Genomic DNA, 55,618 nt, shown 5'->3' on the forward strand with positions numbered 1-55,618 from the left:
CGCGCTCACTGGGCTCGCCTTTCGTTCGCGACTGCGGGGGCTCGCAAGCTCACTCCTCGCGCTCACTGGGCTCGCCTTTCGTTCGCGACTGCGGGGGCTCGCAAGCTCACTCCTCGCGCTCACTGGGCTCGCCTTTCGTTCGCGACTGCGGGGCTCGCAAGCTCACTCCTCGCGCTCACTGGTCCCCCCGCAGTCCCGGGTCCGTCTCGCGGACCCAGCGCCACTCCGCGACCCGCGGGTCGTCCTCGCCGTGTTCGCGGGTGTAGTCACGGCAGGACTGCCGCGCGTCGACCATCTCCTGCCGCAGGTGGGCGGCCCGGTCGGCCAGCCCCGGCACCCGGTCGATCACGTCGATGACCAGGTGGAAGCGGTCCAGGTCGTTGAGCATCACCATGTCGAACGGCGTGGTGGTGGTGCCCTCCTCCTTGTAGCCGCGCACGTGCAGGTTGGCGTGGTTGGTGCGGCGGTAGGTGAGCCGGTGGATCAGCCACGGATAGCCGTGGTACGCGAAGATGACCTGCTTGTCCCGCGTGAAGATGGTGTCGAACTCCTTGTCCGACAGCCCGTGCGGGTGCTCGGTCGGCGGCTGGAGCCGCATCAGGTCGACCACGTTGACGACCCGCACCTTCAGCTCCGGCAGGTGCCGGTGCAACAGCTCCGCGGCGGCCAGCGTCTCGAGGGTCGGTACGTCCCCGGCGCAGGCCAGCACCACGTCCGGCTCGCTTCCGGCGTCCGTGCTGGCCCAGTCCCAGATCCCGATGCCGCGCCGGCAGTGCTGGACGGCCTCGTCCATCGACAGCCAGTTCGGGGCGGGCTGCTTGCCGGCCACCACCACGTTGATGTAGTGCCGGCTGCGCAGGCAGTGGTCCATGGTGGAGAGCAGGGTGTTGGCGTCCGGTGGCAGGTAGACGCGTACCACCTCGGCCTTCTTGTTCATCACGTGGTCGATGAAGCCCGGGTCCTGGTGGGAGAAGCCGTTGTGGTCCTGCCGCCACACGTGGCTGGAGAGCAGGTAGTTCAGCGAGGCCACCGGCTTGCGCCACGGGATGCCCCGGGTCACCTTCAGCCACTTGGCGTGCTGGTTGAGCATGGAGTCGACGATGTGGATGAACGCCTCGTAGCTGGTGAAGATGCCGTGCCGGCCGGTCAGCAGGTAGCCCTCCAGCCAGCCCTGGCAGAGGTGCTCGGAGAGGACCTCCATAACCCGACCGTCGGGGGAGAGGTGGTCGTCGCCGGGCACGGTGCCGGCCATCCAGGCCCGGCCGGTGACCTCGAACGCCGCGCCGAGCCGGTTCGAGGCGACCTCGTCCGGGCCGAAGAGGCGGAACGTCTGCGGGTTGGCGGTGATCACGTCGCGTACCCACGGGCCGAGGGCGCCGGTCGCCCCGGCCACGGTCTCGCCCGGCCGCTGCACGTCGACGGCGTACTCGCGGAAGTCCGGCAGCGCCAGGTCACGCAGCACCAGACCGCCGTTGGTGACCGGGTTGGCGCTCATCCGCCGCTCGCCGCGGGGCGGCAGCCCGGCCAGCTCGGCGACCGGTGCGCCGGTGGCGTCGAAGAGCTCCTCCGGCCGGTAGCTGCGCAGCCAGCGCTCCAGCTCGGCCAGGTGCTCCGGGTTCTTGCGTACCTCGGACAGCGGCACCTGGTGCGCGCGGTAGGTGCCCTCGACCTGCTTGCCGTCGACGTCGTGCGGCCCGGTCCAGCCCTTCGGCGTACGCAGGACGATCATGGGCCAACGGGGGCGCTCGACGGCGCCGCCCGAGCGGGCCCGCCGCTGGATGGCGGCGATCTCGTCCAGCGCCCGGTCCAGCGTGCCGGCGAGGGCCTGGTGCACCGTCGCCGGGTCGTCGCCGGCGACCACGTACGGCTCGTAGCCGAAGCCGCGCATCATCGCGAGCAGATCGTCCTCGCCGATCCGGTCCAGCACGGTCGGGTTGGCGATCTTGTAGCCGTTGAGGTGCAGGATCGGCAGCACCGCCCCGTCCCGGGCCGGATTCAGGAAGACGTTGGACAGCCAGCTGCCGGCCAGCGGACCGGTCTCCGCCTCCCCGTCGCCGATGACGCAGGCCACCAGCAGGTCGGGGTTGTCGAACGCCGCGCCGTAGGCGTGGCTGAGCGCGTACCCCAGCTCGCCGCCCTCGTGGATCGAACCCGGCACCTCCGCCGCCACGTGGCTGGGGATGCCGCCGGGAAAGGAGAACTGGCGGAACAGCCGTGCCATGCCGGCCTCGTCGCGGCCGATGTGGTGGTACACCTCGCTCCAGGTGCCCTCCAGCCAGGTGTTGGCGACGATCGCCGGGCCGCCGTGACCGGGGCCGGTGACGAACAGGGCCGACAGGTCACGGGCGACGATGACCCGGTTGAGGTGGGCGTAGAGCAGGTTCAGGCCGGGGCTGGTGCCCCAGTGGCCGAGCAGGCGTGGCTTGACGTGCTCGGGGGCCAGCGGCTCGCGCAGCAGGGGGTTGTCCAGCAGGTAGATCTGCCCGACGGTCAGGTAGTTCGCCGCCCGCCAGTAGGCGTCCAGCCGGCGCAGCTCGTCTTCGGTCAGGGGGCTGTGCAGGTCGAGAGCGGTGTCCATACTGCATGAGCCTCTCGCGGGTAGGGGAATCCTGCATTCTCAGCGCGCGGATTCGTCCGGGCCGGTCCCAGCATCGTCGGTCGGCGCCGGTGTGGATCAGGGCCGTTGGTCCTGTCGGCGCTGGGCGTTGCGCCCGTCTCCCGGAATCCCCGTCAGCCCGCGCACGACGATCAGCGGTGCGGGGGAGTGGTAGAGCAGCGCCTGGCTCACCGCGCCGAGCATGCCGCGCCACGGCTCGTCGCCCCGGGCGGCGACCAGCGCCACCTGCGCCGAGCGGGACTGCTCCACCAGGACGGTGCCGGGGTCGCCCCGGATCGTGTGGCACTCCGTGGCCACCGACGGGAACCGGCGCGCCGGCCGCGCCACCAACCCGGCGAGCAGTTCGGGATCCTCCCCGCCCTCCTCCGACTCGACGACGCGGACCGCTAACAGCCGCGCCTCCCGCCGGGCCGCGCACTCGAACGCCCACTCCAGCGCGTCCCGCGAGCTGTCGGAGCCGTCCACCCCGACCAGCACCGGCCCCTGCGGGGGCGGCTCCCGGCGGGCCACCAGCACCGGGCAGCCGGCGCGGGCGGCGAGCTGCACCGCCGGCGCGTCGACCGACACGCACTCCCCGCTGGTCGCCATGCCGCCGTCCCCGATCGCGAGCAGGAACGCCTGCTCCGACCGGCGGACCAGGGTGGCGATGAGGGCGCCCTCGACGATCTCGCCGCCGACCGGCAGCGCCGGCTCCACCTCGTGGGCGATCTCGGTGGCCCGGGAGATCAGCTCCTCGGCATCCGCGCGCGGCCCCGCGATCGACGGCGCCTCCAGCGCGGCCGTCCAGTTGAACGCGTGCAGCAGGCACAGCGGACGGCCGTGCGCGGCGGCCTCCTGCGCGGCAAGCCTGACCATCGGCAGGTTGCGTTCCGTGCCGAGCCCGACCAGCACCGCCGCGTCGGTGGCTGCGCCCATCCGAATCACCTCCGCAGGCGTCGCGCCCGGCCCTCCTGTCGAGGCTAGTCCCGCGGGTACCACGGTGGGGCGGGATCGCGGGCGACGGTGGGCTCTGGCTGCGTGTCGGCGGAATTGCGCCTTATGCGGGGCGCCACAACTGCATGATCGACGCCCGCCCCTGGGGAGGCGGGAGATCTTGGTAGGTAAGGGCCCTCTGAGGGGCGTTTGCCTACCAAGATCTCGGAGGTGCGGGCGGATCCGGTGCGCCGGTTGTCCGGTTTCAGGACTGTCGTCCGGGGGGTGTCGGTGGTCGATCACCCTTGTGCGCGTGTGATGAGGCGTGTGTCCGGTTCGGGGGTGTGATCGGGGGCATCGTGGGGGCGGAATCGTGGCGGGGGTGGGGTCGTTACACCCTGCGTACGACCGAGCAAGGCAAGGCAAGGCCGCGCGGCCCCGATGCCGGGCCCCGGAATGATGGCGGGCCGGTGGTCGTTACACATGGTCCGGCCGACGCGAGGGCAACCCCCGCCCCCGCGAGACAGGCCCCGGTGCGGGCCTCTACGGCTCGGACATCCGGCCGGTAGGGCCGATCTGATCTTTCCTCCGGTAACGCCGGAGATCCCCTCCAGTTCCTGCTGGAGTTTCCCCCTTGAGTTCATGAGCGCCGGACGGTGCTTGCATCCGCGTAGCCGATCCCCCTCGGCGTGGGTGCCAACCCCCGAACGGAGCATCTGCGATGAACACGATTCTGCGTAAGAGCGTTCTTGGTGTTGCTGGTCTGGCGTTTGCCGGTGGTGTGTTCGCCGGTCCCGTGACTGCTCAGGCGGGCCCGTCGGTGCCGTCGGCGGCTCCGGTCACCGCTGTGGCGGTGCAGGCGGACAAGCCGGACATGGGTGTGCTGGTGCCGCATGGTGTGCAGGGTGCGCAGTCGCGTATCGACCTGTCCGACGAGCAGGTCGCCAACGTCAAGGCCATCATCGCCGCGACGAAGAAGGCCGGTATGGACGAGCGGGCCGCCGTGGTCTCCATCGCGACCGCGTTGCAGGAGTCGAAGCTGGAGAACCTGGGTCATCTGGGTGACCGCAACGACCACGACTCGCAGGGCCTGTTCCAGCAGCGCCCCTCCAGCGGGTGGGGCACGGTCGAGCAGATCACCGACCCGGAGTACTCGACGACGGCGTTCCTCAAGGGCCTCAAGCAGGTCGACGGGTGGCAGGACATGCCCCTGACCAAGGCCGCGCAGACGGTGCAGGTGTCGGCGTACCCCGACCACTACGCCCAGTGGGAGCAGCAGGCCGCCGACCTCGTCGCCGAGCACTGGAACAGCTGACAACAATGAGTGAAAGCCGCTGGCCGGCACCCCCACCCGGGGTGCCGGCCAGCGGCGTCTGCGTCGGGTCGGCCCCTGTCAGCGGGGAGCCGGGGCGTGGACCCGGACGACCACGGCGGTGGCGTTGTCGTCGCCGCCGGCCTCCAGGGTGCCGTCGAGCAGGTCCCGCACCGCCTCGTCCGGTCGCGGTGCCGCCAGGAGTTCGCGCATCAGGTGGTAGTCGACCTGGTCGCTGACGCCGTCGGTGCAGAGCAGCCAGACGTCGCCGGGGCGCAGCGACACCGCGAGCACGTCCGGCTCCGGCTCGTCCGGATGGCCGGCGTAGCGGGTGAGCTGGTAGCGGGCCCGACCGGCGGCGGGGGAGTCGGCCGGGTACCAGCCGTGCAGCACGCCCAGCCAGGCCGCCGTGTGGTCGACGGTGACGAGTTCCAGCAGGCCGTCGCGCAGCCGGTAGGCGCGGGAGTCGCCGAGCTGCACGAGCCAGCCCTGCCCGCCGTCGGGCTCCACGAGCAGGGCCGTCAGGGTGCAGCCGGTCAGCTCCGCCAGTTGGGCGCCGGCGGCGCGTACGGCCGACTGGACGTGGCCCACGGCGGCGCGCAACTGGCGCGCGCCGACCGTGGGCCAGGCGGCTTCGACCCGCGCGACCAGGGTGCCCATGGCCGTCGTGCCGGCGCGGCGGCTGCCCTCGCCGCCGCCCATGCCGTCGGCCACCGCGACGAACGGCAGTACGGGGTCGACGTGCAGCACGTCGAAGTTGGCCGGGTAGCGGTTGCCGACCACGGTGCCGCCGGCGAACTCCAGCGTGACCTCGCCGAGCGGGAGACGGCGTACGTCACCGGGCACGGTGACCTCGGCCGTCACGGGGCACGGTGACCTTGGTGCGGCGGCCGGCGGAGGAGGGCACCGGCGGATCGTACTGCGGGTTCTCGGCGAAGGTGATCCGGGTCGCCGCGCTCGCGGGCCGCTCAGTCGAGACAGAACTCGTTGCCCTCGACGTCCTGCATCACGAGGCACGACTCGTTGTGCTCGTCGGCGAGCAGCAGTCGTACGCGTACCGCGCCGAGCGCGACCAGTCGCGCGCATTCGGCCTCGAGCGCGGCCAGGCGTTCCTCGCCCACGAGCCCGGTGCCGACCCGTACGTCAAGATGCAGTCGATTTTTGACGACCTTGCCTTCGGGTACGCGCTGGAAGAACAGTCGCGGGCCCGCGCCTGAGGGATCGACGCAGGCGAACGCTGAACCCTGTCGCTCAGGCGGCAGTGCGCGATCGAAATCGTCCCAGCTCGCGAACCCCTCCGGTGGGGGCGGTACGACGTATCCCAACACCTCGCACCAGAAGCGGGCGACGCGCTCGGGTTCTGCGCAGTCGAAGGTGACCTGGACCTGCCTGACCGACGTCATCGGCCCACCATAGCGGCGGTGCTCAGCCGCGGGGTGTCAACATGGGTTGACAAGGCGGTGCTGTCAACGTAAGTTGACGACATGAGTCAGGCGACGGAACTCGCGGCGGCAGCCGGCAGCACCGACCCCCGGGTCGGGCTGCGCGCCGTCCGTGCGCTGCGCCGGTTGCTCGAACGCCTCGAGGTGGTCCAGGTGGACAACGCCCGTCGACAGGGCTGGTCCTGGCAGGAGATCGCCGACGCGCTCGAGGTCAGCCGGCAGGCGGTCCACAAGAAGCACGCCGGTCGTCCGGCGGTCGGATCCTCCTGGGAGGCGTGATGTTCGAACGGTTCACCGACCGGGCCCGCACGGTCGTGCGGCACGCCCGGGACGAGGCCCGGACCGAGGGCCAACGGCCCGTCGGGACCGAGCACCTGCTGCTCGCCCTGCTCTCCGACGGCGACAGCCTCGCCGCCCGGGTGCTCGCCGAGGCCGGCCTGCGCGCCGACGACCTGCGGGCCCGCGTCCGCCGGCACACCGAGCGGGGAGCCACCGGCCTCGCCGACGCCGACGCCGCAGCCCTGCGCGAGATCGGCATCGACCTGGCCGCCATCGTGGCCCGGATCGAGGAGTCCTTCGGCCCGGACGCGCTGCGCGAGGCCGCGCCGGCGCCGCGCCGCCGCTGGGGTCGTCGGCGGTACGCGGGCGGCCCCTTCTCCCCGCGTGCCAAGAAGGTGCTGGAGCTGGCGCTGCGGGAGGCGTTGCGACTGCGCCACCGCCACATCGGCACGGAGCACATCCTGCTCGGCGTGCTCCGCGAGGGGCAGGGGCTGGGCGCCCTGGTGCTCGCCGAGGCCGGAGCCGACCTCGACGACCTGCGCCGCCGCGTGGAAACCGCCCTCCGCACCCCCGCCTGACCACCCACCCACCCCCACCCCGGCCCACACCCCCGGCCCAGCGCGTCGATCATGAGGTTGGCGGTGACGTCGATCTCCAGGACTGCGGCCAACCTCATGATCGACGGGGCGCGGGCGGGGCGCCGACGGGGCGCCGACGGGCCGCCGACGGGGCGCCGGCGGGGCGAGGTGGGGCCGGTGGGCGAGGGGACAGCGCAGAGGGACAGCGTGGGCGGGGGCAAACGCGTTTTCGCTGCGCGTAAGGTCACCGTCCGCCGGGTCGCTGCCGTGCCGGATCTGCTGCACACTGGCGCCGTGGATCCTCGACAGGACAAGCGACGCGCGGCGCCCGACGGCGGCCTGCGCTCCGCCGTGGTGGTCAACCCGGTGAAGGTGGCCGACCTCGACGAGCTGCGGCGGACGGTCCACGACGCCCTCGCCGCGGCCGGCTGGCCCGAGCCGCTGTGGTTCGAGACCACGGTCGAGGACCCGGGCCGCGGTCAGACGCAGCAGGCGGTCGAGGCCGGCGTGGACGTCGTCTTCGCCTGCGGCGGCGACGGCACCGTGATGGCCTGCGTCAGCGGCCTGGTCGGCACCGACGTGGCGCTCGCCGTGCTGCCCCAGGGCACCGGCAACCTCCTCGCGGCCAACCTGGGTCTCTCGGGTGACCTGGCCGCCGGGCTGGAGGTCGCCGTCGAGCGGGGCCGCCGGCTGCTCGACGTCGGCGCGGTCGAGGACCACTACTTCACCGTCATGGCCGGCATGGGCTTCGACGCCCAGATGCTCGCCGACACCTCCGAGACCACCAAGAAGCGGATCGGCTGGCCGGCGTACGTGGTGGGGGCCGCCCGGCACCTGCGCGACCGGCCGATGAAGGTCTCCATCCGCATCGACGACCAGCAGCCGATCCGCCGCCGGGCCCGCTCCGTGCTCGTCGCCAACGTGGGTCGCCTCCAGGGCGGCGTACGCCTGCTCACCGACGCCGAACCGGACGACGGCTACCTCGACGTCGCGGTGCTCACCCCGCGTACGCTGCGGCACTGGCTCGCGCTCGGCTGGGCGGTCGTCCGCAAGCAGGACAGCGTGCCCCGGATGGAGGTCTTCCGGGTCCGACGGGTGGAGATCACCAGCAACCGGGCCCAGCCCCGGGAGCTCGACGGCGACCTCATCGAGCCGGGCCGCACCCTCAGGGCCGAGATCCGGCGGCGGGCGCTGTGGCTCTGCGTGCCGCAGCCGGCGCAGGATCCCGACCTGGCCGAGGACGCGCAGGCGGCCGCCGAGCGTGGTGAGCAGCTCATCGAGGACGCGCGCCGTGAGTAGCACCCGGATGGTGCCGGAGACCCGGCTGATGTCCGACGAGGAACTCAACGCCGACGACGCCTGGCACACACTGCGCCGGCAGGGCGGCTGGCACCTGCTGCGCGACGCCTTCATCCGGTTCCGCTACGGCGACGGGTTCAGCCACTCGCGGGCCTTCGCGCTGCAACTCTGCCTCGCCGTGGTGCCGTTCCTGATCGCGCTGACCGGCCTGATCAGCGAACTCGGCGTGGAGGAGGGCGGCCAGGTGGTCGCCGACACGGTGCTCGCGCTCACCCCCGGGGCGAGCGAACCGATGGTGGCCGAGCTGCTCGGCGAGGGGGACCGCACCGAACGCGCCGGGGAGCTGGCGCTTGGCCTCGGCATGCTCACCGGCCTGGTCGCGCTGACCACCACCATGGCCCAGATCGAGCGCGGCGCCAACCGGATCTACGGCGTGGAACGCGACCGGCCCGCGCTGTGGAAGTACGTCCGCGCCAGCATCCTCGCCCTCACCGCCGGCGTACCGGCGCTCACCGGGTTCCTGATCCTCGTCGGCGGCGGCCCGATGGGCGACTCGGTGCAGCGGCACTACGCCTGGGGCGAGTTCGCCAACGGCCTCTGGAACGTGGTGCGCTGGCCGCTCAGCCTGGGCCTGACCGTCCTCGCCGTCGCGGTGATCTTCCGGCACGCCCCCCGCCGCAAGCAACCCGGCCTGTCCTGGCTCTTCTTCGGCGCCGGCATCGCCACCGCGCTGTGGTGGTTGGCCAGCCTGCTGCTCGCCGCGTACGTGCGGTTCAGCGGCGGGTTCGGCCAGACGTACGGGGCACTGACCGGGATGATGGCGCTGCTGCTCTGGGCCAACCTGACCGGCATGGCGCTCTTCGGTGGACTGTCCTTCGCCGCCCAGCTGGAGGCGCTGCGCATCGGGGTGCGCGAGCCCGCCCAGCCCGACCTCTGGGAGCCCGAGACCCAGCGCCAGGAGACCCACGACACCGGCGAGATGAGCTCCCTGTAGCTCCGCATCGGACACCCCTTCGGTGTACGCGGAGCGCCGATCGGGTAATGCGGCACGCCAGAAGCGAGAGGGAGGCTGCCGTGGGCGCGGTCAAAGAGGCGTTACGACGACCCTTGGGTCACTTCACCGAGCGGACCCTCGCCGGCCTGGCGATCGTGCTCGGTGCCGGGGTCGGTTTCGGGGTGCTCCTCGTCCTGGTCCGGACCCGGTGGTCACCGCTCTACGACGTCGACCACGGCGTGGCCCAGTGGCTCAACGACCTGGTCGCCCCGCACGGGCCGCTGGTGACCGTGCTCAACGCGCTCACCGACCTGGGCGGGCGGGCGGTCATCGTCTGGCTGGTGTCGGTCGCCGTGGTCGGCCTGCTGATCCGCAAGCAGGGCCGGCTCGCGGTGTTCCTGATCGTCACCGGCGTCGGCGCCCTCGTCCTCGACCCGGCGCTGAAGACGCTGGTGGACCGGCTGCGCCCCGAGGTGGAGGTGCCCATCGGCACGTACGCCGGGGACAGCTTCCCCAGCGGGCACGCGCTCGGCTCGATGGTCGCGTACGGGGCGCTGCTGCTGGTCTTCCTGCCGGCCATGTCGCGCCGCTGGCGCAAGCCCGCGATCGCCCTGGTCGCCGTCGTCGTGTTCCTCATCGGCCTGACCCGGATCGCGCTGGGCGTGCACTTCGTCTCGGACGTGCTCGGGGCCTGGCTGCTCGGCGCCGCCTGGCTCGGCGTAACCGCGTACGCCTTCCGGCTCTGGCGGCTGGAGCGTGGCCGGCCGGTCCCGGCGCTCAGCGACGGGCTGGAGCCGGAGGCCGCGCACGACGTGGCGCCCGCCCCCGACGAGGCGCACCTGCTGCCGCACCCCCGGGCCGCCGTCTTCGAGCTGATCGTCGGCTGGGTGCTGATCCTCGGCGCGCTCTACGGCTTCGGCATGCTCGTCAGCTACCACGCCGGCGGCACCTTCTTCGCCACCCTGGACACGGACGTGCCGAGGTGGTTCGCCGAGCACCGCACCCCCGGCCGGGACGACTTCAGCTACTGGTGGAGCAAGGTCGGAGACACCCACGCCATCCTGCTCATCTCGCTGGTCTTCTGCCCGCTCGTGCTCGCGGTGTGGCGGCGCTGGCGGCCGGTGCTGTTCGTGGCGCTGACCATGTTCGGCGAGCTGACCCTCTTCCTCGCCTCCGCCGCCGCGGTCGACCGGCCGCGCCCGCCCGTCGGCAACCTCGACGGGCCGATGCCGACCTCCTCCTTCCCGTCCGGCCACATCGCCGCCACGCTCTGCGTCTGGGTGGCGATCGCGGTGATCGTCTTTCCGCGTACCGACCGGTGGTGGCGGTGGGTCTTCGTGGGGCTCGCGGTCGTGATGCCGGCCGGCGTGGCGATCAGCCGGATGTACCGGGGGATGCACCACCCCACCGACTTCATGGGCGCGATCATCCTCACCACCCTCTGGATCGGGCTGCTCTACTGGGTGGTCCGCCCCAACGAGGACCTGCGCGAGGGCAACCGGCCGAGCATCGAGTCCGAGGACGTGCACACCCTCGATGACGAGCTGGCCAAGGCCGGTCGGGCGGACTGACGCCGCCGATGCTGCGGGCGATGACCTGGAACATCCGGACCGGCGGCCGGGACTCCGGCGGCGCCGACCGCCGGGACCTGCTGGTCCGGGTCGTCGCCGACGAGCGGCCGGACGTGCTGGCGTTGCAGGAGCTGCGGGGCTTCGACTCCGGTGACGTGCTCGCCGACTTCGCGGGCCGGGTGGGGATGCGTCCCCACCTGGCCCGTTCCTGCTTCGGCCAGCCGGTGGCGGTGCTGCTGCGCCCGCCGCTGCGCGCCCTCGCCGCGACCCGGGTACGCCGGCCGTTCCACCACGCCGCGCAGCGGGTCACCGTGGCGACCAGCGCCGGCCCGCTGACGGTGCTGAGCGTGCACCTCGACCCGTACCGGGGGCTGCGGCGGCGCGTCGAGGCGGGCTGGGCCGCCGCCGCGCTGCGCCGCGCGCCGGGGGAACTGGGGCTGCTGGCCGGCGACCTGAACACCCTCGACCCGGTCGCCGACCATACCGAGCGCATCGCCCGGCTCCCGGCCGCGTACCGCCGCCGTCATCTGCGCCGGGACGGGCGGACGGTGGAGACCCGGGCGGTGGCCCGGCTGCTCGCCGCCGGCCTGGTCGATCTGTACGCGGCGGCGGGAGCACCCGACGGCGGGCTGACCGCGCCCACCCGGCACGGCGGCGGGGCGGAGTTCTCCGGGATGCGGCTGGACTACCTGCTCGGCACGGCGGCGCTCGCCGGCCGGGTGCGGGGCTGCCGGGTGCTCCGGGGCGGCGAGGCCGAGTACGCCTCCGACCACTACCCGGTCGTGGCGGACCTGGACCTCGACCCGGCCTGACGGCCTGACCGCCCTGACCGCCCGCCCTGACCGCCCGCCTGACCGTCCGCCCTGACCGCCGGTCTGTCGGCCCGGTCGCCGCGTCGCCCCGGTCGGCTCACCGGTCCGATCGCCTCGTCAGCTCGGTCGCCTCGTCGGCTCGGTCGCCGCGTCGCCCCGGTCGGCTCACCGGTCCGATCGCCTCGTCGCCCCGATCGCCTCGCCGGTCCGATCGCCTCGCCGGCTCCGGTCCGTCCGGCGGGCCGCGACGGCGGGCGTTGCCGGTGCCGACTACCGTGAGCCGGTGATCGACTCGCCGAGCCCGGAGCCGGGACGCACCGGGTCGCCACCCGCTCCGCTGCTGGTCGCCGTCGCCCGGGGGATCGCGCTGGTCGTGGTGGTGCCCCTGCGGTTGGTCTGGGAACTGGTCGCCGCCGTCGGCCGTTGGCTGCACCGTTGGCTGCTTGCGCCGGTCGGCCGGTTCCTGGACCGCTGGCTGCTGCGGCCGCTGGGCTGGCTGCTGCGGATCCTGGTGTGGGTGCCCCTGGTGTGGCTCGGCCACGGCCTGGGCTGGCTGTTCCGGACGTTGATCTGGGTGCCTGCGGTGTGGCTGGCCCGTGGGCTGGCCTGGCTGGCCAGGACGGTGGTGTGGGTGCCGCTGGCCTGGCTGGCGTACCACCTGATATGGGTGCCGCTGCGCTGGCTGGCCCGGCTCCTCGCGCCGCTCGGACGCCTGCTCGTGGCGGGGCTCGTGGCGGTCGGCCGGTGGCTGGCGGCGGCGGGCCGGGTGCTGCTGGACGCGCTCGCGTGGGCCTGGTGGGCGGCCGGCCGGCTGCTCTGGTGGTGCTACGCGCTCACGCTGCGGCCGTTCGTGCTCGGGGCGGGCTGGCTGTGGCGGCACGCCGTCCGCCCGGTGGGGCGGGCGGTGGCCGCCGCGTGGCGGGCGACGGTGTCGCCGGCCGTCCGTTGGGTGCGCCGCGCCGTCGTGGACCCGGTCCGCCAGGCGACCCGTGAGGCGCTGACCGCCCTCGGCCTGCGCGGCTGACCGCGCGCCGCCGGAGTTGAGCGGTGCCCGAGCGAGATCTTGGCGCGAAACGGCCCCTCCAGGGGCACTCCCGCACCAAGATCCCGGGGGCCGGGGCCGGGGCCGGGGCGGAGTCGGGGCCGGAGTCGGGGTCGGGGCTACAGGAGCAGGTTGAGCAGGACGGTCAGGACGACCGACGCGACGATCGAGAAGAGGATCATCAGCAGGCAGCCCAGGCCGCCGCCGGCCGGCCGGATCTCCGTGTTGCCGATACGCATGTCGTCACCTGTTCGTCAGCGAGGGGGCGAGAAGGGCGCGGACCGCGCCGGCGACCTGCGCCGGGGCGGTGGTCACGACGTTGTGCGCGGCACCCGGCACGGTGACCGTACGGGCGTGCGGCACCAGCCGGCCGACCTGAGCGCGCCAGGACGGCGGCACGATCGGGTCCCGGGAGCCGGCCACCACCAGGGTGGGCGCGGCGATGCGGACCAGGTCCGCCTCGATGCCGTTGCGCACCGAGTGCGACAGCGTCGCGTGCACCCGCCAGGGCCGGGCGTCGAGGACGTCCCGGAGCAGGATCGGCGCCTGCAACGGCGCCTCCCGCAGGGTGTCCACCAGCCAGCGCCCGAACTGTCCCCGCCGGGAGCGGGCGGCGGGATCGCTGGTCGGGCCGGCGAGCACCACCGCTGCGACCGCGTCGGGGTGCCGGGCGGCCAGCGCCGCGACGACCTCCGCGCCGAACGAGTGCCCGACCAGGCAGACGGGCGGCATCCGGTACGCGGCCAGCCAGGCGGCCAGGTGCGCGGCGTGTTCGCGGACGTCGTACGCGCGGCCGGGGCGCTCGGTCAGCCCGAAGCCGGGCAGGTCGGGCGCGTACACCGGGTGGGTGTCGGCCAGCGCGAGGGCGAGCGGGGTCAGGTAGCGGTGGGACACCGCCAGCCCGTGCACCAGCACGACGGGGATGGTGGCGGTGCCGGGGTCGCCGGCGCGGCGGGTGTGCGTACGGAGGCCGTCGACCAGCCGCCACTCGCTGGTCAGCCCGGCGGCCGGTCTCGGGGCGGCCAGCGCGACGCGCAGCTCCGCCGGACCGAACCGGCCCGGCGGGCTCACCCGGGGCGGCCGGGTCGGTGTGGTCCTCACAGCTCGCGCAGCCTCGGCAGGAGCTGCTCCTGCGCCCAGTCCAGGAACATCGGCTGCGTCTCGCCGCCCACCTGCACGATCGCCACGTGGGTGAAGCCGGCGTCGACGAACTTGCGGAACGCCTCGACGTGCCGCTCCACGTCGGGTCCGCAGGAGATCCCCTCGGCCACGTCCTCCTCGCGGACGAACTGCGTGGCGGCGGCGAACGACTCCGGCCCGGGCAGGTCGGCGTTGACCTTCCAGCCCATCCCGAACCAGCGGAACTGGTCGTGCACGATCTTGCGGCACTCCGCCTCGTCCGGGCCGTAGCAGATGGCCACCTGCCCGTAGCGGGGCTGCCCGGCGCCGCCGGCCTCGTCGTACATCTCGATGATGTGCGGGTCCGGTTCGGTCGCGACGAGGCCGTTGCCGTACTCGGCGGCGAGGGTGACCGACTGGCGGCCGGAGGCGGCGACGGCCATCGGCACCGGGCGGGCCGGCCGGTCCCACACGTAGGCGTCGGGCACGTCGTAGTGGTTGCCCGAGAAGGTCAGCGTCTCCCCGTTGAGCAGGGGCCGGATGATCTGGAGGGCCTCCTCGAACATCTCGTGCCGCTGCTGCACGTGCGGCCAGCCGCCGACGACGTGCTCGTTGAGGTTCTCGCCCGCGCCCAGGCCGAGGGTGAACCGGCCGTCGGAGAGCACCCCGACCGTGCTGGCCTTCTGCGCCACGACCGCCGGGTGGTAGCGGCGGATCGGGCAGGTGACGAAGGACATCAGCTCCGCCCGGCTGGTGGCGTGCGCGACCGCGCCGAGCACCGACCAGGCGTACGGGGAGTGGCCCTGGGAGTCGAGCCAGGGGTAGTAGTGGTCGGAGATGACGAGCTGGTCGAAGCCGGCCGCCTCCGCCCGCACCGCGTAGTCGACCAGTTGCTTCGGACCGGCCTGCTCGCACATCAGTGTGTAGCCGACATTGACCATGGGTGTCTCCTTCCGACCCGGGCGGATCATCCCCGGATACCCCTGCCAGGTCGGGTCAACCCTCACGTCCGGTGTCGGCAGCCTGCCGCTTAACCGGTTCATTGCGTGACCGCCCCGACCGGCCTACGCTGATCCCTGCGCCGCCGGGAGCCGGGCGGCGGCTGTCGGGCTGCAGCCGCCATCCCCTGTGACGTCCACCCCCACCTGGCAGCGGGGGTCCTCCCTCTGAGGAAGGCCATGAAGAAGAGACTCACCGCCGCCGGTGCGGCCCTGCTCGCGTTGCTGGTCGCCGTGCTGGCGTTCGGCCAGCCCGCGCGGGCCGCGACCGGCTTCTCCGTCGCCGACGGCAAGCTCTACGACGCCAACGGCAACGAGTTCGTCATGCGCGGCGTGAACCACGCGCACACCTGGTACCAGCAGCAGACCAGCTCCTTCGCCAACATCAAGGCGCTCGGGGCGAACACGGTGCGGGTGGTGCTCGCCAGCGGCCAACGGTGGGCGAAGAACGACACCGCCGACGTCGCCAACGTCATCTCGCTGTGCAAGGCCAATCGGCTGATCTGCGTGCTGGAGGTGCACGACACCACCGGCTACGGCGAGCAGAGCGGGGCGGCCACCCTGGACCAGGCGGTCGACTACTGGCTCAGCGTCTCCAGCGCCCTCGCCGGCCAGGAGAAGTACGTCATCGTCAACATCGGCAACGAGCCGTACGGCAACCAGGGCTACGGCACCTGGGCGACCGACACCGCCAACGCGGTCAAGCGGCTGCGGGTCGGCGGCCTGACGCACACCATCATGGTCGACGCCCCGAACTGGGGTCAGGACTGGTCGTTCACCATGCGCGACAACGCCGCGTCGGTCTTCGCGGCCGACCCGCAGAAGAACACGGTCTTCTCCATCCACATGTACGGCGTCTTCGACACGGCCGCCGAGATCAGCGACTACCTCGGCCGGTTCCGCGCCGCCAAGCTGCCGATCGTGGTCGGCGAGTTCGGCTTCGACCACTCCGACGGCAACCCCGACGAGGACACCATCCTCTCCTACAGCCAGGCCAACGGGATCGGCTACCTGGGCTGGTCCTGGAGCGGCAACGGCGGTGGCGTCGAGTACCTCGACATGGTCACCAACTTCAACCCCGCCGCGCTGACGACATGGGGCCAGCGCCTCTTCAACGGGGCGAACGGGATCAAGGCCACCGCGAAGGAGGCGACGGTCTTCGGCAGCACCCCGCCGCCGACCACCCCGCCGCCGACGACGCCCCCGCCCACCACCCCGCCGCCCACGACGCCCCCGCCCACCACCCCGCCGCCGGGGGGCTGCACCGCCACGTACACGGTGACCAACCAGTGGCAGGGCGGCTTCCAGGGTGAGGTGAAGGTGACCGCCGGCGCGGCGGGCATCACCGGCTGGACGGCGAAGTGGACGTTCGCCAACGGCCAGACCGTCAGCCAGTCCTGGAGCACCGTCCTGAGCAGCAGCGGGGCGACCGTCACGGCCCGCAACGCCGACTGGAACGGCCGGCTGGGCGCCGGTGCCAGCACCAGCTTCGGCTTCATCGGCAGCTTCAACGGCACCAACGCCACGCCCGCGGTGACCTGCACCGCGAGCTGAGGCACCTCGCACCACCGGTGGCCGGGCCCGCACGGGCCCGGCCACCTCTCTACCCGTGGCGACGTCGGGAAGTCGCAGGTTCGGACGGTCGGCGTAGGACGGCGGGTGTCAGCCGGCCGACGACCGGCCGTCGCAGGTCGAAGTGACCGACCCACAGGCGGTCCTGTGCGCGCTGTCGAGCTGCCCCGACGATGAGACCGCCAGCCGCCACGGACCCGGGACTCCCTGCCCCATCCGTGGGGGCAGCTCGACAGCGTCCGCACGCGTACGCCGCGTCGTGCCCGTCACTCCCCGGTCGCCCGGGTCGCCAGCCGGGCGGCGCGCATCGTCAGGTACCGCTGCTCGGGCAGGCTCGTGGTCAGGGCGGCGGCGGCCCGGTACGCGGCCACCGCCCGTTCCCGCTCACCGGCCATCTCGTGCAGGTGGGCGCGGGCGGCGGGCAGCCGGTGGTGCCCGGCGAGCCGGGGGTCGGCGTCGAGGGCGTCCAGTGCCGCCAGGCCGGCGGCCGGGCCGTGCACCATGGCGGTCGCCACGGCGCGGTTGAGGGAGACGACGGGGTTGCCGGAGGCGCGTTCCAGCACCTCGTACAGGGCGAGGATCTGCGGCCAGTCGGTCTCGGCGGTGCCGGGCGCCTCGTCGTGCAGCGCGGCGATGGCCGCCTGGAGCTGGTAGGGCCCGACCGGCCCGCGCGGCAGCGCCCAGGTGACCAGGGCGACCCCCTCGGCGATCGCCGCGGCGTCCCACCGGCCGCGGTCCTGGTCGGCCAGGGAGATCAGCTCACCCGAGGGCCCGGTGCGCGCGGCGGCGCGGGCGTCGGTGAGCAGCATCAAGGCGAGCAGCCCGGCGACCTCGGCGTCGTCGGGCAGGAGCGCGCGCAGGGCCCGGGACAGCCGGATCGCCTCCTCCGACAGGTCCACCCGGCGCAGGTCGGCGCCCAGGCTGGCGGTGTGCCCCTCCGTGAAGATCAGGTAGAGCACGTGTCGCACGGCGGCCAGCCGAGCCTCCCGGTCGGCGGGCTCCGGCATCGAGAACGGGATGCCCGAGGCGCGGATGCGCTGCTTGGCGCGGCTGATCCGCTGGGCCATGGTGGCCTCGGGCACGAGGAAGGCGCGGGCGATCTCGGCCGTGCCGAGGCCGCCGACGGCGCGCAGCGTCAGCGCGATCGCCGACGCCGGCGTGAGGGTCGGGTGGCAGCAGAGGAAGAGCAGCGTCAGGGTGTCGTCCCGGTCGGCGGTCAGCTCCTCGTCCGGCGGCGGCGCGGCGCGCCGGTCGTCCGGCTCGCGGCGGGCGACGAGGTCCTCACGCCGCCGCCGGGCCGTCTCGCCGCGGACCAGTTCGACCATCCGTCGGTACGCGACCTGGATCAGCCAGCCGCGCGGATTGTCGGGCGTCCCCTCGACCGGCCACTGGGTGGCCGCCGCCAGCAGCGCCTCCTGTACGGCGTCCTCGGCGGTGGCGAAGTCGCCGAACCGGCGGGTGAGCACGCCGAGGACCTGCGGCGCCAGCTCGCGCAGCAGGTCCTCGACGGGTGGGTCGGCGGCGGTCAGTCGTCACATCTCCTGCGGCGGCGCCGACATCACGGGGCGCACCTCGATCGGCATGTTGAGCGGTCGGCCACCCGGGCCGGGCGCGGTGGAGATGTGCGCGGCGAGCGCGACGGCCCGCTCGGGGCTGTCGCAGTCCACGATCCAGAAGCCGGCGAGGAACTCCTTGGTCTCGGCGAACGGCCCCTCGGTGACCACGGGGGCGCCGCCGGCGCCCGCCCGGACGATCTTCGCCTGGGCCGGGGCGGCGAGCCCTTCTCCGCCGACCAGCTCGCCGTCGGCGATCAGCTTCTCGTTGACCTCGCCCATGAACGCGACGTGCGCCCGGATCTCCTCGGGCGCCCACGTCTCGATCGCAGGGAAGTCCGTGCCGGCGGCGCTGAACTGCATGAGCAACATGTACTTCACGTCTAGCTCCTCACGACTGCGCACCATCATCGGTGCTCTCACCCGTCGGTAGAAGCCGGCACCCCGGTTCTCGACATCCCTGCCGGAGATTCTCCGGGAAATCTGCCCGCCCCCCGGTCCACGGCGGTGACCTCCAGCAGCACGGTCTGCTCGGGGTGCAGCGCGGGCATCTGGAGCCCGACGGTCGCCAGCACCGCGCCACCGAGGGTGACGCCGCCGTCGGCCAGCCAACCCGGGGCGGTCCGCTGGACCGTCGCGGGCTCCGGCACTCCGGCGACGGGGCGCACCGCGTACCGGCGGCGGGGGTCGAGGCCGGGAAGCCGGACCGGGCCGGGCGTCTGCGTCACCGAGGTGGCCAGCCGGGCCACGGCGTACACCGCGTGGGAACCGTCGTGGGCGACCACGCCGTGCGCCCAGACGGCCGGGTCGGGGTGGTCGACGCGGACCACCCGGCCGGCGTGCAGCAGCGGGCGGAGCCGCTTGTGCAGCGCGACCCAGGCGGCCAGCTCGCGGCGCCGCGCGGCGCCGATCGCGCCGATGTCCCACTCGATGCCGTGGTGGCCGAAGAGCGCGGTCGCCGCCCGGAAGCCCAGGTCGTGCACGCGGTGGGTGGTGTGCGAGCGCTCCGGCCCGATGTGGCTGCCGATCAGCTCGGGCGGGAGCAGCAGCCCCGTCCAGCGCTGGATCGCCAACCGTTCCAGGGCGTCGTTGCAGTCGCTGGCCCAGACCCGGTCGGTGCGCCGCAGGATCTCCAGGTCCACCCGGCCGCCGCCGGAGGCGCAGCTCTCGATCTCCACGCCCGGGTGGCGGCGGCGCAGCTCGTCGAGGAGCCGGTAGACCGCGAGGGTCTGCCCGTGCACGCCGGGGCGGCCGTGGTGGCCCGCCTCGGTCAGGTCCCGGTTGTGGTCCCACTTGAGGTAGTCGATGCCGGGGTGCGCGGCGAGCAGCGCGTCGAGCCGTTCCAGCAGGTGGGCGTACGCGGGCGGGTGGGCCAGGTCGAGCACCTGCTGGTGCCGCCACTGCGCGGGCAGCCGGCCGGGCGCCGACAGCACCCAGTCCGGGTGGGCGCGGAACAGGTCGGAGTCGGGGTTGACCATCTCCGGTTCGACCCAGAGCCCGAATTGCATCCCGTGCCCGCGTACGTGGTCGACGAGCGGGTGCAGGCCGTCGGGCCAGACGGTGTCGTCGACGTACCAGTCGCCGAGGCCGGCGCGGTCGTGGCGACGCCCCCGGAACCACCCGTCGTCGAGCACGAAGCGCTCCACCCCGACCTCGGCGGCGTGGTCGGCCAGCGTCCGCAGCCGGTCCAGGTCGTGGTCGAAGTAGACGGCCTCCCAGACGTTCAGGGTGACCGGGCGGGGCGTGGTCGGGTGCTGCGGGCGGGCGCGCAGGTGGGTGTGCAGGACGTCGCTGAGCCCGTCCAGCCCCACGTCGGAGAAGACCGCGTGCAGCAGGGGGGTGGCGTACTCCCCGCCGGGGTCGAGCACCACTTCGCCGGAGGCGAGCAGCTCGCCGCCGCCGAGGACCGACTCGCCCGTCGGCCGCCGCTCGGCGAAGGTCACGTGGTCGCCGCTCCACGCCGTGTGCACCGCCCACACCTCGCCGTGGCCGAAGCCGAACCCGGCCGTGCCGGCGACCAGCAGCAGGGTCGCGTCGTGCCCGGTGCGGCCGTGCCGGCCCTCGCGGACCCAGGCGCCCATCGGCCACGGGTGCCGCTGCGGGGACCGTTCCCGGCACCACCGGCCGGTCAGGTCGAGCAGCTCGGTGGCGACCGGCGGCACCGGCAGGACCGGCGTCAGCTCCCGCAGCTCGTACGGGCGGACGCCGGTGTTGCGCAGCCGGTGCCGCAGCAGCACCAGCCCGGTCGGGTCGAGCGTCAGCTCGACGGTCAGCGACAGCCCGGCACCGGCGTCGGCCGCCCGGACGGTGACCCGGGCCGGCGCGGCCCGATCGTCGTCGGTCACGTCGACGCCGTGCAGGCGGAAGGCGGTGGACCAGTCCCGGCGGTCGCGGTGCCCGGCGAGCGTCGGCCGGCCGCCCCAGCCGGCGGACGCCTCGGGCAGCAGGGACAGCACCGTGGGCGCGTCGAAGCTGCTCGGTACGACCGGCGCGACGGTGGCGTCGACGAGGGCGGGCAGGTCGCCGTCGGGAACCGGGCCGAGGTCGGCGCCCCAGTGCGCGACCCGGGGCAGCCCCGGGCCGCGCGCGTCGAGCACCAGGCTGGTCCGGGCGCGGCGGAGGTGGACGATGGTCATCCCTTGGAAGCCCCCAGCGTCAGGCCCCGGACGAACTGCCTCTGCAACAGGAAGAAGATCACCAGGGTCGGGATCGCGACCAGCACCGAGCCGGCCGAGACGAGGTTGTTGTCGGTGAAGAACTCCCCGCGCAGGTTGTTCAGCGAGCTGGTCACCGGGAACTTGTCGCCGGTACGCATGAGCACGGTGGCCCAGAAGAACTCGTTGTAGATCCAGGTCACTTCCAGGGTGGCCAGCGCGGCGAGCGCGGGCCGGCACAGCGGCATGGTCACCTGCCAGTACTGGCGCCAGACGCTCGCCCCGTCGACCATCGCGGCCTCGTAGAGGTCGCGCGGCAGCGCCTTCATGTAGTTGCTGAGCACGAATACGCAGAAGCCGCACTGGAAGGCGACGTTGACCAGGATCAGCCCCCAGTAGCTGTCGTAGAGCAGCTCCGAGTCGCTCATGAACGCCGGCAGCGGCACCTGGGTGAAGAGCCGGAACAGCGGGATGAGCAGGGCCTGCTGGGGCAGCAGGTTCGCCGCGGTGAACAGGCCGAGCAGGACGACGTTGGTCCGCCAGCTGAACCGGGCGATGACGAACGCCACGCACGAGGCGAGGAAGAGGGTCAGCAGCACCGCCGGCACGGTGATGTAGACGGAGTTGAGGAAGTGCCTGCCGAACTCGGCGGTCCGCCAGGCGGTGACGTAGTTGTCGAGGGTCCACCCGCCGAGCGAGACGTAGCCGTTGGTGGCCGTGTACTCGTACGAGCGCAGCGAGGTCAGCACGGCCCAGAGGATCGGGAAGAGCCAACCGACGGCCACCGCCGCGAGGAACACGTGCAGCACCACCCGGGCCGGGCGCGGCGGCGGGCGGCGCCGGCTCGCGGGGGCGGTCCGGTTCTCCCGGGGCGCGGTCGCGGTGCTCATCGGCGTCCCTCCCGCAGCACGGTCGCCAGGTAGACGGTGATGAAGACCAGCGAGACGACCAGCATGATGGTGGCCAGCGCCGAGCCGAAGCCGATCCGGCTCGCCTCGCCCACCACGTTCTGGGTGACCAGCGCCGAGATCAGTTCCAGGCCGTTGCGGCCCTTGTTGATGACCCAGACCAGGTCGAACGCGCGCAGCGACTCGATCACCGTCACCACCAGCACGATGATGTTGATGGGCCGCAGCACCGGGAAGATCACCTGGAAGAAGGTCCGGCCCTCCGACGCGCCGTCGACGGCGGCGGCCTCCCGCAGCGACGGGTCGACGCCCTTCAGCCCGGCCAGGTAGAGCAGCATGATGTAGCCGACGTGCCGCCAGCCGGCGGCCACCAGCACGGCCCAGATGTTGACGTCCGGGTCGCCGTACCAGTCGACGTCGGTGCCGAGGACGGCGTTGACCAGGCCCTGGTCGCGGGAGTAGAGCAGCTGCCAGACGAAGCCGATCAGCGCCAGGGAGAGCACCACCGGCAGGTAGAGCGCGGTCTGGTAGAACCGGCTGCCGCGCAGCTCCTTGTCGAGCAGGACGGCCAGGAACATGCCGAACGGGGTGGCCACCACGAACAGCGCCGCCAGCCAGAGCAGGTTGTTCTGCACGGCCGGCACGAACGGCGGGTAATTCTGGACCACGTCGGCGTAGTTGCGACCGCCGACCCACTCGATGTCGCCGACCGGGCCGATGCCGTCCCAGTCGGTGCCGGAGAGCAGCACGGTGGCGCCCGCCGGCAGCCAGACCAGGCCGACGACGAGCAACAGCGGTACGGCCACCATGAGCGCGACGACCACGCGGTCGGTGCGGGACAGCAGCCGTACGCGCCGGCGGCGACCACCCGTGGGGGTGACCGCGGCCGGCGGCGGCGCGGCGCGATCCGCTTGGATCAGGGGCAGGTCGGACACGGTGCCCTCACCCTCTCGCCGTCAGTCGGTGAAGATCGACTTTTTCTGGTTCTCGATGCTGGACGTCAGCCCGTCGATGTCCTTCGGGTCCTTGATGAACTGCTGGAGCGCCGGGATGATCACCGTGGAGGCGAAGTCCGGGCGGGTGTCGCGGTCCAGGAACTGGGCGATCTCGGTGGCCGAGCCGACCAGTTCGGCGGCCTTCTTCTGCAGGGCGCTGTAGCCGCTGGTGTCGGCCTCGCTGTTGGCGACCAGCGTGCTCGGGTCGTTCTCGACGGTGATGTCCGCGGCGGCCTTCGAGCCGACGTACTCCAGCAGCTTTCTGGCGTTGGCCTCCTGCTTCGGCTTGCGGGCCATCATGTAGCCGTCGATGGGCGCGTCCAGGGCCTTGGCCCCGATCGCCGGGTCGATCTCGGGGAAGGTGAAGAAGTCGAGGTCGGTCAGCTCGCTGTCGTCGAACTGCTGGCCGACGAAGAGGCCGAGCAGGTACATGCCGCTCTTCTTCTGCTGCAACGACTGGGCGGCCTCCTGCCAGGTCCGGCCGAGGCTGTCCGGCTGGTGCAGGGGCAGCAGGCCGCGCCAGGTGTCGAAGACCTTCTTCACCTTCTCGGAGGTCCAGGACTCCTTGCCGGCCATCAGGTCGATGTGGAACTGGTAGCCGTTGATCCGCAGGTTGAGGATGTCGAAGGTGCCCATCGCCGGCCAGCCGTCCTTGTCGGCGAAGGCGATCGGGGTGAGGCCGTCCTTCTTCATCTGCCCGGCGAGCGCGGTCAGGTCGTCGAGGGTCTTCGGCACCTGGTAGCCGTTCTGCTGCCAGACCGACCTGCGGTAGAAGACGGCCCACGGGTAGTACGACGAGGGGACGAAGTACTGCTTGCCGTCGTCCCCGGTCGACGCCTTGCGGAACGCGTCGGACATCCCGGAGAGCCTGCCCCAGACGTCGCTGAGGTCGCTCGCGAGGCCCCGGGCGGCGAAGAAGCGCATCCGGTAGCCGGCGAACCACATGAACACGTCGTCGGGCTTGCCCTGGAGATAGTTGTTGATGTTCTCCTGGAACGTGTTGTGGTCGACCGTGTTGACGGCCACCTCGAGACCGGACGAGGTCCGGAACCCGTCCATGACCTTCGCGACCACCTCCTTGGGCTTCGGGTCGGACTGGTTGGAGCCCAGCGACACCGTCTTGGCGCCGGACCCGCCGGAGTCGGAACCGCAGCCGGCGATCAGGCCCGTGCCGAGCAGCGCGGTGGTGCCGGCCGCGCCGGCCAGCAGCGAACGACGGTTGAGGCCGGCCACGGAGGGGGGTACGAGCCGGGCGAGGTATTCGGCTCGGGTGCGGGGACGGGACATGGTGCCTCCTGCGGATGAAGAGGTGCCCGAGGGCCGTCGGTGGCGGTGCTCCGGCAACCGTGACCACACACCGGATCCATCGCGAATCCACATTGGCGAACACGAATTGCCAGTGGCGCCTCAAGCTACTCGTCCTCCGGGCGCTGTCAAGGGCGCGGCAGGGAACCGACGACCGGCCCTCGATAAGGACGTCAGCCGGTAAACGTTGTAAAGATCATCGATGTTGGAACGTGTTGACTTGGTCGGCTTCGCCGGGCACGCTCTGCATTCATGCGGCGATGGCAGGGTGAGCAGATGTGGTTCGGCGCCGACTACAACCCCGAGCAGTGGCCCGAGTCGACGTGGACCGAGGACGTCGCGCTGATGCGGCGGGCCGGGGTCAACCTGGTGTCGGTGGGGATCTTCTCCTGGGCGCTGCTGGAGCCGGCCCCCGGCGCGTACGAGTTCGGCTGGCTGGACCGGGCGATCGACGTGCTGCACGACGGCGGGATCTCGGTCGACCTGGCGACCGCCACCGCCAGCCCGCCGCCGTGGCTGGCCCACCGGCACCCGGAGACGCTGCCCCGGCGCGCCGACGGCGCGATCCTCTGGCCGGGCGGCCGGCAGGCGTACTGCCCCAGCTCGCCGGTGTTCCGCGCGCGGTCGCTGGCCCTGGTCGAGGCCCTCGCCACCCGCTACGCCGCGCACCCCGCGGTGGTCATGTGGCACGTCTCCAACGAGCTGGGCTGCCACAACGTGCACTGCTACTGCGACGTCAGCGCCGAGGCGTTCCGCCGCTGGCTGCGCGAGCGCTACGGCGACCTGGACGGGCTCAACGACGCCTGGGGCACCGCCTTCTGGAGCCAGCGGTACGGCGACTGGGCCGAGATCAACCCGCCGCGCACGGCACCGACCTTCGCCAACCCCACCCAGCAGCTGGACTTCCTGCGCTTCTCCTCCGACGAGCAGCGCGCCCAACTGCGCGCCGAGCGCGAGGTGCTCACCCGCCTGGTCCGCCAGCCGGTCACCACGAACTTCATGATCGGCGCCGGCATCAAGTACCTGGACTACCACTCCTGGGCGTCCGACGTGGACGTCGTCGCCAACGACCACTACCTCACCGCCGCCGACCCGCGCGCCCACGTCGGCCTCGCCCTCGCGGCCGACCACACCCGGGGCGTCGCCGGCGGCGCCCCGTGGCTGCTGATGGAGCACTCCACCAGCGCCGTCAACTGGCAGCCGCGCAACGTCGCCAAGGCCCCCGGCCAGCTACGCCGCAACAGCCTGGCGCACGTGGCGCGCGGCGCCGACGGGGTGCTCTTCTTCCAGTGGCGGGCTTCCCGCGCCGGGGCGGAGAAGTTCCACTCCGCGCTGGTGCCGCACGCCGGCCCGGAGACCAAGGTGTTCCGCGAGGTGTGCCGGCTCGGCGCCGACCTCGCGGCCCTCGCCGAGGTACGCGGCAGCCGCGTCGACGCCGAGGTGGCGATCCTGTTCGACTACGAGGCGTGGTGGGGCGCCGAACTCGACTCGCACCCCACCGTCGACGTCACGTACGCCGACCGCCTCGGCGCGCTGCACGACGCGCTCTGGCGGGCCGGGATCACCGCCGACGTCGTGCACCCGTCCACCGACCTGTCCCGCTACCGGCTGGTGCTGGCGCCCACCCTCTACCTGGTGCGCGACGCGCACGCCGCGGCGCTGCGCGCGTACGTCGAGGCCGGCGGCACCGCCCTGGTCACGTACTTCAGCGGCATCGTCGACGAGCACGACCACATCCGCCTCGGCGGCTACCCGGGGGCGTTCCGGGAACTGCTGGGCGTCCGCGTCGAGGAGTTCTTCCCGCTGCGGGCGGGGGAGCGGGTCACCCTGGACGACGGTTCCGTCGCCGACGTGTGGACGGAGTGGCTGCATCCCGAGGGCGCGCGGGTGCTCGCCACGTACGCCGACGGGCCCCTGCCGGGCGTGCCGGCGCTGACCCGGCACCCGGTCGGCGCGGGCGCGGCCTGGTACGTCGGCACTCGGCTGGACGCGGCGGCGACGGACCGGCTGGTCGCCCGGCTGGTGGCCGAGTCGGGGGTACGCCCGGCGGCGGAGGTCCCCGCCGAGGTGGAGGTGGTCCGGCGGCGCGCCGGCGACCGCAGCTGGCTCTTCGTCATCAACCACACCGACGCCGACGCCAGGCTCGACGCGACCGGCGTGGAGCTGCTGACCGGCACGAGCTGCGGCGGTGACCTGGTCGTGCCGGCCGGCGAGGTGGCCGTGGTCCGCGAGGGCCCGAGCACCGACGCGGCCCGGTGACGGCCCGAGGGAGGTCATCCGGATGCTGGCGCGACAGCGGCAGACCGCGATCCTCGAACTGATCCGGCAGCGCGGCGGCGTGCGGGTCAGCCACCTCGTGAGCCGGTTCGGCGTCTCCGACATGACGATCCGGCGCGACCTGGAGGCGCTGGCCGAGCGGGGGCTGATCGACAAGGTCCACGGTGGCGCGACGCGGGCCGGCCTCGGCTCCGCCGAGGAGCCCGGCTTCGCCGCCAAGTCGGCCCGGCAACAGGCCGAGAAGCGCGCCATCGCCGAGCGGGCCGCCGCCCTGGTCGAGCCGGGCATGGCCGTCGCGCTCTCCGCCGGCACCACGACCGCCGCGCTGGCCACCCTGCTCGCCGACGTACGCGGCCTGACCGTGGTGACCAACTCGATCCCGGTCGCCGACGCCCTGCACCAGACTCCCCGCGCCGACCAGACGGTCGTGCTGACCGGCGGCATCCGTACCCCCTCGGACGCCCTGACCGGGCCGGTGGCCGAGGCGGCGATCGGCTCCCTCAACGTCGACGTGCTCTTCCTCGGCGTGCACGGCATGAGCCCGCGCACCGGGTTCACCACCCCGAACCTGCTGGAGGCCGGGACGAACAGGTGCCTGATCGACGCGTCCCGGCGGCTGGTGGTGCTGGCCGACCACACCAAGTGGGAGACGGTCGGGATGGCCACGATCGCCCCGCTGTCCGAGGCCGACATGCTCGTCACCGACGCGGGCCTGCCCACGGAGGCGCGTGCTCAACTCGCCGAGCAGGTCGGCGAGATGGTCGTCGTCCAGGCCGGCTGAGGAGCCCTCGGGTGCCGTGCGTGCCGCGATCAGCGACCGCGTTCGCGATACTCCTGCGCCGACATGCCGTAGGTCGCCCGAAAGAGCCGACTGAAATGCGCTTTATCCGGAAATCCCCAGCGCGCGGCAATGGCGTGGATCGACTGCCCCGCCTTCAACGGGGTGACCAGATCTCGGCGGCAGCGCTCCAGGCGCTGCCGCCGGATCAGTTCGGCAACCGTGAACTCCTCGCCCTCGAAGAGTCGGTGCAGCGACCGCAGGGAGACGTGATGGGCGGCAGCGATCGCCCCCGGGGTCAACTCCGGATCGCCGAGGTGCCTTTCGATGAAGCTCCGGATCCTCAACCGCAACGTGCGCTGGTGGACCTCGCGCGGGAGGATCTCCGCGGCATCCAGGCGCTGGGCCAGCGTGCCGGCCACCAGATCCAGCGTCACCGCGCCCAGGACGACGGCGTCGGAGGCCTGGTACTGCTCCGGATACCTGACGATGCGGTGTACGAACTGAGCCAGCAGCGCGGCCATGCCCGTGTCCGACGGAATCGACGTGGCGAGCAACCGTCGCGCCTTGTCCGCCGGCAGTGGCAACGTCTGATGTGGGATCACGACGGATATGGAGCCCGCGAGTCCCGGCCCGGCGGAACGGTGGCGACCCGCGAACGGCCTGCAGTTGTCCAGGAACGTGAACGACGCCGGTTCGACGGCCGAGTGGTTGCGATCCTGGCTGATGGCGCTGTCGCCCGCCGTCGTCAGGACGAACTGGTAGTTGTCCGGTTGGCTCGTGCGCACCAGTTTCGAGGTGCGCGTGGTGTCCAAGGTCGGATATCGCAGTTCGGCCAGCTTCACGATTCCAAGATCTACACTCTTGGCTTGAGCGACGAAGTCATCCAGGTGCGGGCTGCTGATGCGAGCAGGAGCCGCCTCCGACTCGATCACCTCGTACCAGCGGGCGAACCGATCGCGTGGTGGAAGCAGAGACGTGTCGAGAACCTGGCATGGCAGCATCCGTCACCTCCTCGTCCTCACGTCCGCCGATCTCGGCGAGCGTACTCAGGCGCATCACGTGTCAGTTGCCTGGGCGAAGCCCGGTAACCGTCCCCTGCCCCTGCTCGTACGCGGCCGCCGGCGGGCCGGGAAAGGTCACGGGTCCGACCGCCGGGGCGGCCGAGTGACGGGTGGAGGCGGGTCGCCCGCGAGCCGGACCCGCTTCCGCCACCGGTAGCGGCGCCACACGGCGACGGTGACGGCCACGGCAACGAGCAGCGCGGTGGCACCCTTCCAGGCGCGCTCGAACCACCACCTGTCGCTGCCGAACGCCGCGTCGCCGGCCGCCATCAGCCACAACCCCACCCATGCCCACTGCCAGCCGTGCGGCCGGGAGAACTTGTCCGGCGGCTCGGAGAAGGCGATGTGGACAGCGGATGCGGTGGCGACGACGACGATCAGCGGCGCTCCGACGCGCCAGGTGGCCTCCCACAGCGACACGAACCGATCATGGCACCCCGGCCGGCGTGGGTCACCATAGCCGCCACCCCGGCTCGGATCCGCCCACGATACGGTTCGATGCGTGCTGCCCGGCCGCGCCGACCGTCCCCTGATCTTCCTCGACGTGGACGGACTGCTGATCCCGTCCAGCGCGCGGCCGGTTGGCCGCAGGCGTTCCTCGGGCGGTGCGGTCGCGGCGCCGGACGGCATCGGCAACCCGCTGCTCGACCGGCTCGGTCCGAACGACGGTCGCCGGCTGCTGGCCCTGGGCTGCGAGCTGGTCTGGGCGACGACGCCGTCGGACGGCGCGCCTTCACAGGCACTTCACAGCGCCTCCGGTTAGGGTCCCGGGAAGTCAGCGACCGCCTCCAGGGTGGAGCGCGGTGTCTTTGCGCGGGAGTTCCGATGGTCTTCAAGAAGATGTTGAGCGCGTTCGGGGTGGGCGGGCCGAGCGTCGACACCGTCCTGACCAACCCGAACACCCGGCCCGGCCTGACCCTCGAGGGCCAGGTGAACCTGCTCGGCGGCGACGCGCCGGCCAACATCGAGCAGGTCGTCGTCGGCCTGGTCACCCGGGTCGAGATCGAGGGCCACGACACCGAGTACGCCGGCGTCATGGAGTTCCACCGGCTGCCGGTCAGCGGCCCGCTCCAGCTCGCCGCGAAGCAGCAGCTCGCCATCCCGTTCCAGCTCCCGGTGCCGTGGGAGACCCCGATCACCGACGTCTACGGCCAGCGGCTGCGCGGCATGACGATGGGGCTGCGCACCGAGCTGGCCATCGCCCGGGCGGTGGACAAGGGCGACCTGGACCAGGTCAACGTGCACCCGCTGCCGGTGCACGAGCGGATCCTGGAGGCGTTCCAGCGGCTCGGCTTCCGCTTCAAGCACGCCGACCTGGAGCGTGGCCACATCCGGGGCACGCAGCAGACGCTGCCGTTCTACCAGGAGATCGAGTTCTTCGCCTCGCCCCAGTACGCGGGCACCATCAACGAGGTCGAGCTGACCTTCGTCACCAGCCCGCACGGCGTGGAGGTCATCCTGGAGTGCGACAAGCGCGGCGGGTTCCTCACCGCCGGGCACGACGCGTTCGGCCACTACCGCGTCTCGCACACCGAAGCCGACCGGACGGACTGGGTCCAGGTGGTCGACGGCTGGCTGCGGGAGACCACGTCCCGCTACGGCAGCCTGCGTGGCGGGCACGGGTTCGGCGGCCACGGGCACGGTCACGGGCACGGCCGGGGCGCCGGCATGGGCGGCGTCGTCGCCGGTGCCGCGATGGGAGCCGTCGGGGGCATGATCGTCGGTGACATGATCGGCGACGCCTTCGAGGGCGACGGCGAGGACTTCGGCGGCTTCGAGGAGTAGGACCACATACGACGGTGGCCTCCGGGACTTGTCGTCCCGGAGGCCACCGTTTCTGGTGGAGCGGTACCCGGTCAGTGCCGGGCCTTGCGCTCCTCACCACTGCGCCAGTTGCTGCCGGCCTTGGCCAGACCACGGCTACCCAGGTACCCGATGGTCAGCAGCGTGATCATGAACCAGGCGTTGTCGGCCCGGAAGATGTCCACGCCGGCCGAGTTCCGGCCGACCAGCTGCGAGGCGGCCAGCACGCCGATCACGGCCGCGATGTAGACCCAGAACTCGGTCGTACGCAGCGACGGCTTGGTCTCCGTGCCGGGTGCCTGCATGGCCTCCCGGTGCCCGTCGTGCATCATCGGCATCGGACGGGTGGGCGTCTCCTGCATGGCCCGGTCCTGCATCGCCCGGTTGGGCGCGTCCTGCGTCGTCCGGTTCATCGGCCTGGTGGAAGCAGCCTGCGTGCTCATCTTGTCCTCCTCAGGATGCGATGAGTCGTACCTGCGTTCCCTCGCCCCGCTACCGCGTGTCGGCCACGGCACGGTTCGCGTTCATGGCGGGGGCACCCGCCGTCTACCCGAGCCGCCGGGCCAGTAACCCCCACGGCTGCCCGAATAGTCCGACCACCCGTGACCCCGGCTCCGGCCCCGCGCCCCGGCTCCGGCCCCGCGCCCTGGCCCGGCCCCGCGTTCCCGAAGGCCGGCGTCGATCATGCAGTTGCGGTGGGGGCTAAAACGCCCGAAAATGCATCTTCCCGGCACCATGACTGCTGATCGACCGGGGGCATCGGGTGGGGCGTCGGGGCGGGTTTGCCGGGCCGGCCCTCGGGCACGCAATCCGGACCGACACTTCTGCGAGGTGATGGACGTGCGTGAGGACGACATGCGACAGGAAGCCGCCCGGCAGGCCGAGGACCGGATCGCCGGCGGCGTGTACGGCGAGGGCGCCCTCGACGAGGTGACCGTGCCCCGCACCGACGTGCAGCGGGTCATCCAGGACGAGGACCCGGACGACCCCGCCCACGTCCCGATCGACCCCGAGGTGCTGCGGGACGGCGGACCCACCCGAGGGCAGGGCGCGGTAACCACGACCGGCGGCACCGCGGGCCCGGCCAGCGTGCGCCGGGTGGCGCGGCAGCCGGAGCGGCACCCCGGCGAGGTGGCCCCGACCACCACGGGCGACGCCACCACCGGCGGCCTGAGTACCCCGGCGGGCGGCTCCACCAGCGACCAGTCCGGCACCGCCAGCCAGGTCGGCGACTTCACCCCGGACTGACAGGCCCCCCCGGCCTGCGGCCCACCCACCGCCCGTCCTGCCCCGGCCTCCCACCCCGACCCACCGGTCGATCATGAGGTTGGCGGCAGTTGTAGAGATCAACATCGCCGCCAACCTCATGATCACCGGCGCCCGGAGGCCCGGAGCCCGGAGCCCGGAGGCCCGGTGCCCGGAGGCGGGCGCGGTGGGGAGGCCGGGGGAGGTGGGGTGGGTGGGTCAGGTGGGGCGGAGGATGCCGAGGCGCTGGGTGGCGCGGGTGAGGGCGACGTAGAGGTCGCTTCGGCCCCGGGGCGACTCCGCCACGATGCGGTCGGGGTCGACCAGGAGGACCGAGTCGAATTCGAGGCCCTTGGCCTGGCCGACGGTGAGCACCACCACGCGACTCTCCAGCTCCGGGTCCTCGCCGACGGCCGCCTCGGGCACGGCGGCGGTGAGCGCGGCGCCCAGCTCGTCGACCCGGCCGGCGGGCACGATCACCCCGAGCCGGCCGTCGTCCAGGTCGGCGGCCTCCCGGGTGGTGGCGGCAACCAGCTCCGTCGCCAGGTGCTCCGGCGCCACCGCGCGGTCCCACGGCGGCACTCCGCTGGAGCGTACGGAGCGGGGTGGGCGAAGCGCCGGGTCGATCTCGGTGAGCACGTCGGCGGCGACCGCCATGATCTCGGCCGGGGTGCGGTAGCTGACGGTCAGCTCCTCCAGCCGCCAGCGCTGCGCCACGTACGGCTCCAGCGCGTCGGCCCAGGACGGGGTGCCGGACAGCGCGCCGGTCTGCGCCACGTCGCCGACGATGGTCATCGAGCGGCTCGGGCAGCGGCGCATCAGCAGCCGCCAGGCCATCGGCGACAGCTCCTGCGCCTCGTCGACGATCACGTGCCCGAACGCCCAGCGCCGGTCGGCCGCGGCCCGCTGGGCGGTGGTCAGCCGGTCCGCCTCCTCCTGCCGCTCCAGAAGCCGGTCGGCGTCGAGCAGGTCGGTGACGCCGAGGATCTCACCGCCGTCGGCCTCGTCCTCGACGTCGATGGAGCGGGAGCCCCGGGCGATCTCCAGCACGCCCTCGGCGTACTCCCGTTGCATGGCCCGGATCCGCTCCCGGCGGGCGGCGGCGGCCCGCTCGTCCTCGCCGAGCAGCTCGGCCGCCTCGTCCAGCAGCGGTACGTCGGCCGGCGTCCAGCCGCCCGGCTCGCGGTGCAGCATGGCCCGCTCGGCGTCGCCGAGCATGGGCGCGGCCACGGAGATCCGCTCGGTGGAGGCGTACAGGTCGGCGAGCAGGCGCTGCGGGGTGAGCACCGGCCAGAGCTGGTCCAGCACGGCCCGCACCTCGGGCTCCTCGCGCAGCTCGCGGCGGATCTCCGCCACGTCGGCCTCGTCGAGCAGGTTCTCCCCGCCCAGCGGGTCCGCGCCGATCCGCTCGGCGACCTGGGCCGCGAGGGCGTGGACGATCTCGACGTCGAAGAGCGCCCGGGCCAGGTTGTGCGGCCGGTCGGAGCGGCGGGCGCGGTCCCGGGCGGCGCGCACGGTCTCCGGGTCGAGCAGCAGCACCTCCTGCTGCGGCAGCTCGATCTCCAGCGGCTCGTCGGGCACCCACTGCCGGTCCCGGACGGCGGCGGCCAGCACCTCGACCATCACCGCGCTGCCCTTGAGCGCGGCGGTCGCGGCGGGCTCGGCCCGGCGGGCGCTCACCCCCGGGAAGAGGTCGCCCTGGGTCCGCAGGAGCACGCCCGTCTCGGCCAGCGCCGGGAGCACCTGGGAGATGTAGCGCAGGAACGTGGCGTTCGGGCCGACCAGGAGCACGCCCCGGGTGGAGAGCTGCTCGCGGTGGGTGTAGAGCAGGTACGCCGCGCGGTGCAGCGCGACGGCGGTCTTGCCGGTGCCGGGGCCGCCCTGCACGACCAGTACGCCCGGCAGGTCGGCGCGGATGATCCGGTCCTGTTCGGCCTGGATGGTCTCGACGATGTCGCGCATCCGGCCGGTGCGCCCGGCGTTGAGCGCGGCGAGCAGCGACGCCTCGCCGGTCAGCTCCTCGTGCGCGGTGGGGGAGGCGGTGTCCAGGTCCAGGACCTCGTCGTTGAGCGCGGTCACCTTGCGTTCCCGGGTACGCAGGTGCCGGCGGCGGCGTACGCCCTGGGGGTTGGCCGCGGTGGCGAGGTAGAAGGCGCGGGCCGCCGGGGCGCGCCAGTCCATCAGCAGCGGGTCGTAGTCGCCGTCGGTGTCGAAGATGCCGATGCGGCCGATGTAGTGGGGGCCGCCGTCGTCGGTGTCGAGCCGGCCGAAGCACAGGCCGCTCTCCACGGCGGAGAACTGCTCGACCTGACCGGCGTACATCCGCACCGCGCTGTCGCGCTGGGAGAGTGCCTGGCGGGTGCCACCGGTCGCCCGCAGCTCGTCGCTCAGCCGGCGGGAGGCCTGCTCACGCAGCTCGTCCAGCCGGCGGTAGAGCATCGAGACGTATTCCTGTTCGCGGCCGATTTCGTCATCGGGCTGCAATTCGGCGGAATCGGCGGAATGCCTTGACAAGCCGTCTCCCATTCGAGTAGCATCTCTCTCGGAACGGCTTTTGAGAGCCGTTCTTTTTTGTTGCCTGAACTGAGAAAGATACCGTGCGCCGGCCGTCGCGACCAAGCGCGCCGGGCCACGCCACGACCCGTACCGCACAGACAGCGGGGGCCCGCCGCGCGGCGGGCCCCCGGACTGCCGATCCCTCAGCCCCTGGCCACCTCGTAGAGCCGCTCCGGCGTCACCGCGCCGGCGATGAGCCGGCCGTCGTCGGTGAGCAGCGCGCTGAACAGCTTCCCGGTCAGCAGCCGGCCGCTGCCCCAGTCGCCGCTGACCTTCGGCAGCTTGCCGAGCAGCGCCGCCGGGTCGCCGGTCGGCCCGTTCCCGGCGCGGCCGGGGGTGGTCGCGGCCCGGTCGGCGGGCGCGCCGGCGCCGTCGAGCCGCGCGACCACCACCGTGGCCCAGCTCTCGCCGACGGTACGCACGTCCGGCCGCTCACCGTGCGCCGGCCGCTTCCCGGGCACCTCGGCGGGCTGCCTGCCGGCGGTCTCCTCGGTCACCTTCACCCCGGGCGGCGGGTTGAAGGTGAACTGGTCGGCGGCCGGCCGGGCGTACGACACCTGGGTGAACGCCATCTCGAAGGCCGGCTTGTCGCTGCCGTCGGCGAAGACCTCGAAGCGCAGCGGCACGTGCTGGCGCGCGTCGATGGCGATGCGCACCTGGTGCACCAGCGAGGCGGCGTCGCGCGGGGCGAGCACCAGCTCGTAGGCGTCCCGGCCGGCGACCGTGGCGGACCGGCCGACGCTCACCTCGGTGCTCGGGTCGATCGCCGCCAGGGCCCGGTCGGCCGCCTCCCCGGGGGTGACCGGCAGCTCCGGGGCCTCGGCCCCGGCGGCGCCCTCGGGCAGCGTGCGGTGGGTGGCGGTGTTGGACCGGCTGTTCCAGGCCCACACGTCGCGACCGTTGCGGATGACGTCCCGCTCGCCGAGCGTGTCGACCAGCGCGATGCGCTGCCGGTCGGGCCCGGAGTGCCAGACCCGCAGCGTGTGCGTGCCGGTCAGCAGGTCGGCCGGACCGTCGCCGGCGACCAGGCCGGCCAGCGGCGGCAGGCCCAGGTCGGCGCGCTGCACCACCGTGCCGGAGAGCCCCTCCAGCCGGGAGGTCTGCAGATCGACCAGGAGTTGGGCGGCGGTACGCGGCGGCAGGCTCGGCTCGGCCTGGGCGGCGAACGTGCCGAGCGCGGCGCCGCCGCCGATGACGGTCGCGACGGCGGTCACCGGGACCAGCCAGCGCAGGACGGGACGGCTCTTCAGGACGGACATGTGACACCTCCTGCCGGACATCCTGCCCCCTGGACGCTGTGAGGGCGCTGAGGACGACCGTACGACCGCCCGCGCGGGTGGCACCCTTGACCCGTGCGGTTGCTGGTGGTGGAGGACGAGTCGCGGTTGGCGTCCGCGCTGCAACGGGGTCTTCAGGCCGAGGGGTTCGCGGTGGACGTGGCGGCGACCGGCCCGAAGGGGCTCGACGCGGCCCGGCACGGCGGGTACGACGCGATGATCCTCGACGTGATGCTGCCCGGCCTCTCCGGCTACGAGCTGGTCCGCCGCCTGCGCGCCGAGGAGCACTGGCTCCCGGTGCTCATGCTCTCGGCCAAGGACGGCGAGTACGACCAGGCCGACGGGCTGGACTGCGGGGCCGACGACTACCTGACCAAGCCCTTCTCGTACGTCGTCCTGCTGGCCCGGCTGCGGGCCCTGTTGCGCCGCGGCGCCCCCGAACGCCCCACGGTCCTCGCGGTCGGCGACCTCCGGCTCGACCCGGCCCGGCGCCGGGTCACCCGGGCCGACGCCGAGGTCGCGCTGACCAGCCGCGAGTTCGCGCTGCTCGACTACCTGATGCGCCGCCCCGGCGAGGTGGTCTCCAAGACGGAGCTGCTCGACCACGTGTGGGACGCCAGCGTCGAGACGGCGCCCAACGCGGTCGAGGTCTACGTCGGTTACCTGCGGCGCAAGATCGGCCGGGAGCGCCTGGAGACGGTCCGGGGCGCCGGCTACCGGCTCGCCCCGTGACGCGGGGGATGCGCGGGCGCCTGCGTGCCGCGCTCGGGCTGCGCGGGCGGCTGATGGTGGTCGGGGTGCTCGGGGTGTCGGGGGGACTGGCCGTCGGCGGGCTCGTCCTGCTCGCCGTGCTGGGCTGGGCCCTGCAACGTGCCGTCGACACCGAGTCGTTCCGCACCGCCGACGCGGTCGCGCTGCTCGCCGCCGAGGAGGTCCTGCCCGATCCGCTGCCGGTGGCCGGTGGACAGGTCCGGGTGCAGGTGATCGACGCCCAGGGCCGGGTGCGGGCCGCCTCCATCGACGCCGACCGGCTGGTGCCGATGGTGTCGCCGGAGCGGGTCGACGCCGGCGCGCGGCAGCGGCTGACGGTGTCGGGGGAGCGGGTCGGGCTGGCCGGGCCGGTGCGGGTGGTGGCCGTACCGGCGGGCACCGCCGCCGACCCGCGCACCGTCCTGGTGGCCCGCTCGCTGGCCGACGTACGGCACAGCGCGCACGTCGTACGGACCATCCTGCTGGTGAGCTTCCCGCTGCTGACGGCCGTGCTCGCCGCCGTGGCCTGGCGGGTGGTCGGCGCGACCCTGCGCCCCGTCGAGGCGCTGCGCCGGGGCGCCGAGGAGATCACCGGGCGGGACGGGGGCGGGCGGCTGCCCGTACCGGCGTCGCAGGACGAGATCCACCGGCTGGCGGTCACGCTCAACGGGATGCTGGGCCGGCTGGAGTCCGCCCGGGACCGGCAGCGGGCGTTCGTCGCCGACGCCGCCCACGAGCTGCGCAGCCCGCTGACGAACATCCGTACCGAGCTGGAGGTCGCCCGGCGGCTCGCCGACCGGACGGACTGGACGGCGGTGTCGGCAAACCTGCTCGCCGACACCGAGCGGCTCGGCCGGCTCGTCGACGACCTGCTGCTGCTGGCCCGGCTCGACGAGCGGCCGACGGCGCGGGCCACCGGGCCGGTCGAGCTGGGGGCCCTGCTGGCGGCGGTGGCCGCCCGGTACCCGTCGCCGCCGGTGCGCCTCGACGCGCCGACGACGCCGCTGTGGACCGAGGGCGACCCCGACGAGCTGCGCCGGATCCTCACCAACCTGGTCGACAACGCGGTCCGGCACGCGCGCGGCGAGGTGGTGCTGGCCGCCGGGCAGGACGCCGACCGGGCGGGCGGCGACGGCGGAACCGTCGGCGAGGGCGACGGCCGGCCCGCCGGCCGCGCGGACAGCGGGGCCGGGACCGTCGGCCGGGGAGCCGGCGACGGTGCCGTGGCGTACCACCTGGTGACGGTGACCGACGACGGGCCGGGGATCCCGGCCGCGGACCGGGAACGGGTCTTCGGCCGGTTCACCCGGCTCGACGACGCCCGCGCCCGGGACGACGGCGGCGCCGGCCTCGGCCTGGCCATCGTGCGCGAGCTGGTCCGCCGGGCCGGCGGCGGCATCGTCCTGACCGACGCCCACCCCGGCCGGGACGGCGGCCCGGGGCTGCGGGTACGGCTGCTGCTGCCGGCCCTGTCCGACGCGGAGCGGCCCTGACGGACGCGGCTGACGGGCCGGGCCGCCGGGGAGCCGTCCCGGCCCGTCAGCCGCGGCGGGTGCAGACCTGCTGCGCGCGGGCGATCGTGTCGGTCGACCACACGACCGCGACCGTGAAGCAGTAGTCGGTGCTGCGGTTCAGGCCGTAGACGACGAAGGCCGTGGTGCCGGCGGGCAGGTTGGCGAAGGCCGTCTGCGCCTGGCCGACCCGGCCGCCCGAGATGACCACGGGGCCCTCCCCGCCGGCCGGGTACGTCCAGCGCAGCGCCACGTTGTCGCGGTTGTCCCGCAGCGTCACCGAACCCGGCGGGCTTCCGGGGGAGGCCACGGCCCCGGCCGTCGGGCCGGCGGCGGGCGGGGCGCCCGTGCCGGCCGGGTCCCCGGCCCGGGTGGAGGCCGGCGCGCCGGTCGCGGCCGGGGGCGCCGGGTCGGGGTCACCGTCCACCCCGGCCACCCCGGCGATCACCGCGGCCGTGCCCAGCAGCACCACCACGACGCCGCCGACGACGAGCGGCAGCAGCCGGTTGCCGCGCCGCGACGGCGCGCGGTGCACCGGCACCGGCAGCAGCCGCGACGGCTGGTAGGGCTCCTCGGGCGCGCCGGGCTGGCGGACCCGGTGCACCCCGTCGGCCTCGTCGGTGGCGCCGCCGGCCAGGGGGACGACCGCCGGCGGCACGGCGCTGTCGGCCGGCCCGTCCCCGGCGTCGGCCTCCGGGGGCCACCAGCCGGGTGGCGGGTCCTCCGTGGGCTGCCGGGGCGTCGGCACCACGTGCGGCGGCCCGGCGTACGGGTCGGCGTGTGCCGCCGCGGCGTACGGGTCCGGCTCCGCCGGGTGGTAGCCCGGCTGCGAGGGGTGCTGCGCCGTCGTCGGCCCGTCGCCCGGGGGCGGGGTGCGCGCGGACGGCACGATCGGGCCGTCGCGGTCGACGGGTGCGGTGTCGGCGCAGACGTGGTCCGGGTTGGCCGCCGCCCGGGCCAGCGCCGCCACCTGCGCCGCCAGCGGGTCGTCGGCCGGCAGGTGCTGCCGGCACAGCTCCCGGGCGAGCGCCAGGTTGTCGTGCGCCTCGGCGAACTGCCCGCAGTCGCGCTGCATCGCCCCGAGCCGGGCCAGCATCTTGATGCCGCTGGGGTGCCCGTCGCCGTAGACCTCGCGGTGCAGCTCCCAGGCGTCCTGCAAGCGGTCGCGGGCCACCTCGCACTGGCCGCGCGCGTATTCCACGGTGGCCAGGTCGGCGTGGGCGGCGAGCACCCGCAGCGACTCGGGACCGTCGAGCGCGGTCAGCTCGATGATCACTTCCTGGTAGAGCCGGGCGGCGCGGGACCAGCTGCCGACCCGGTGCAGCACCGCCGCGAGGGTGGCCGCGGCGGCCACCGTGCGCTGGTCTGCGCGCCCGTGCAGCCGGGTCGCGGCCGCGTACGCGAACGCGGCCCAGCCCCGGGCCGAGTGCGGCTCGCCGAGGGCGACCAGCACGCGGGCCTGGAGGCTGGCGGCCTCGGCCAGCTCGGGTGTCGCGTTGGCCGGACGCGGGTCCGCGTCGGTCAGCGCGTCGGCGAGCAGCCGCTGGGCGCCGGCGAGGTCGCCGGCGGACACCAGGTGGTGCGCCTGGTCAGTCAGATCACCGAAGCCGGAAGGCACGCCCCATCGTGCTCATCCGACGACGGTAAGTACAAGACCCGAGGGGGAGTGTATTGGTCAAGAACCGGTCAGGTGTGCGGCGAGCGTCTCGCTGATCCGGCGCAGCTGGTCCACCTGGGTGGGGGTCAGCGCGTCGAACAGGTGCCGGCGTACGCCCTCGACGTGGCCGGGCGCGGCGGCGGCGAGGGTGGCGAATCCCTCGTCGGTGAGGACGGCGATCTGCCCGCGCCGGTCGGTGGGGCACTCCTCGCGGCGGACCCAGCCGGCCGCCTCCAGCCGGGCCACGGCGTGCGAGAGCCGGCTGCGTGACGAGCCGCTGGCCTCGGCCAGGTCGCTCATCCGCAGCCGCCGCCGGGGCGCCTCGGAGAGCCGGACCAGGATCTCGTAGTAGGCGTGCGGCATCCCGGCGTCGCGTTGCAGCTCCCGGTCCAGCGCCTCCATCAGCGCGCGGGAGGCGGTCAGGTACGCGCGCCAGGTGCGTTGCTCGTCGGGATCCAGCCAGCGGGTCATGAAGTCATCATACGCCGAATAGTTGAACGTTCAACAAAACCGCGCTAGCGTCGGTGGCATGGGAATCCACCGCCTCAACCACGCCGTGCTCTACGTCAGTGACCTCGACCGCAGCGTCGCCTTCTACCGCGACGTGCTGGGCTTCCGCCCGATCCCGATGACGCCGGACGGCTTCCGGGGCGCCGCCTTCCTCCAGGCGCCGGGCTCCACCAACGACCACGACCTCGGCCTGTTCGAGGTCGGCGCGGGCGCCGGCCCCTCCACCGCCGGCCGCAGCACCGTCGGGCTCTACCACCTGGCCTGGGAGGTCGACACCCTCGACGAGCTGGAGGTGACCGCCCAGCGGCTCGCCGCCGCCGGCGCGCTGGTCGGCGCGTCCGACCACGGCACCACCAAGAGCCTCTACGGCCAGGACCCGGACGGGCTGGAGTTCGAGATCGTCTGGCTGGTGCCCGCCGACCGGCTCGACGACGCCGCCCTGGCCGCCCGCAAGCGGATCGGCCGGCTCGACCTGGACGCCGAGCGGCGGCGCTACGGCGGCCAGACCCGTGGCGGCGTGGGCGTCTCCGTACCGGCCTGACCCGACCGGGACGCAGACGCCGCCCGCCCGACCGGGCCCGGGGACCGGCCGCCCCGACCGCGCCGCGCCCCGACCGCGCCGCGCCGCGCCGCGTCGTCGGGGTCCGGGTGGGGGAGCTGTGCCCGGCCCGGGACGGGCGTGCGGTAGAACGGCAGCATGCCGACCGACGCCGTCCTGCGCGAGCTGCTCGTCCGACACCTGGAGACCTGGTTGCCGGGGGCGCTGCACCGCGCCCGCCGGGCCACCCTGGCCCTGGCGTACGCCGGTGGCGACGCCGGCTCCGCGGAGGCCGCGCTGCGGGTGGTCGCCCGGCACGCCGACCGGCTGCGGGGCCGCCAGCTCACCGTGCTGGTGCTCGCCGACGGCACCGAGGAGCTGCCGGCCCGGCTCGGCGCCGTGGAGGCGGAACTGCCGGCGGGCGTCGCCGTGCACCTCGTGCCCGGTGGCCCGGCCCGGCTGCCGGTGGCGGTCAAGGCGGCCGGCGCGGCCGGCGCGCCCCTGCTGTCCGTCGTGGACGACGACGCCGCCGATCCCGCCGTGCTGACCGCCGCGGCGGTCGGCAAGCCGGCGGACGTGCTGCTCGCCACCGCCGTCGGGACCCCCGCGCGCGCCGCCCTCGCCGACGCCGGGTTCCCGCTGACGACCGAGGTGGAGCTGGTGCCCGCCGACGGGACCCCGGCGCGGCTGCTGGCCTTCGCGACCGGCTCGGACAAGAGCCTGGAGGCGTTCAAGGAGGCGCTCTGGGCGGTCGACGGCGCCGCCGCCGTGCGTTACCGCGACCCGGCGGGGCGGCTGCTCGACGTCGTCCCGGACCCGGAGCCCGGCCCGCTGCGCCGCGAACTGCTGGCGGAGCTGGCCCGCTCCGGCCCCCGTACGGTCACCGAGCTGCGTCGACACGCCCTCACCGCGACCGTCTACCGGTCGTCCGACGCCGTCCGGGCGCTGACCGGCCTGCTCGACGCGGGGGAGGCGGCCCGCGACCCGGAGCACGGCCGGCTCGGCGGCGACGTGGTCGTCTCAGCCCGCAAGGACGGGACGGCGTCCTGACGCGAACGCCGAGCGGGGTGCCGGTGGATCACCGGCACCCCGCTCGACCTCGGGACCTCAGGCCCGGGACTTGTCCTGCTTCCAGGACAGCGGACCCGGCAGGTCGACCCGGTGCGCCTTGGCCCGCGAGTTCCAGGACCAGCGACCGATCTTGATGCTCCAGGAGGAGAAACCGTTCTCGGTGAAGTTCAGGATGAGCGGACCGTACTTCTTGCGCTTGCGGAACATCAGACCCATCGTCGTGCTCCCTTCGATTCCCTTCCCTGCCCTGTCGAACCCGAACATGCCCGGATCGCCGAATCGTGAAACCCCCTGCCCGTCCGCGGTGGACGGTGCCGAGGGGTGCCGACCCCGTGCGCGTTCGAGGGCGCGCCGGACCCCACCCGCCGGCATAGGGGTTCGCGACAATGTCGGCCGACGTCGATCCCGCCCCCCGGATAGGGGCATTGACCGGCGCCCCGGCCCCCGGCAGCATGGGGCGATGACGCAGCGGGACGATCTTCCCCACGCGGCTCGCCCGCCCGTCGACGCAGGGCTGTCCCGCACCCCCGGCGCCCACCCGGGCCCGGAGGCGGCGTGACCACCGTGGAGTGGCCCCCGCAGGGCGGTGCCGACCTGCTGCCGGTGGACCGGGACCTGTTCCGGGCGCTGCTGCGCCGGCAGGCCGCCACCGTCACCGTCGTCACCACCGTCGCCCCGGACGCCGCCGCGCCGGACGGCTCCGGCGAGCCCGTCCGGGCCGGCTTCACCGCCACGTCGTTCACGTCGGTCTCGCTGGACCCGCCGCTGGTCTCGTTCTGCCTCGGGACCGCCTCGTCGAGCTGGCCCGTCTTCGCCCGGGCCGAGCACGTCGCCGTGCACCTGCTCGGCGCCCACCAGCGGGAGGCCGCCCGGGTCTTCGCCACCGGCGGGATCGACCGGTTCGCCGCCTATCCGCACTGGACGCCGGGGCCGTTCGACGTGCCGCTGCTGACCGGGGCGCTGGCCCGGCTGCTCTGCCGGGTCGCGCACCGGGTGCCGGTCGGCGACCACACCCTCTTCGTGGCCGAGCCGCTCGCGCTCGGTGGCGGCGAGGACGGGGACCCGCTGGTGCACCACCGGGGCGGCTACACCACGACGGGCACGCCGGCCCGGCCCTGACCCGACCGGGCCACGCCCCACCGCGCGGCGGGGCGGGTGTGGAACGCGGACCGGCCGGCGGCGGACCGTGCCGCCGGTGACCGGGGCGGCGTCAGGCGGGGGCGCGGTGGACGACGAGCACGCGGGTCACGCCGCCGTCGTCCTCGGCGATGTCGCGTTCGTGGACGAAGCCGATCCTGCCCAGCAGCGCCAGCGAGGCGTGGTTGGCGTCGGCGACCGTCGCGTACACGCGGGGCAGGCCGAGGGTGTCGAAGCCGTAGCGGACCAGGGCCCGGGCCAGCTCCGTGCCGAGACCGGCGCCCCAGGCCGGCTTCGCCAGCGCGTAGATGATCTCGTGGCCGTCGACCTGGTCCGTCCGCTTGATCTCGGCGTGCCCGACGTAGCGACCGTCGCGGCGCACCGCCCAGACGTCGAAGAGGTCGTTCGCGTAGACCTTCGTGAAGACCCGCCCGAAGAGGGCGCCGGCCTCCTCGGCGCTCAGCGGGCCGTCGCCCATGAACCGGCCCACCTCCGGGTCGGCGAGCAGGGACACGGCGTCCTCGGCGTCGTCCGGCCGGTAGGGCTCCAGCAGCAGGCGGTCGGTGTGCAGGGTGGGGGTGGGCATCAGCGCGGCTCCCAGGCGTCGGGCAGGGCCGTCAACCTACGGACGTGGGCGGGCAGCCGGCCACTGATTATCTCCGCGAGGCTCACCTCGTCGACCACCCGCCGCACGGCGGCCCGCACCGCGACCCAGAGCCCTGGCAGGTTCTCCGCCGCGCCCTCGTAGCTGGTCTCCTCCGGGCGCAGCCCGCGCACCCCCGCCAGCGGACCCTCCACCGCGCGCAGCACCGCGCCGACGGTCACCTCGCGCGGCGGCCGGGCCAGCGTGTAGCCGCCCTCGGCGCCACGCTGCGCCCTGACGATGCCGGCCCGCCGCAGGTCGGCCAGGACGGCCTCCAGGAACTTGCGCGGCATGTCCTGCTCCGTGGCGATGGCCTGGGTGGACAGCAGCCGAGGGTACGCGGTGGCGAGGCTCAGGGCCGCCCGTACCGCGTAGTCGCCGCGCGCGGAGATCTGCACCCCGACATCATGCCCCGCGCGGTCGGCCGGTCGCGTCGGCGGGCGGGCGGGGACGGACCACCGGCCCGCGTACCGGCTGCTCACGGGCCGCGCGGAACGCGCCCGGGCTCACCCCGACCTCCCGGGTGAAGAACCGGCCGAAGTTCGTCGGCTCGGAGAACCCCAGCCGCCGGCCGATCCGGGCGATCGGCTCGTCGGTGGCGGCCAGCAGCCGGCTCGCCTGGAGGGCCACCCGCTCGTCGACCACCTGCTTGGCGCTGCGCCCGGTCACCGCCAGACAGGCCCGGGTGAGCGTGCGCACCGAGCAGCCCAGCCGGGCGGCGTAGTCCTCGACCCGGCGGGTGTGCTGGTAGCCGCGCTCGACCTCGCGGCAGAGCCGGTGGAAGGTGGCGGCCTCCGCCCGGGTCGCCGGGTGGGCGCGTTCGGACAGCAGCGACAGCCGGAGCAGCAACACGGCGAGCTGGTGGCGGAGCAGTCCGCGCGCGGCGGCCACCCCCCGGTGGCGCTCGCAGTCCACCGCCAGCTGGCTCACCTCGTTGATCACCGCGTCCTCGTCCTCGCCGGCGAGCTGGAGCCAGCCCGGGACGGCGTCCGGGTCGACGTCGAGTCCGCGCAGCGCCGCCGGATCCCAGCGCACCACCGTCGCGTCGAGCTGCGGGCCGGCGCAGCGCAGCACCTGGCCGGCGCGCACCCGCAGCAGGGTGCCGGGTCGGCACGGCAGGGCGCGGAAATCCAGCTCGGCCGTGCCGTGTCCGCCCGTGGTCAGCACGAGCAGGTCCTTCTCCAGCAGCACCGGACGACGCCAGCGCGGCTCGGAGGCGAGGTCACCGAGGGCGACCGTGTCGATCTCGGCGGCGGCGGTCGCGGGGTTGCCGGGCGGAGCGGGGGAGAGCTGACCGGAAGAGACCATCGCCTGCGACGGTAGCCCGGGGCGACCGCCGACGCATCCCGGGAAGGCCGCCCAGGCCGGCGGCCGGCCGGTCACACCGCGGCCCCGGCCCGCCGGCCGATCGGTGCGCCGGGCCGCGCGGGTGCCCGGCGGGGGTTGTCGAGGTCGTCGGGGCCGGGCTACGTTACCGAGCGGTAGCGCCGTCCGGTCGAGGCACGGCCGGAGCCGGTCCGCGCCGGTCGGGCCGCCCGCCCCGCCCCGGCGGCCCCGGCCGACTCGCGATGGGATGGGCATGACGGATCTGTTCTCGGTCGAAGGCAAGACGGTCCTGGTCACCGGCGGCTCGCGGGGGATCGGCCTGATGATCGCCCAGGGCTTCGTCCGGGCCGGCGCACACGTGATCATCTCGTCCCGCAAGGCGGACGTCTGCGAGGCCGTGGCCAAGGAACTCTCCGCCGAGGGACGCTGCGAGGCCATCCCCGCCGACCTCGGCGACGACACCGGCGCCGAGGGCCTGGCCGCCGCCGTCCGGGAGCGGTTCGACCGGCTCGACGTGCTGGTCAACAACGCGGGCGCGACGTGGGGCGCGCCGCTGGAGTCGTACCCGGAGAGCGCGTTCGACAAGCTCTGGGCCGTCAACGTCAAGGCGGTCTTCCGGCTCACCACCGCGCTGCTGCCCGCGCTGCGCGCGTCGGCCAGCGCCGACGACCCGGCCCGCGTGATCAACATCGGCTCCATCGACGGCCTCCGGGTGCCGATGATGGAGGTGTACGCGTACTCGGCGACCAAGGCCGCCGTGCACATGCTCACCCGCAGCCTGGCCCACCAGCTCGCCGGCGAGCAGATCACCGTCAACGCGATCGCGCCGGGGCCGTTCGAGAGCAAGATGATGGCGTTCGCGCTGGACGACCCCGCGTCCCGGGCCGCCATCGAGGGGCAGGTGCCGCTGGGCCGGATCGGCCGGCCGGAGGACATGGCCGGCACCGCGATCTACCTGTCGTCCCGCGCCGGCGCGTACCTCACGGGTGCGGTGATCCCGGTGGACGGCGGCATCACCACCCACGGCTGAACCGGCGAAGGGCGGGAGGCGGTGCGCGTACCCCCTGATGGGCCGGAGCCGCGCGGACTCGGCAGATCCGCGCGGCCCCGGACGGCCGGTGTGGCCGGTGGTTCAGCGACCGGCGAGCAGCCGGCTCACCGCAGTGTCGACGTCCAGGTGCTCGGCCTCGCGGCCGCGCGGGACGACGACGTAGGTCCGGCGCAGGAAACGCACCAGGACGCTGCGCGGCACCTCGAACAGGGCGTTGCCGTCGGGCGACGACAGCGCCAGCGCGACGAAGTCCCCGCGCGGGGTGGCCCAGGGCCAGACCCGCACGTCCCCGATGCCGGCCGGCTCGTCGAGGCCCGTGACCAGCAGCTCCCGGGCGAACGACCAGCTGACCGCCTCGCCGCCGGCGGATTCGGCGTGGAACAGGACATGGACCGCATACGGATCAGCAGGGTCGTAACGCAGACTGGCACGCACCGGCAAGGCGGTGGCGTCAGGTGCGACGAGCCTTAGCGACGTCTCGACCTCTACGGTCGTCGGTCGGATGACACTCATGGACGATCTCCCCCCGGCACCGCTGCGGAACGCGCGTGTCCCGCTTTTCCCATACTCAGGTGCTACTCCTGGCTACGCTCCGCCATACGCTGACTTCACCCAGTGGTGGGAAGGGGGTCGGAAAGGCCGCGTGAATGTGAATATTCATGTAGGATTTCCGGTTCTGCCCAGTGCGTGATCCCGCCCGGCATCGGGTGGTTCAGTCGTCGACTTACTCCGGTAACGTCCAGTCGGCCGTTGCAGTGACGGGCGCGAGCCACACTGGGGGAGGAAATGGTTACGAAACGATCCCCAGTGGATCCGATGGCAGTGCCGGGCCCGCCGAACGTCGCGGCCCGGGCAGCCGAAAGGCGGGGGTACGGGGTGCCGACGGAGCAGCATGACCGGCCCGGTCGGCCGGCGACCGACCGGGATGGCGCCGGCGGCACGGCGCTGGCCGAGCGGCGGCAGCGACCCCGCTGGCGGCAGCGGCTGGGCACCACCCTCGACCTGATCCGGGCCAACCCGACCGGACGGGTCGCCCTCAAGATCTTCATCGCCATCGCCGGCGCCCTCGTCGTCACCATCGGCATCGCCCTCATCCCGCTGCCGGGGCCGGGCTGGCTGCTGGTGCTCGCCGGCCTCGGCATCTGGGCCGTCGAGTTCCACTGGGCCCGTCGGCTGCTCGGCTTCACCCGCCGGCACGTGCACAACTGGACGCAGTGGGTGAAGGACCGCTCACTGGCGGTGCGCTTCCTGCTCGGCTCCGTCGGCCTGGTCTTCGTCGGCTCGGTGGTCTGGCTGTCGCTGAAGTACAGCTTCGGCATCGACGTGGTCGCCGAGGCGCTGCACTACCTGGCGACGCACTGACCTGGCACTCCGTCGGGTCGACCGAACGCCGCTCGGCACGCGGACCCCGGATTTCCGGTCCGGTCCCTCGATCAGGTAGAGTCATCGGCGCTGAGGGCGATTAGCTCAGCGGGAGAGCGCTTCGTTCACACCGAAGAGGTCACTGGTTCGATCCCAGTATCGCCCACGCAGGTCAAAGGCCACTTCCCGGCTTCGGGAGGTGGCCTTTCTGCTGTCGTACAGCAGTTCCGTACAGCAGTTCCGTCAGTGGTCGAGTGAGTCACCGAGGCGTTTGAGTGCGTCTCTGGTCGCCTTCATCGATACCTGGATGTAGATACACGGCGAAGCGACTGCCCAGGCGAGGCCGTACCCGGCCGGCGGGTGCGCTCGAGTGTCGGTGGACTGTCCGGCGCCGGGTGCCTGGAGCTGATCGTCAAGGCTGAGACGTTGTACGACGCGGCAAACTGCGACGTACGTCGTCGGGGAGTCGGAGTTGTCCGGCCGATTGGCGTCACTTCACCCGCCGGTTCCGCTTCAGGCGCAGCCGCGGTACTGCAACGCGGCGTCCTTCATGTAGGCCCAGAGTGCCATGCCGTTCCAGTAGTCGTAGGTGACGGTCCAGCCGTTGGCGGTGTTCCCGGTGGGGCCGGTGACGACCTGTCCGTAGCGGCGGGTGCCGTACAGGGTCGACTCGTTGGGGGCGGTATACATGCCCGCGTAGTCCCAGACGACGGTGAAGCTGCTCGTCGTACAGGCCGCCTGCGCCTTCCCGGCCGGTACGAGAGCCGTCAGTGCGGTCGCCGCGAGGCAGGCCGCCGTCGTGTGTAGTAGCAGTCGTCGAACGGTCATCGCGTCATTCTATCGATGGTCTTGGACGAATGCAGCTGGCTCCATCGCCCAAGGCAGCTCCGGAGGCCCGCCACCGCGCGGTCTGCTCCGGCACTACCCGTGGCACGGATCCGTCCCCGCCGTGCCAGGACCAACAACGGCTCGCCCGTACCGGTCGAATCATGAGACGCGGCCCTAACCTCGGGCGATGCGACACGACACCGCCGCAACGGCCACGCTCACCACGGCCGAACGCGCGATCGATGCCCACCTCCGTGCCGCGCTGGCCCGGCTGCCACGTCACGGGCCGGCCGGGTGGCTGACCGAGTTCGTGGCCTTCGGACTCAAGCAGGCATGGGCATGCGTGTTCGGTGCCGCCATGCTCGCGGTCATCTGCGCGGCGCACCTGTGGTATCCGGACGACGCCGTGCTCGCCCGCAACGATGCCCTCACCGCCGCCGCCATCGTCATCCAGGTCGCGATGCTCGCCGGACGCCTGGAGACCCTGCGCGAGCTACGAGTGATCGTCCTGTTCCACCTCGTCGGCACCCTCATGGAACTGTTCAAGACCCACATCGGCTCATGGGCCTACGAGCCCGACGGCGTGCTACGGCTCGGAGGAGTGCCCCTGTTCAGCGGCTTCATGTACGCCGCGGTCGGCTCCTACATGGTGCGGGTGAATCGGCTTTTCGACCTGCGCTTCACGCGCTACCCGAAACGCTGGTGGACGGCCGCGGTGGCTGCCGCGATCTATCTCAACTTCTTCGCCAACCACTACGTACACGACCTGCGGTGGCTGCTCATCGCGGCCGTCGCACTCGTGTTCGGACGCTGTGTCATGCACTTTCGCATCTTCCGGGCACGGTGGCGCATGCCTCTGCTGCTGGCCTTCGTCCTCGTCGCCTTCTTCATCTGGCTCGCGGAGAACATCGCCACCTGGTCCAACGCCTGGCTCTACCCGAGCCAGACGGACGGCTGGCATCCGGTCTCGCTGACAAAGCTGGCCTCCTGGTTCCTCTTGATGATCATCTCTGTCGTGCTGGTCACCTGGATCTCACCGCCGCAACCGCCCGACGACAAGCAGCCACCCCAACCGACCGAGGTAAAGGCGTCCGACCCGACACCGGCGCCGGCAAGACCGGCGGAACGTCCTGCATCGGTTGATATTTGACACTGCGGCCTGACTGATGTCCCGAACCTGGCGAGCTCGCCCACCGCCAGTTGATGTGCACGGCTCTGCCGATGTGCGGACACGGGTCGCAGGCGACCTGTGTCATCGTCCTTCCATGGTGATCGGCTTGCGCGTGGCAGACAATCGGGATGTGTCGTTCCTCGTCCAGGCGGAACTTCACGTCGACCGGATGGAGCTCCACAGGGTCATCGAGGCCGGTCGAGTCACCGTTGCCGTGGAAGACACGTCCATCCAGGGATGGCTCAGGTGGGGCCTCTTCTGGGACGAAATCCCCTTCATGAACATGTTGTTCGTTCTCGAGCAGCACCGCGGCAAAGGCCTCGGCACGCGGCTGATCCAGCACTGGGAGAACCAGCAGCGGGCAGCGGGCCATGGCTCGGTGATGACATCAACCCTGGCGAGCGAAGAAGCCCAGCATCTATACCGCCGCCTGGGTTACGTCGACCGCGGATGCCTCCTGCTACCGGGCGAACCACTGGAGATCCTTCTCGCCAAGTCCCTTGGAGAGTGACGCACTCATTTGCCGCCGTCCGTGCGCGCCAGCCAGCCGGGAGCCCGCCACACTCCGTGGCGGGCAGCATCCCGAGCCGGCCAAAATCCGGAACTACCGAATTCAGGGGCGTTACCGCGCCCTCGGCGGGCAGACGATTGGCTACCGCGCAAGCAGGGAGCGCAGGACCTTGATGATCTCGTCAGGCGCTTCCTCGGCCATGAAGTGCCCGGCCGACGTGGTGCGGTGGTCCAGATCAGCAGCCCAGGTGTGCCACAGGGCGGCGGCGTCGTAGCCGAGTGCGGCTCCCCAGTCCTGCTGGACGACGGTGGTCGGCATGGGCAGCCGATTCCCGGCGGCTCGGTCGGCCTGGTCGTGTTCGATGTCGATGCCGGCCGAAGCGCGGTAGTCGGCGACGATGGAGGGGACCGCCTCGCGGGAGGCACTCAGGTACTCCGCACGTAGGTCGGCAGGAATTGCCTGGGGACTCTTGCTCCATACGTCGAGGAAGTAGCCGAAGAAGGCGTCCGCGCTGGCGCTGATCATCTGCTCGGGCAGGCCGGGCGGCTGGGCCATCAGGTACAGGTGGAAGGCGACAGCGGCGGAGGACCCGTGCAGGATGTCCCACATGTCCAGCGTCGGCAGGACGTCGAGGATGGCGAGGTGGGTGATCGTGGCGGGATGGTCGAGGCCGGCGCGGATGGCGACGAGGGCACCACGGTCGTGTCCGGCCAGGGCGAAGCGCTCGTGGCCGAGCCTGCTGGCGAGGGTGACGATGTCGGCGGCCATGGTCCGCTTGGAGTACGTGTCGACATCGCGCGCGTCGGGCTTGCCGCTTGCGCCGTAGCCGCGCAGGTCGGGACAGATCACGGTGTGGTCGGTGGCCAGGTCGACGGCGACGTGCCGCCACATGACATGGGTCTGCGGAAAGCCGTGCAACAGCACGATCGGGCTGCCCGTACCCCCCACCGCCACGTTCATTGTCACGTCCCCGTCGACCGCGACGCGCTGGTATTCGAAACCGGGAATGGTAATAGTCATGGTTGTCCTTTTCTCGTCGGGTGGACGATTCCAGCGTGCCGGTCGCGGATGAGCAGACGATGAGCGCGATACGTTGAACGGAGGCGCGGAAGGGCGGTTCGATCAGTGCAGGTCAGGTTCGGTGTCCTCGGGCCGGTTGTCGCCTGGGACGGCGTCGGCGCGCCGATAGACCTGAAAGGGCCGAAACACCGCGCGGTGCTGGCGCGACTCCTCGTCGGGCGCGGTCGGGTCGTACCGGTCGACCGCCTCGTCGACGACCTGTGGCAGGAGCCCTCACCAGGTGCGGTGGGCAGCGTCCGCACGTTCGTGGCGGCGTTGCGGCGCGCGCTGGAGCCGCAGCGTGCACCGCGCGAGCCGGCTCGGTTGCTGGTCACCGAGGGCCCGGGCTACGCGCTCAGGTTGGCGCCGGACGCGGTCGACGCCTGGCGGTTCGAGGACGAGGTCGCCGCCGCGTCCACAGCGCCGCCGCAAGAGGCACTCGAGCGGCTCGATCGTGCCCTGAGCTGGTGGCGGGGGCCCGCGTTCGCCGGCATCGACGAGCCGTGGGCGCGCGTCGCGCGTTCCCGGCTCGAACAGCTACGGCTGAACGCGATCGAGCAGCGGGCCGAGGCGCGACTGACTGTCGGGCGCGCCTCGGACGTCGTACCCGATCTCGACGCCCACGTGGCCGAGCATCCGTGGCGGGAGGAGGCGTGGCGGCTGCTGGCGCTTGCCCTCTACCGCGCGGGACGCCAGGGCGATGCGCTTGCGGTACTGCGCCGAGCCCGCAGCCTGCTCCTGGAACAGCTCGGCGTCGATCCGAGCCCGCGACTGCGTCGCCTGGAGACCGACATCCTCCGTCAAGCCGATCGGGTCGGCGACGGGCCGGGCTCACCGGAACCGCAACGGGTCTGGGCGGAGACCGCGGCGGCATACGACCGTACGGTGGCGTCCGGCTCCGGGTCCCGACTGGAGTCGACGGTCGGCCTGCTGCGAAGTCTCGCCGTGACAGGGGCGAGCGGACTCGAGGCGGCGCGGGAACAGCGGGTCGCGGCCATCGACGCCGCCGAGCAGTTGGGCGATCCCGATCTCACCGCCCGGGTGATCGGCGGCTACGACGTACCCGCGATCTGGACGCGCTCGGATGACCCGGCGCAGGCGGCGCGGATCGTAGCGGCGGCCGAGCGGGCCCTGACCGCCTTTCGCCCGGGCTCGTCCGAGGCCACCCGGGCCCGACTGCTGGCCACGATCGCGGTGGAGTCACGCGGTACGCGCGCGGGGCGCGGACCCGAGGCGGCCCAGGAAGCGGAGCGGATCTCGCGCCGCCTGGGCGACCCGGCCCTGCTGGCTTTCGCCCTGAACGGCGTGTTCATGCAGACCTTCCACCGCGCGGGCCTGGCTCCCCAGCGGGACCAGATCGGCGCCGAGCTCGTCGCGCTCTCCGCTGAGCACGGCCTGGGGACGTTCGAGATCCTCGGTCACCTCGTCCGATTGCAGGCCCGCAGTGCGCTCACGGACTTCGCCACCGCCGACCAGCACGCCACCGCAGCGGACCGGCTCGCCGAACGGCACGACCGCCCGCTGGTCGGCGTGTTCACCCAGTGGTACCGCGCCCTGCGACTGGCCGCGACCGAGCCGTCGCCACAGGCCGCGGAAGCGGCCTACCGCAAGGGGGCGGCACAGCTCGCCAACGCCGGCATGCCCGGCGTCGAGCGGGGCCTCCTACCACTGGCCCTGCTGTGCCTGCGCGTGTCGCACGGCGAACCGGTCCGCTTCGACGATGACACCGACTGGGGCCCCCACATGCCCTGGGCGCGTCCACTCGTCCTACTGGGACGGGACCGCCCGGCCGATGCCCATGCGGCGCTGCGTCAGACCCCGGATCCGCCGCGCGACCTGCTGTTCGAGGCGCTGTGGTGCCTCACCGCCCAGGCCGCAATCGCCCTGGACGACCGGACGGCGATGAAACGCGCCCGGATCGAACTCACGCCGGCCGCCAACGAGCTGGCCGGAGCCGGCAGCGGCATGCTCACCGTCGGCCCCGTCTCACGCCATCTCGACGACCTCGACGCGGCCCTCAGCCGCAGCCGATGAGCCGGAGCGCTGGGCCAGCAGCCGGCGCGTCGTGCGGGTGGTGTCCTGCGGAGAGGGCGGATCTCAACGACGCCGACTGCGGCTCTGCGTCGCCGCGCCCGCGATGGAAGCGGGGGGCCGGACCAGGACCAGAGCGCGAGGGGTTCGGCTGACCCGACCGCACCGCCAGACCCGAAGTGGTACGACTACGCGTCACGAACGAGTACACCCGCCCGGACGACCTCGCCGAGCCGCGCGCTGCCTTCATGGTGGACGACGCCGGCGAACCGGCTCTGGGCTGGCCGGGCCTGTACGCCTTTGCAGCGGAGCATGGGGTCGTGCTGCCGGAGCCGTACCGAACCTTCGTCGCGGAGATCACCGCCGGGGCGTTCTCCGGACCACCGGATCGTGGTCTCCTCGGGGTGGCCGAGATGTCCGCCGGAGGTGTCGCTACGAGCTGACGAGGTCGTAGGCCCGCGCGAGGTCGTCACCCCAGGGCATGGCGTGGTCACGCTCGAACGCCCGATACAGCCGGTCGCGGGTCGTCTCGCGGCGCAGCCAGGCGGCCGGAATGGCCGCCCTCCGGTCCGCGAAATGGAGTCCGTTCACCGTCTCGGCCAGGTGGCGATCTGCCGCCGAGTCGAGCGTGACGTCCCAGGTGTCGAGGAATCGCGTGGCGCTCTCACCGCCTGTGACGACCGCGTCGAGGAAGGTGGCCGGGTCGAGGAATGACCCGACCTGCGACGGATACGTCGCCAGCAGCGTCCGCCACACCGCATCCAGGTAGCCGTCAATGGCGTCCTGCTCGGCTTCGGGCCAGGTGCGCCACTGCTCGCGAGGCAGCTTGCCCAACACGATCGCTGGGTCGAGTTCCATGGAGGTGACCATGCGCCCCAGCAGTAGGGGCAGCAGACTCTTCAGGTCGTCGCGGCTGCCGACCGTGTTGCCGAGGCTGATGGTCAGAGAGAACAGGTCATGATTTTCGACCGGCACCTGCCCCCGGCAGTGCGGGCAGCCATCGAGCACCACCCTGACCGGGTACGGGACGAACGCCTCCTGGAGTTGTGCTACCGCCGCATTCAGATTGCCGTCCACCGGCCGATCCTCGCAGCCCGCACCGACACGGGGCGACCTCGGCGATGAACATGGCCAGCGTGTCCTGCGCGGCAGGCGAGGCAAGAGAACGCGTCGTCCGATCACCGCCAGACGGCCGGCCTCCGGTTGGTCAGGCTTTTGTCATGAACAACGCACTTGAGGGCAAGGTGGCTCTGGTCATCGGTGGTGGTCGTGGCATCGGCGCTGCGGCGGCGTTGCGCCTGGCGGAGGAGGGCGCCGATGTGGCGTTGACGTTCCAGCAGAACCAGCAGCGCGCCGACGACGTGGTGGAACGGATCAAGGCCGCGGGACGGCGGGCCATCGCCGTGCAGGCGGACAGCGCCGACCCGGCGGCCGTGGTCGACGCGGTCGACCGGGTCGCCGGCGAGCTGGGTCGGCTGGACATCCTGGTCAACAACGCCGGCGCGTTCCTGCTCGGACCGCTGGAACAACTGAGCCTGGAGGAGTTCGAACAGACCGTCGCGGTCAACGTCCGGGCACCGTTCGTCGCCTCCCAGGCCGCGGTGCGACACATGTCGGCCGGTGGACGGATCATCAACATCGGCAGCAACATGGCAGAGCGGGCGGTCTTCCCGGGCTTCGCGCTGTACGCGATGAGCAAGACCGCCCTGACCGGCCTGACCAAGGCACTCGGACGCGAACTCGGCGGCAGGGCGATCACCGTGAATCTGGTGAATCCGGGAGCCACGGACACGGAGCTGAATCCGGCCGACGGCCCCAACGCGGACACGATCAACGGGTTCACCGCCCTCGGTCACTACGCGGACCCGGCCGACGTGGCCGCTGCGGTGGCGTTCCTCGCCAGCGCCGACGGGCGCTACATCACCGGGGCGACGATCAACGTGGACGGCGGCTTCACCATCTGATCACCGGCTCACCGCCGCTCCGGCCAGCCCCGCACACAGCTACGGCCCGTTCCTCCGTCGGGGAGCGGGCCGTAGCGTTGCCAGGCACTCAGCATCCGAGCCGGTCCACCTCGATCCGGCACGGCCGAATGTCGTACACCGGTGAGTCGATCAGCCTGCGCCGCGCGCTTCGAGCGGCAGAAGAGGATGTTCATGCCTACCGTCCTGACGTTCCCACAGAGCTTGCGCGGCACACCAGGGAATTGCGGTACTCGCAGTCCGCCGATCCGTGCTCGCCACAACTTGGGTTGGTGCTGCGGGCACAGCGAGCTGGTGAGGCTGTGCTGAGCCGCTCGGTCCTCGTGGCAAAGGCTCGGGCTGATCGCTGCTGGGATACCAGCGAGCGGTGCATTCCGTCATCTAGATTGATCTCAGTCGACACGCGGGGGGTACATGACGGTTTTCGGCTGCCGGACCTGCGACACCGCTCTGACGGGTCCGGTGTCGAGGGTGGCGCTGCCCGTCCACGCGGACCAGAAGTACGGGAACGGTCGCCTCCTCGCCCGGCACCACCCGGGCCAGCTTGGCGCGAGTCCCGGCCCCGCCCGGCGACGGCCAGGCGCACGGAACGGGCCGGGATCGCTCGCCCTCGGCGCTGGCACACTTGCTCGCCGCCTCGGGCGGCGACCCTATAGCGATCCCGGATCACCAGGTCGCCAAGGTCTTCCGGCCCACTCTCGACCGTCTCCTCGACCGGGCAGCACGGGGCCGGAGCGCAGCCTGGTCCTGGCCGGCCCTGACATCCCGGACACCGACGGCCACTTCACCCTCGTCCCGGAGCATCCGCAGACCGGTGAACTCTGGCCGGTGGCCCTGCCGGTGAAGCCAATCCCGCTGGCTTGGAACGCCTGGCGGTACCTTGCTTTCAACCGAGCCCCGAAGCCGGTTGGGCGGTCGGCCCCGATCCCGCCGGAGGCCCTGCCGGCACTGCTCCCGGGTCACCGGTTCGAGCCGGACGGCCAGATCTTCCTCAGCGTTCTGGCCCGACTGCCCGAGGTCAGGCAACCACGGTTGCGTGCCATCTACGACCGAGGCCGTCCCTCTAGCTCCACCTTCTACAGCTTCTGACCGCCTGGTCGTCGTGATGGCGCCTTACCTCTGGCGGGTTCATCGTCATCGGCAAGAGCGCATGTCGACCACCACCACGCCACCGCTACGCAGCGCGGTCGGCGGCATGAGCGGGTGCTTCGCCACGCCGATCACCCTTGGCCGCGGCTACGAGGGGAACCGCTTCCAGTGCCCCTCGGAGACGACCTCGACGGTGCCGTCGGTCACCTTGATGGCCGTCTGGTCGTCGATCGCGTACGCCGGACCCTCGATCTCGGCCGCCCATCTCTCGGCACCAGCCATGGTGTTGTCCGGCTCGAGACCTAGGTGCGGGAAGATCGAGAAGTCGACGACCCCCAGTGTGCGGTCGTCGGGCGCGCACTGCCACTCGACGAAGTCCGCGCCGATCCGGGGGGTCAGCACCATGCTGCCAGCACTCAACCCCACCCA

General features: G+C 72.9%; 54 protein-coding genes and 1 tRNA gene (1 of these 55 cut by a window edge). 27 read left to right on the forward strand and 28 right to left on the reverse strand.

Translation table 11 applies throughout. The features are described from left to right. Positions 1-175 precede the first annotated feature (175 nt). Both AB0883_RS02260 and AB0883_RS02265 read right to left on the reverse strand, forming a co-directional pair. On the reverse strand, positions 176-2,578 hold the full coding sequence (locus tag AB0883_RS02260; RefSeq protein ID WP_366638760.1) for a phosphoketolase family protein: 2,403 nt from the start codon (positions 2,576-2,578) through the stop codon (positions 176-178). Positions 2,579-2,674: 96 nt separating this feature from the next. Then, positions 2,675-3,532 (reverse strand): universal stress protein, encoded by an 858-nt coding sequence (locus AB0883_RS02265; RefSeq protein WP_366638761.1) that lies wholly within the window; start codon positions 3,530-3,532, stop codon positions 2,675-2,677. Positions 3,533-4,250: 718 nt separating this feature from the next. Between AB0883_RS02265 and AB0883_RS02270 the strand changes: the two genes are divergently transcribed. Then, positions 4,251-4,844, forward strand: coding sequence for a hypothetical protein (locus AB0883_RS02270; RefSeq protein WP_366638763.1), 594 nt, complete (start codon positions 4,251-4,253; stop codon positions 4,842-4,844). Between the two features lie 78 nt (positions 4,845-4,922). On the opposite strand, the gene AB0883_RS02275 is transcribed toward AB0883_RS02270, so the two are convergent. Together AB0883_RS02275 and AB0883_RS02280 are read right to left on the reverse strand one after the other, a co-directional pair. Further along, positions 4,923-5,705, reverse strand: coding sequence for a PP2C family serine/threonine-protein phosphatase (locus AB0883_RS02275; protein WP_366638765.1), 783 nt, complete (start codon positions 5,703-5,705; stop codon positions 4,923-4,925). A gap of 104 nt (positions 5,706-5,809) precedes the next feature. After that, positions 5,810-6,244 (reverse strand): VOC family protein, encoded by a 435-nt coding sequence (locus AB0883_RS02280; protein WP_366638767.1) that lies wholly within the window; start codon positions 6,242-6,244, stop codon positions 5,810-5,812. An 81-nt stretch (positions 6,245-6,325) separates the two neighbouring features. Here AB0883_RS02280 and AB0883_RS02285 point away from each other — a divergent pair, with 81 nt between their 5' ends. The 7 genes from AB0883_RS02285 (at position 6,326) to AB0883_RS02315 (ending at position 12,840) form a co-directional block, all read left to right on the forward strand. Then, positions 6,326-6,562, forward strand: coding sequence for an HTH domain-containing protein (locus tag AB0883_RS02285; protein ID WP_111218248.1), 237 nt, complete (start codon positions 6,326-6,328; stop codon positions 6,560-6,562). Next, entirely contained in the window at positions 6,562-7,140 is a 579-nt protein-coding gene (locus AB0883_RS02290) for a Clp protease N-terminal domain-containing protein (RefSeq protein ID WP_366638769.1), read from the forward strand. The genes AB0883_RS02285 and AB0883_RS02290 overlap by 1 nt, the downstream gene beginning before the upstream one ends. A 294-nt stretch (positions 7,141-7,434) precedes the next feature. Continuing rightward, the gene (locus tag AB0883_RS02295; protein ID WP_366638770.1) at positions 7,435-8,439 is read left to right on the forward strand and encodes a diacylglycerol kinase family protein; all 1,005 of its coding nucleotides are present in this window, start codon (positions 7,435-7,437) and stop codon (positions 8,437-8,439) included. Further along, entirely contained in the window at positions 8,432-9,433 is a 1,002-nt protein-coding gene (locus AB0883_RS02300) for a YihY/virulence factor BrkB family protein (protein WP_366638772.1), read from the forward strand. The genes AB0883_RS02295 and AB0883_RS02300 overlap by 8 nt, the downstream gene beginning before the upstream one ends. Positions 9,434-9,513: 80 nt before the next feature. Then, positions 9,514-11,004: a phosphatase PAP2 family protein gene (locus AB0883_RS02305; protein ID WP_366638774.1), complete on the forward strand. Its 1,491-nt coding sequence runs from the start codon at positions 9,514-9,516 to the stop codon at positions 11,002-11,004. Positions 11,005-11,012: 8 nt separating this feature from the next. Continuing rightward, entirely contained in the window at positions 11,013-11,816 is an 804-nt protein-coding gene (locus AB0883_RS02310) for an endonuclease/exonuclease/phosphatase family protein (RefSeq protein ID WP_366638775.1), read from the forward strand. Positions 11,817-12,099: 283 nt separating this feature from the next. After that, the gene (locus AB0883_RS02315) at positions 12,100-12,840 is read left to right on the forward strand and encodes a hypothetical protein (protein WP_366638777.1); all 741 of its coding nucleotides are present in this window, start codon (positions 12,100-12,102) and stop codon (positions 12,838-12,840) included. 261 nt (positions 12,841-13,101) lie between these two features. Here AB0883_RS02315 and AB0883_RS02320 read toward each other — a convergent pair whose 3' ends face one another. Beyond that, complete coding sequence (locus tag AB0883_RS02320) at positions 13,102-13,959, reverse strand: alpha/beta fold hydrolase (protein ID WP_366638779.1); 858 nt, start codon at positions 13,957-13,959, stop codon at positions 13,102-13,104. Further along, the gene (locus AB0883_RS02325) at positions 13,956-14,918 is read right to left on the reverse strand and encodes a TIGR03557 family F420-dependent LLM class oxidoreductase (protein ID WP_357973513.1); all 963 of its coding nucleotides are present in this window, start codon (positions 14,916-14,918) and stop codon (positions 13,956-13,958) included. Before AB0883_RS02325 ends, AB0883_RS02320 begins: the two co-directional genes overlap by 4 nt. Before the next feature lie 237 nt (positions 14,919-15,155). On the opposite strand from AB0883_RS02325, the gene AB0883_RS02330 reads away from it, so the two are divergent. Then, on the forward strand, positions 15,156-16,529 hold the full coding sequence (locus AB0883_RS02330; RefSeq protein ID WP_366638781.1) for a cellulase family glycosylhydrolase: 1,374 nt from the start codon (positions 15,156-15,158) through the stop codon (positions 16,527-16,529). Between the two features lie 284 nt (positions 16,530-16,813). On the opposite strand, the gene AB0883_RS02335 is transcribed toward AB0883_RS02330, so the two are convergent. Genes AB0883_RS02335 through AB0883_RS02360 form a run of 6 tightly spaced genes read right to left on the reverse strand, consistent with a single transcriptional unit; the run spans position 16,814 to position 23,944 of the window. Beyond that, entirely contained in the window at positions 16,814-18,076 is a 1,263-nt protein-coding gene (locus AB0883_RS02335; protein WP_366640238.1) for a sigma-70 family RNA polymerase sigma factor, read from the reverse strand. Between the two features lie 3 nt (positions 18,077-18,079). Continuing rightward, on the reverse strand, positions 18,080-18,472 hold the full coding sequence (locus AB0883_RS02340; RefSeq protein WP_366640240.1) for a YciI family protein: 393 nt from the start codon (positions 18,470-18,472) through the stop codon (positions 18,080-18,082). Positions 18,473-18,519: 47 nt separating this feature from the next. Beyond that, positions 18,520-20,736, reverse strand: coding sequence for an alpha-galactosidase (locus AB0883_RS02345; protein ID WP_366638783.1), 2,217 nt, complete (start codon positions 20,734-20,736; stop codon positions 18,520-18,522). Then, positions 20,733-21,644, reverse strand: coding sequence for a carbohydrate ABC transporter permease (locus AB0883_RS02350; protein ID WP_366638784.1), 912 nt, complete (start codon positions 21,642-21,644; stop codon positions 20,733-20,735). The genes AB0883_RS02345 and AB0883_RS02350 overlap by 4 nt, the downstream gene beginning before the upstream one ends. Next, complete coding sequence (locus AB0883_RS02355) at positions 21,641-22,597, reverse strand: sugar ABC transporter permease (RefSeq protein WP_366638786.1); 957 nt, start codon at positions 22,595-22,597, stop codon at positions 21,641-21,643. The genes AB0883_RS02350 and AB0883_RS02355 overlap by 4 nt, the downstream gene beginning before the upstream one ends. Before the next feature lie 21 nt (positions 22,598-22,618). After that, positions 22,619-23,944 (reverse strand): ABC transporter substrate-binding protein, encoded by a 1,326-nt coding sequence (locus AB0883_RS02360; RefSeq protein ID WP_366638788.1) that lies wholly within the window; start codon positions 23,942-23,944, stop codon positions 22,619-22,621. Between the two features lie 270 nt (positions 23,945-24,214). Between AB0883_RS02360 and AB0883_RS02365 the strand changes: the two genes are divergently transcribed. After that, complete coding sequence (locus AB0883_RS02365) at positions 24,215-26,221, forward strand: beta-galactosidase (RefSeq protein ID WP_366638790.1); 2,007 nt, start codon at positions 24,215-24,217, stop codon at positions 26,219-26,221. Positions 26,222-26,243: 22 nt separating this feature from the next. Further along, positions 26,244-27,020: a DeoR/GlpR family DNA-binding transcription regulator gene (locus tag AB0883_RS02370; RefSeq protein ID WP_366638791.1), complete on the forward strand. Its 777-nt coding sequence runs from the start codon at positions 26,244-26,246 to the stop codon at positions 27,018-27,020. 29 nt (positions 27,021-27,049) lie between these two features. Here the strand turns inward: AB0883_RS02370 and AB0883_RS02375 are convergent, their stop codons facing one another. Both AB0883_RS02375 and AB0883_RS02380 read right to left on the reverse strand, forming a co-directional pair. Next, the gene (locus tag AB0883_RS02375) at positions 27,050-28,021 is read right to left on the reverse strand and encodes a helix-turn-helix domain-containing protein (protein ID WP_366638793.1); all 972 of its coding nucleotides are present in this window, start codon (positions 28,019-28,021) and stop codon (positions 27,050-27,052) included. Between the two features lie 135 nt (positions 28,022-28,156). Continuing rightward, a complete protein-coding gene (locus tag AB0883_RS02380) occupies positions 28,157-28,501 on the reverse strand; it encodes a hypothetical protein (RefSeq protein ID WP_366638795.1) in 345 nt (114 codons plus the stop codon). 82 nt (positions 28,502-28,583) lie between these two features. Here AB0883_RS02380 and AB0883_RS02385 point away from each other — a divergent pair, with 82 nt between their 5' ends. Beyond that, complete coding sequence (locus AB0883_RS02385; RefSeq protein WP_366638796.1) at positions 28,584-28,844, forward strand: hypothetical protein; 261 nt, start codon at positions 28,584-28,586, stop codon at positions 28,842-28,844. Positions 28,845-28,906: 62 nt separating this feature from the next. Beyond that, entirely contained in the window at positions 28,907-29,866 is a 960-nt protein-coding gene (locus tag AB0883_RS02390) for a sporulation protein (RefSeq protein WP_366638797.1), read from the forward strand. Between the two features lie 71 nt (positions 29,867-29,937). Here AB0883_RS02390 and AB0883_RS02395 read toward each other — a convergent pair whose 3' ends face one another. Beyond that, positions 29,938-30,327, reverse strand: coding sequence for a hypothetical protein (locus tag AB0883_RS02395; RefSeq protein ID WP_121395781.1), 390 nt, complete (start codon positions 30,325-30,327; stop codon positions 29,938-29,940). A gap of 397 nt (positions 30,328-30,724) precedes the next feature. Here AB0883_RS02395 and AB0883_RS02400 point away from each other — a divergent pair, with 397 nt between their 5' ends. Then, a complete protein-coding gene (locus tag AB0883_RS02400; protein WP_366638799.1) occupies positions 30,725-31,132 on the forward strand; it encodes a hypothetical protein in 408 nt (135 codons plus the stop codon). A 216-nt stretch (positions 31,133-31,348) separates the two neighbouring features. Here the strand turns inward: AB0883_RS02400 and AB0883_RS02405 are convergent, their stop codons facing one another. Together AB0883_RS02405 and AB0883_RS02410 are read right to left on the reverse strand one after the other, a co-directional pair. Further along, positions 31,349-33,655 carry an ATP-binding domain-containing protein gene (locus tag AB0883_RS02405; RefSeq protein ID WP_366638801.1) on the reverse strand — a complete coding sequence of 769 codons (2,307 nt, stop codon included), beginning with the start codon at positions 33,653-33,655 and terminating at the stop codon, positions 31,349-31,351. Positions 33,656-33,828: 173 nt separating this feature from the next. Continuing rightward, on the reverse strand, positions 33,829-34,944 hold the full coding sequence (locus AB0883_RS02410) for a sigma-E factor regulatory protein RseB domain-containing protein (protein WP_366638802.1): 1,116 nt from the start codon (positions 34,942-34,944) through the stop codon (positions 33,829-33,831). A 93-nt stretch (positions 34,945-35,037) separates the two neighbouring features. On the opposite strand from AB0883_RS02410, the gene AB0883_RS02415 reads away from it, so the two are divergent. Both AB0883_RS02415 and AB0883_RS02420 read left to right on the forward strand, forming a co-directional pair. Further along, positions 35,038-35,694 carry a response regulator transcription factor gene (locus AB0883_RS02415; protein WP_366638804.1) on the forward strand — a complete coding sequence of 219 codons (657 nt, stop codon included), beginning with the start codon at positions 35,038-35,040 and terminating at the stop codon, positions 35,692-35,694. Positions 35,695-35,702: 8 nt separating this feature from the next. Further along, positions 35,703-37,205, forward strand: a complete 1,503-nt coding sequence (locus AB0883_RS02420) for an ATP-binding protein (RefSeq protein WP_366640242.1) — start codon at positions 35,703-35,705, stop codon at positions 37,203-37,205. A 46-nt stretch (positions 37,206-37,251) separates the two neighbouring features. Here the strand turns inward: AB0883_RS02420 and AB0883_RS02425 are convergent, their stop codons facing one another. Both AB0883_RS02425 and AB0883_RS02430 read right to left on the reverse strand, forming a co-directional pair. Next, on the reverse strand, positions 37,252-38,841 hold the full coding sequence (locus AB0883_RS02425; RefSeq protein ID WP_366638806.1) for a tetratricopeptide repeat protein: 1,590 nt from the start codon (positions 38,839-38,841) through the stop codon (positions 37,252-37,254). A gap of 57 nt (positions 38,842-38,898) precedes the next feature. Then, positions 38,899-39,351, reverse strand: a complete 453-nt coding sequence (locus AB0883_RS02430; protein WP_366638808.1) for a MarR family transcriptional regulator — start codon at positions 39,349-39,351, stop codon at positions 38,899-38,901. Positions 39,352-39,409: 58 nt separating this feature from the next. On the opposite strand from AB0883_RS02430, the gene AB0883_RS02435 reads away from it, so the two are divergent. Further along, entirely contained in the window at positions 39,410-39,931 is a 522-nt protein-coding gene (locus tag AB0883_RS02435) for a VOC family protein (protein WP_366638810.1), read from the forward strand. Between the two features lie 156 nt (positions 39,932-40,087). Further along, entirely contained in the window at positions 40,088-40,978 is an 891-nt protein-coding gene (locus tag AB0883_RS02440) for a hypothetical protein (RefSeq protein WP_366638811.1), read from the forward strand. Between the two features lie 57 nt (positions 40,979-41,035). Here AB0883_RS02440 and AB0883_RS02445 read toward each other — a convergent pair whose 3' ends face one another. Continuing rightward, positions 41,036-41,215 carry a DUF4236 domain-containing protein gene (locus AB0883_RS02445; protein WP_131056659.1) on the reverse strand — a complete coding sequence of 60 codons (180 nt, stop codon included), beginning with the start codon at positions 41,213-41,215 and terminating at the stop codon, positions 41,036-41,038. 339 nt (positions 41,216-41,554) lie between these two features. On the opposite strand from AB0883_RS02445, the gene AB0883_RS02450 reads away from it, so the two are divergent. Beyond that, the gene (locus AB0883_RS02450) at positions 41,555-42,118 is read left to right on the forward strand and encodes a flavin reductase family protein (RefSeq protein WP_366638813.1); all 564 of its coding nucleotides are present in this window, start codon (positions 41,555-41,557) and stop codon (positions 42,116-42,118) included. Between the two features lie 91 nt (positions 42,119-42,209). Here AB0883_RS02450 and AB0883_RS02455 read toward each other — a convergent pair whose 3' ends face one another. The 3 genes from AB0883_RS02455 to AB0883_RS02465 are packed head-to-tail and all read right to left on the reverse strand — an operon-like array spanning position 42,210 to position 44,087. Beyond that, positions 42,210-42,722 (reverse strand): GNAT family N-acetyltransferase, encoded by a 513-nt coding sequence (locus AB0883_RS02455; RefSeq protein ID WP_366638814.1) that lies wholly within the window; start codon positions 42,720-42,722, stop codon positions 42,210-42,212. Then, positions 42,722-43,177 (reverse strand): Rrf2 family transcriptional regulator, encoded by a 456-nt coding sequence (locus AB0883_RS02460; protein ID WP_121398934.1) that lies wholly within the window; start codon positions 43,175-43,177, stop codon positions 42,722-42,724. The genes AB0883_RS02455 and AB0883_RS02460 overlap by 1 nt, the downstream gene beginning before the upstream one ends. A gap of 7 nt (positions 43,178-43,184) precedes the next feature. After that, positions 43,185-44,087, reverse strand: coding sequence for an AraC family transcriptional regulator (locus AB0883_RS02465; protein ID WP_366638816.1), 903 nt, complete (start codon positions 44,085-44,087; stop codon positions 43,185-43,187). A 271-nt stretch (positions 44,088-44,358) separates the two neighbouring features. On the opposite strand from AB0883_RS02465, the gene AB0883_RS02470 reads away from it, so the two are divergent. Next, on the forward strand, positions 44,359-45,135 hold the full coding sequence (locus AB0883_RS02470; protein WP_366638817.1) for a glucose 1-dehydrogenase: 777 nt from the start codon (positions 44,359-44,361) through the stop codon (positions 45,133-45,135). Positions 45,136-45,237: 102 nt separating this feature from the next. Here the strand turns inward: AB0883_RS02470 and AB0883_RS02475 are convergent, their stop codons facing one another. After that, positions 45,238-45,669, reverse strand: coding sequence for an SsgA family sporulation/cell division regulator (locus AB0883_RS02475; protein WP_067311359.1), 432 nt, complete (start codon positions 45,667-45,669; stop codon positions 45,238-45,240). A 303-nt stretch (positions 45,670-45,972) separates the two neighbouring features. On the opposite strand from AB0883_RS02475, the gene AB0883_RS02480 reads away from it, so the two are divergent. Then, a complete protein-coding gene (locus tag AB0883_RS02480; RefSeq protein WP_366640244.1) occupies positions 45,973-46,518 on the forward strand; it encodes a TIGR02611 family protein in 546 nt (181 codons plus the stop codon). A 94-nt stretch (positions 46,519-46,612) separates the two neighbouring features. Further along, positions 46,613-46,684 (forward strand) — tRNA-Val (locus AB0883_RS02485). A 347-nt stretch (positions 46,685-47,031) separates the two neighbouring features. On the opposite strand, the gene AB0883_RS02490 is transcribed toward AB0883_RS02485, so the two are convergent. Beyond that, positions 47,032-47,346: a hypothetical protein gene (locus AB0883_RS02490; RefSeq protein WP_366638819.1), complete on the reverse strand. Its 315-nt coding sequence runs from the start codon at positions 47,344-47,346 to the stop codon at positions 47,032-47,034. Positions 47,347-47,533: 187 nt separating this feature from the next. Between AB0883_RS02490 and AB0883_RS02495 the strand changes: the two genes are divergently transcribed. Next, positions 47,534-48,496, forward strand: coding sequence for a DUF817 domain-containing protein (locus AB0883_RS02495; protein ID WP_366638820.1), 963 nt, complete (start codon positions 47,534-47,536; stop codon positions 48,494-48,496). A gap of 115 nt (positions 48,497-48,611) precedes the next feature. Continuing rightward, positions 48,612-49,028, forward strand: coding sequence for a GNAT family N-acetyltransferase (locus tag AB0883_RS02500; RefSeq protein ID WP_366638822.1), 417 nt, complete (start codon positions 48,612-48,614; stop codon positions 49,026-49,028). A gap of 141 nt (positions 49,029-49,169) precedes the next feature. Here the strand turns inward: AB0883_RS02500 and AB0883_RS02505 are convergent, their stop codons facing one another. Next, complete coding sequence (locus AB0883_RS02505; RefSeq protein WP_366638823.1) at positions 49,170-50,048, reverse strand: alpha/beta hydrolase; 879 nt, start codon at positions 50,046-50,048, stop codon at positions 49,170-49,172. A gap of 105 nt (positions 50,049-50,153) precedes the next feature. On the opposite strand from AB0883_RS02505, the gene AB0883_RS02510 reads away from it, so the two are divergent. Together AB0883_RS02510 and AB0883_RS02515 are read left to right on the forward strand one after the other, a co-directional pair. Beyond that, positions 50,154-52,121, forward strand: coding sequence for a BTAD domain-containing putative transcriptional regulator (locus tag AB0883_RS02510; RefSeq protein ID WP_366638825.1), 1,968 nt, complete (start codon positions 50,154-50,156; stop codon positions 52,119-52,121). Between the two features lie 245 nt (positions 52,122-52,366). Next, positions 52,367-52,561: a hypothetical protein gene (locus AB0883_RS02515; RefSeq protein ID WP_366638827.1), complete on the forward strand. Its 195-nt coding sequence runs from the start codon at positions 52,367-52,369 to the stop codon at positions 52,559-52,561. Here the strand turns inward: AB0883_RS02515 and AB0883_RS02520 are convergent. Then, positions 52,551-53,195 (reverse strand): hypothetical protein, encoded by a 645-nt coding sequence (locus AB0883_RS02520; protein WP_366638829.1) that lies wholly within the window; start codon positions 53,193-53,195, stop codon positions 52,551-52,553. The two genes, AB0883_RS02515 and AB0883_RS02520, sit on opposite strands and share 11 nt — an antisense overlap. Positions 53,196-53,338: 143 nt before the next feature. Here AB0883_RS02520 and AB0883_RS02525 point away from each other — a divergent pair, with 143 nt between their 5' ends. After that, positions 53,339-54,082 (forward strand): SDR family oxidoreductase, encoded by a 744-nt coding sequence (locus AB0883_RS02525; RefSeq protein WP_366638830.1) that lies wholly within the window; start codon positions 53,339-53,341, stop codon positions 54,080-54,082. A gap of 1,254 nt (positions 54,083-55,336) precedes the next feature. Here the strand turns inward: AB0883_RS02525 and AB0883_RS02530 are convergent. Next, on the reverse strand, positions 55,337-55,618 hold the 3' end of the coding sequence (locus AB0883_RS02530; protein WP_366638832.1) for a Type 1 glutamine amidotransferase-like domain-containing protein. Its footprint extends 372 nt past the window's final position; the window shows 282 of its 654 coding nt (coding positions 373-654); the start codon falls outside the window, past its right edge; it ends in the stop codon at positions 55,337-55,339.

The sequence above is a fragment of the Micromonospora sp. NPDC047812 genome (assembly GCF_040704175.1).
In the GTDB taxonomy this organism is placed as follows: Bacteria; Actinomycetota; Actinomycetes; order Mycobacteriales; family Micromonosporaceae; genus Micromonospora.

What these genes read in the sequence shown, in the direction of transcription:
- AB0883_RS02260 (WP_366638760.1), bottom strand. Translation starts at nt 2,578, where the DNA reads ATGGACACCGCTCTCGACCTGCACAGCCCCCTGACCGAAGACGAGCTG.
- AB0883_RS02265 (WP_366638761.1), bottom strand. Translation starts at nt 3,532, where the DNA reads ATGGGCGCAGCCACCGACGCGGCGGTGCTGGTCGGGCTCGGCACGGAA.
- AB0883_RS02270 (WP_366638763.1), top strand. Translation starts at nt 4,251, where the DNA reads ATGAACACGATTCTGCGTAAGAGCGTTCTTGGTGTTGCTGGTCTGGCG.
- AB0883_RS02280 (WP_366638767.1), bottom strand. Translation starts at nt 6,244, where the DNA reads ATGACGTCGGTCAGGCAGGTCCAGGTCACCTTCGACTGCGCAGAACCC.
- AB0883_RS02285 (WP_111218248.1), top strand. Translation starts at nt 6,326, where the DNA reads ATGAGTCAGGCGACGGAACTCGCGGCGGCAGCCGGCAGCACCGACCCC.
- AB0883_RS02290 (WP_366638769.1), top strand. Translation starts at nt 6,562, where the DNA reads ATGTTCGAACGGTTCACCGACCGGGCCCGCACGGTCGTGCGGCACGCC.
- AB0883_RS02310 (WP_366638775.1), top strand. Translation starts at nt 11,013, where the DNA reads ATGCTGCGGGCGATGACCTGGAACATCCGGACCGGCGGCCGGGACTCC.
- AB0883_RS02325 (WP_357973513.1), bottom strand. Translation starts at nt 14,918, where the DNA reads ATGGTCAATGTCGGCTACACACTGATGTGCGAGCAGGCCGGTCCGAAG.
- AB0883_RS02330 (WP_366638781.1), top strand. Translation starts at nt 15,156, where the DNA reads ATGAAGAAGAGACTCACCGCCGCCGGTGCGGCCCTGCTCGCGTTGCTG.
- AB0883_RS02340 (WP_366640240.1), bottom strand. Translation starts at nt 18,472, where the DNA reads ATGTTGCTCATGCAGTTCAGCGCCGCCGGCACGGACTTCCCTGCGATC.
- AB0883_RS02345 (WP_366638783.1), bottom strand. Translation starts at nt 20,736, where the DNA reads ATGACCATCGTCCACCTCCGCCGCGCCCGGACCAGCCTGGTGCTCGAC.
- AB0883_RS02350 (WP_366638784.1), bottom strand. Translation starts at nt 21,644, where the DNA reads ATGAGCACCGCGACCGCGCCCCGGGAGAACCGGACCGCCCCCGCGAGC.
- AB0883_RS02360 (WP_366638788.1), bottom strand. Translation starts at nt 23,944, where the DNA reads ATGTCCCGTCCCCGCACCCGAGCCGAATACCTCGCCCGGCTCGTACCC.
- AB0883_RS02365 (WP_366638790.1), top strand. Translation starts at nt 24,215, where the DNA reads ATGCGGCGATGGCAGGGTGAGCAGATGTGGTTCGGCGCCGACTACAAC.
- AB0883_RS02370 (WP_366638791.1), top strand. Translation starts at nt 26,244, where the DNA reads ATGCTGGCGCGACAGCGGCAGACCGCGATCCTCGAACTGATCCGGCAG.
- AB0883_RS02375 (WP_366638793.1), bottom strand. Translation starts at nt 28,021, where the DNA reads ATGCTGCCATGCCAGGTTCTCGACACGTCTCTGCTTCCACCACGCGAT.
- AB0883_RS02390 (WP_366638797.1), top strand. Translation starts at nt 28,907, where the DNA reads ATGGTCTTCAAGAAGATGTTGAGCGCGTTCGGGGTGGGCGGGCCGAGC.
- AB0883_RS02395 (WP_121395781.1), bottom strand. Translation starts at nt 30,327, where the DNA reads ATGAGCACGCAGGCTGCTTCCACCAGGCCGATGAACCGGACGACGCAG.
- AB0883_RS02405 (WP_366638801.1), bottom strand. Translation starts at nt 33,655, where the DNA reads ATGGGAGACGGCTTGTCAAGGCATTCCGCCGATTCCGCCGAATTGCAG.
- AB0883_RS02410 (WP_366638802.1), bottom strand. Translation starts at nt 34,944, where the DNA reads ATGTCCGTCCTGAAGAGCCGTCCCGTCCTGCGCTGGCTGGTCCCGGTG.
- AB0883_RS02420 (WP_366640242.1), top strand. Translation starts at nt 35,703, where the DNA reads ATGCGCGGGCGCCTGCGTGCCGCGCTCGGGCTGCGCGGGCGGCTGATG.
- AB0883_RS02430 (WP_366638808.1), bottom strand. Translation starts at nt 39,351, where the DNA reads ATGACCCGCTGGCTGGATCCCGACGAGCAACGCACCTGGCGCGCGTAC.
- AB0883_RS02435 (WP_366638810.1), top strand. Translation starts at nt 39,410, where the DNA reads ATGGGAATCCACCGCCTCAACCACGCCGTGCTCTACGTCAGTGACCTC.
- AB0883_RS02440 (WP_366638811.1), top strand. Translation starts at nt 40,088, where the DNA reads ATGCCGACCGACGCCGTCCTGCGCGAGCTGCTCGTCCGACACCTGGAG.
- AB0883_RS02445 (WP_131056659.1), bottom strand. Translation starts at nt 41,215, where the DNA reads ATGGGTCTGATGTTCCGCAAGCGCAAGAAGTACGGTCCGCTCATCCTG.
- AB0883_RS02455 (WP_366638814.1), bottom strand. Translation starts at nt 42,722, where the DNA reads ATGCCCACCCCCACCCTGCACACCGACCGCCTGCTGCTGGAGCCCTAC.
- AB0883_RS02465 (WP_366638816.1), bottom strand. Translation starts at nt 44,087, where the DNA reads ATGGTCTCTTCCGGTCAGCTCTCCCCCGCTCCGCCCGGCAACCCCGCG.
- AB0883_RS02470 (WP_366638817.1), top strand. Translation starts at nt 44,359, where the DNA reads ATGACGGATCTGTTCTCGGTCGAAGGCAAGACGGTCCTGGTCACCGGC.
- AB0883_RS02475 (WP_067311359.1), bottom strand. Translation starts at nt 45,669, where the DNA reads ATGAGTGTCATCCGACCGACGACCGTAGAGGTCGAGACGTCGCTAAGG.
- AB0883_RS02480 (WP_366640244.1), top strand. Translation starts at nt 45,973, where the DNA reads ATGGCAGTGCCGGGCCCGCCGAACGTCGCGGCCCGGGCAGCCGAAAGG.
- AB0883_RS02490 (WP_366638819.1), bottom strand. Translation starts at nt 47,346, where the DNA reads ATGACCGTTCGACGACTGCTACTACACACGACGGCGGCCTGCCTCGCG.
- AB0883_RS02495 (WP_366638820.1), top strand. Translation starts at nt 47,534, where the DNA reads ATGCGACACGACACCGCCGCAACGGCCACGCTCACCACGGCCGAACGC.
- AB0883_RS02500 (WP_366638822.1), top strand. Translation starts at nt 48,612, where the DNA reads ATGGTGATCGGCTTGCGCGTGGCAGACAATCGGGATGTGTCGTTCCTC.
- AB0883_RS02505 (WP_366638823.1), bottom strand. Translation starts at nt 50,048, where the DNA reads ATGACTATTACCATTCCCGGTTTCGAATACCAGCGCGTCGCGGTCGAC.
- AB0883_RS02515 (WP_366638827.1), top strand. Translation starts at nt 52,367, where the DNA reads ATGGTGGACGACGCCGGCGAACCGGCTCTGGGCTGGCCGGGCCTGTAC.
- AB0883_RS02525 (WP_366638830.1), top strand. Translation starts at nt 53,339, where the DNA reads ATGAACAACGCACTTGAGGGCAAGGTGGCTCTGGTCATCGGTGGTGGT.